The sequence below is a fragment of the Streptomyces sp. GbtcB7 genome (assembly GCF_019091445.1).
Taxonomy (GTDB): Bacteria; Actinomycetota; Actinomycetes; order Streptomycetales; family Streptomycetaceae; genus Streptomyces; species Streptomyces mirabilis.
Genome location: NZ_JAGXJM010000045.1, coordinates 1 through 55,116, shown reverse-complemented (window position 1 = coordinate 55,116; position 55,116 = coordinate 1). Strand labels below are relative to the sequence as shown.

The following is a 55,116-nucleotide window of genomic DNA, read 5'->3' as shown; positions in this document are numbered from 1 at the left end:
GCACACCGTCGAATCCCGCCGCCATGGCGTTGCGAGCCGCCGTCGCATAGTCGGCGACCGTCCGACGGAGGTCGTACGCCGACATTGCCCGGGGCTCCACGGTGGGCTTGCGGCCAGTCGACGTCGGGGCCAGTAGCCCCGGGTTGACGGCCGAAGGCGCAAGGGGCGGGCGGCCGTCGAAGAAGTCGGGATGAGAAGCGGACCCGGTGTGCCACAGCTGAGCGAAGATGACACCACCTGCGAGGTGGACCGCATCGGTCACCTGCTTCCAGTGGGCGACCTGCTCATCGGTGAACAGCCCCGGAACGTCATGCCATCCGACCGCGTCGCGGCTGATCCACACACCCTCGGAGACGATCAGACCGGCCGATGCCCGCTGAGCGTAGTACTCGACGTGGAGATCAGTGGGCAGCAGATCGCGATTGCGTGCACGACTCCGCGTCAACGGGGCCATGACCACGCGGTTCGCCAGAGAGACGTCGCGCATCTGGTACGGAAGAAGCAAGGACTGTGTCGAGCTCATAGGTGACTCCTGATGTGAGAGCGGGGCCAGGAAGGTCCTGGGAGGCGATCGGTGACATCTGGCACCGACTCATTAAGGCCCGGAAATGTGCTTTAGCTCGACCGTAGCACTCATCCGCCCTAAAGCAAATATCTGTGCTCCAAAGCGACCCCTGCCGTCGGTAGTCGGCAGTCGGGCCCTTCGCAAGGGGCCTAGGGATCCCGTGGCGCACGTAGCCCGTGCGGATGTGCGCGTAGGGGCGGACCGCCCCAAGGGGCAGAAGGGCCTGACGATGACCCTGGGTACTACGGGCCGCGCTCCCCACAAGAGCGCACTGCTCAATCACCTTCAGACCATGGCCGACGGCGATTTCGAGATCATGCGCTTCGACGCCGTGGAATCCGAGGCCGCGCTGGGTTTCGCCGCACGGCAGCAGCTGCCAAGACCGCACCCGACCCAGCTGCCCAAGCCGCCCGATCCACAGCGTGAGGCGCTCTGCCAGGTCTTCGGGCTGGAACTACCTCACCGCCCCGTTCCACCTGCTGCGCGACGACATCGACACCGAAGAAGCAGAACCCTGGCACGAGGAGGGAGCCACCCGGTCGGCCCTCCGCGTCACCTAGCCGAGGACATTCGCCACCCCGTCGAAACAGCAGACCTTGCACTTCGACGAATCGGGCCTCCTACGGCGTACCGACTTCGGTTTCGAACTGCTCGGCCCGGGCCCGGCAATGCACTATGCCTCGCTGCACCGACGTTTCGACGAGATCGTCGTACCCACTCGGCACCTGCTCTACGTGCGCAACCCGGACGGAACCGGGACTCGCGAGTCCACCTCTCTCGCGATCGACATCGAAGACTCATACTTCACTTGACAGGCAGGGCCGGAAAGCAACAAGCATCACAGTCTCCAGGCCCTTCCAGGCTCCATGAGGCGCAAACCGAGCACTCGGCTCGCCGGCTGTTGGAGGAGATGTGACCAACCTGCTCTCAGCAGTTCTCAAGGCTCATGGCGGCACGGAGCGGTGGGACCAGCACGCAACCGTGACTGCCACCATCGTCAGTGACGGAGAGCTCTTTGCGGCCAAGGGCCTGCCCCAGGACCTCAAGCCACGCCGTATGACTGTCGACATGCACAAGGAACACGCTTCAGTGCGCCCCTTCGGGGCTCCCGAACAGCGCTCAGACTTCACACCCGACCGCATCGCGATCGAACGCGCCGACGGCACCGTCGTAGCCGAACGGCCCAATCCACGAGCGTCATTCCGGGGACACACCCTGGAAACGCCCTGGGATCCACTGGACCGCGCCTACTTCAACGGCTACGCCCTGTGGACGTACCTGACGACACCGTTCTTCGCGATCATGAACGGCATGGGCGTAGAGGAGGCGGAACCGTGGAACGAGTCGTCAACTGAGCGATGGCGTCATCTGCGGGTCACTTTTCCGGCCGACATCGCAAGTCACAGCACGGTGCAGGACTTCTACTTCGGGGACGACTATCTGCTCAGGCGCCACGACTATCACGTTGACATCGCCGGGGGCTTCGCGGCCGCGCAGTACGTCTACGACATCCATGAAGCAGACGGAATCAAGTTCCCGACCAGGCGTCGCGCGTACCTCCGCCGGTCCGACGGGCGTCCCGACCACGATCACCTCATGGTCAGTATCGACCTGCGCGATGTCCACTACTTCTGACAGCGCCAGCCAAGCGGAGCCCTGGCTCCTCGCCGAGGAGCGCATCCGAGTGAAGGCAGGCCCTGCTGCAGCAGGTGGCTCAGGTGCCGACAAGCGAGGCACAACGGCGAGGACCGCGCCGGAGGACCGACTGTCAGACCTGGTCGGCGCCGGCCCGCTTGCGCGCACGATAGTTGCGCAGGTTGGCCGCGTTGCCGCAGACGTGGACGTCGTGCCAGACGCCGCTGTTGTTGCGGGAGCGGTCGTAGAAGGCAACCAGGCAGCGCGTGTTTCGGCAAGCCTTCAGGCGGCGCAGGGTATCGGTGCACTGCGCCTGGTAGACCTCGATGAGGGCGAGTGACGCCACCTGCCGCCAGCCCGTGCCGCGGGGCTCGGCGTGGACGGCCCCGTGCTCGTCGAGCCGCAATGCGGTGGGCAAGATCATCAGTGAAGCCGCCGGGCCGACCTCCGTCGCCGCCGGGTCACCGATCTGGGCGTGGAGGCTCTGCCCCAGGTCATGACGGAAGTCGCGCAGGCCCTGCACGTCCTCGGCTGTCAGTTCGATGCCGGGTGCGGGCCGGTGGGACACGCCACTCCAGCTCTTCAATGCCTGGTCAAGCCAAGCACGGGCGCCCTCGGCTGTCTGCAGAAGGTCGGACTCCCGGGGTTTGCCGGCGGACAGCGTGTTGAGCAGGTCCTGCACGAAGGCCAGCCCGCCCGGGGCGGGCTCCAGGCCATATCGGGCTGTCGCAGTCCAGGACATTCGCGGATCTCTTTCGATGACGGCAGCTACAGCAACATGTCCATAGCCTATTTACTTATTACGCTTGGAAGTGTAACTCTCCGAATGACGAGCGTCGGCTTCCCGAAGTTCCGCGTAGGGCCCGGTGGGTTCGCCCATGCAGGCTGTGCCGCTCGGGTGAGTCGCGGACAGAAGCATCTGAACGTCGGATACGCGCTCGGCTGACACCTCCTCGCCCCGGGCGCCCCGGCCATTGCGTGACCGGGCGGCCAGGCCCGGCCGCTCAGCCCTTGGCGGACCTCGCCGAGCCCCACAGTGCGCCCTGGTTGACGCGGCCAGGATGCAGTTCCAACATGCCGCGATAGAGGCCGAGAGTGGTCGTGGTGCGCTCTGCGACCGCCTCGAAGTCCTGGATGTAGCGCCGGGTCTCGGCGATTGTCTTCGGGTCGTCAGGACGGTCGGGGTTCTTGTGTCCCGCGACCACCGCTTCTGGCTCCAGCGCGGCGATGGTGTCGAGCGCGTCCAGCCAGGCTCGGCGGCCCTCGGCAGGCGATTCGGCAAGGTAGAGGTGAACATCGTTGTAGACGGCGTCTCCGGCCACGACCAGGCCGATCGACGGCACGTGCAGACAGGTGGTGTCATCGGTGTCCGTGTGCCCGAGTCCCACGACGACGAGGTCATGGCCCTCCAGCTCCAGCCGATCGCCTGCCAGCGGCTCCGCGGCCACGAGTCTGCTCGGAATCTGGCCGGGGAAGCGCTCGTCCCAGAACGACGCGACGAACTCCGGTGCCATCTGCTTCTTCATCTGCTCCACCACCGCCGGCGTCGCCACCGCGCGCGCTCCCGGGAAGCGTTCAAGAAGGGTGCCCAGCCCGAACCAGTGGTCACCGTGCCCGTGGGTCACGAAGACCGTGGTGAGGTTCATGCCGCTCGCCGCAACCCAGTCGGCCAGCCGGTCGGCCTGCTCGGCAGTCATCAGCGCGTCGACCAGCACCGCATCGCGCTCGCCTGTGATCAGTGTGGCCGTGATGGGCGACCACATGCGCCGGGGGACGTCGGGCGGCAGGTCCGCGATCTCGGTGGGGATCGACGGCGCCACGTGGACACTCCAGCTCAGTTGCGCTCCGGGCATGATCGCTTCCTTGGGACTCAGAGGCAGCCACAAGAGAGCTGTAACCGATCAGCCATGTCGATACCTGTGAATACTGCCTGGCCTGTCGTACTTCTCCAGCCGAAAGTAACTCGACTCAACGACAGAGTCAATACGCGTATGATTATGTCGTACGGTCGTCGTTGTGTAGGCATTGAATTCCGCTGCGCAAGCGGTCCGCCGCCGCAGGGACGTGACCAGACGACCGCGCGAGCCGCACGTTGCCCCTCAGTGAGGAGTCATCATGACCGCATCCGCGCCCAGCTCTCTGGAGTACGAGACCTTCGTTTCGGACGGCACACCCCGGACCGGCGAGGAACGTCTGCCGAACGGTGACCGGCTCGTTTCCTCACCGCTGACCTCGACGCTGATCTTCGGGGAAGAGGACGCCGTCCTGGTCGATCCGCCTTTCACCCGTGAACAGACCGAACAGGTCGGTGACTGGGTCGAGCGGTCCGGCAGGCGCCTGACCCACATCTACTCCACCCACGGGCACGGCGATCACTGGTTCGGCACCGCGGAACTCGTGAAGCGATTCCACGGCGTCACCGTCTACGCGACCCGCGGCACCATCGAGGTCATGCATCAGCAGGCCACCGACGGGCGCGCACAGATGTGGGACAAGCGCTTCCCCGGCCTGATCCCCGACAGCCCGGTTCTTGCCCAGCCCATTCCCGCCGACGGCTTCCAGCTGGAGCGCAACCTCATCCAGGCCGTCGAGGTCGGGCACACGGACACCGACGAGACGTCCGTCCTGCACGTACCGTCCATCGGCCTCATAGTGGCCGGCGACGTCGCCTACAACGGGGTGCACCAGTACATCCTCGAAGGCGGCAATGGCGGCCTGCAGAAATGGCTCGCGGCCATCGATCGCGTCGCCGCGCTCAAGCCGCGCGCGGTAGTGGCCGGCCACAAGAACAAAAACCTACCGGACGATCCCGCCATTCTCGACCGAACCCGGCAGTACCTGCTGGACGCCATCCGGCTGCTCGACGAACACCCGACTGCCCGCGAGTTCTTCGACCGGATGACCGCGCTCTACCCGGATCTGCTCAACCCGGGTCCGGTGTGGTACGGAGCGGTCGGGCTACTGGGAAAGTGACCCGGAGAAGCCGTGGTGGCGACAGTGCAGCGGCTGACACGAACGGTGCCGGCAAGACATCGCCGGTCACATAAGGGCTGGCTGAGGCCGTCCTCGGTACGGTCGGAGCGGTGTCCGACGCGCGTCGGGGTTGGCCACCGCAGTGCGCGCCTTGGCCACAGCAATTCGGCTGGTCATAGGCATACCACCGTGCGCTGAAGCCCTCCGGCCAGATCGACCTACCCGGAGCAGCATCCAGCACCTCTACGGCGGCGACTTCGTCCCGTGGGCCGGCGGTGTTCTGGTCACCGACGGTGAGTTGATCCTCGGTGCCGCAGGCGCATCCGGTGCCCATGCTCTCGAAGACGAAGAGGCCGTACAAACCGCAGATAACTTCGCTGGCCAGGGGGCCGGCGAAGCAATTCCGTACGCCCCGGCCTCGTCCCGGGCCATGAGAACGCGATTGAGATCCATCGTTCGGCCGGCGTCACTTGGCGACGTTCTCAACCCAGCGTGAGCCATCGGATGCCCAGGCGGCTGACGTCCGATGCTTCCTCCCTGGTGATCGGCTCGCGCCCCGTCGCCGTGCGCAGAAAGCGAAGCTGACCCCAGCCCAGCTTCTCCAGTGCCGCTGCCCCGTCCGGTCCGAGCAGAAGGCCCTGCACCAAATCCGCGGCCTCGGAAGTCAGCCACGGCTCGCGCCCCAAGGCGTCGGCCAGGTCCAGGCCGTGCACGGCGACCTCAACCACGCGCGTCAGCAGGAACTCCGACAGGAGCATCGGATCACCGTGCCGGGTGCGAACCACACGCCCTTCGGGCTCGGCCCGGCACAGTCGGTCCACCTCTTGCCAAGTGGCGTTGAAGTCGTCGGCGAGTGCGGCACCGCTGAGCTGTTCGGCCGCATGATCTTGTGCCAGAGCGATCCGAGCGGCGTTGGTGTCCGGAGCGAAACGGTCGTCGGGCCGGTAGTACTCCATTGCCGAGACCTCGGCACGGGTCGGTGCCGGCGCGGCCAGCATGCCCGGCAGCCAGGCAATCACCACCCGGACATGAGCCAGCAAGTCGCTCACTTTCCACGGAGCACACCGCGTCGGCAGACCCCACTCGGCCGCCGAAACCTCAGTCATCGCCTGCGCGAGCTGCCCCGCCTCAAGCCGAAACGCTTCAACTACCCGCCCCTGATCCATGCCGATCAAGCTACCCAACCAGAACTGGCGCAGCAGTAGACCTCAAACGCGCTCCGTGTCCTCGGTACGGTCGAGGTCGCGTCTGGCGCACGTCGGAGTAACTTCGCTGCTCAGAGGGCTGGATATGTCATTGTCCGGCCACAGCAGCGCGCGTTCGGCTGCTGATGCGGGTGTTATCACCAGGCTAATTAGGCTGGCCGGATGGCAGGGGATGCGGACTTGGGTGTGCTGGAGCGACTAGCGGGTCTCAGGCAGCTGGACATCGGTGCCTTGGCCCAACTCGCAGACGTCACCGAGCTCGAACTACGCACAATGTTCAACAGCGGAGCGCCGAACCCATCTCTGCTTCGGACGCTCGCTCCCGTGCTCGGTCTGCATACGGCGGACCTCTTTGCAATGGTCGGCGCCGACGTACCCGACGCCCTCGCCCCCGCGGACACGACGGCCGGATCGCTTGTTCCCTACCTGGTCCGACACACCGTCGCCCTGCCTCCGGAGAAGAAGGACGCGTTGCGAAAGTTCGTGGCATCCCTGCCACAGGAGGAGAGCGTCGCATACAGCTGACCCCTGAGCTCCTGCTTGATTTCTCCGCCGTGCTCGGCGTGGCCTCCGGCGACTTGGCGGCCGTGACGGGCATCGAGCCGCCCGTCGCGTCACCGGGACCGGCCACCGCTGGTGTGGCCGAGCTCATCTGGGACGTGCGACGTCTCGCCGCGAGTCAGCTTCAGCAGGTCAGCGACCTCGCGGAATCCATGCGGAAGTAACTGGCGGGGGCGAGCGGAGCCGAACAGTCCAAGCCCGTTCCAGCCAGGCAGCCGTCGATGCTCTGCGGCATGTACTGGAGTTGCTGGAACTAGCGCATCACCGCTCGGGGTGACCTCAGTCAAGCCCTGCTCATGCGGTAATAGCTTCGCTGTTCAGGGGAGTCGATGAAGTCACCGGGGTGAAGGCGTTGTCGATGCCAGGGTTTCTCTTTGCAGTCAACGTCTCCGACGGACCAGTCGAACGGTGAGACCGAGCCGGTGGGCGCACAGGACCAGGTCTCCGTAGATGTGCTCGATCTCGGCGCTACGGTTGCCCGTCACATCGCGGTATCGCGGTACTCGCGGTACGGGGACGAGGTGAGCGGCGAGCCCGCCTCGGTCTCGGTCGCCAGCGTCTGCTGCAGGGCCGGTGCGGGCACGGGGTAGGCGGCCGCGGCGGCGACGGAGGCGCACTCGTCGACCACTTGCCGGGCGAACGCCGTCCCGCCGGGAACAGCCGCGACCTCGCCGACCGAGCCGCGCATGAGGCAGGTCACCGCGCCGAGGGCGGCGATGAAAACCCACTTGGCCCGCATCTCCGCGTCGATGTCGTCGGACAGGCCGGTCGTGAACCCGGCACCGCCGAGCACGCGGTGCACCTCGTCCAGCCGCGCCGGAGCGGTGTTGCGGCGGGCTCCGTAGCGCAGGTCCTGCAGGGGGTGAGGCGCACGATGTCCCCTTGGGCGTCGAGAGTGGTCGCCACCTTCGACACGCCGCCCAGGACGTCCTGGTCGCCGACGCGTGCGGCCAGGACGTCGACATCCCGGACCCCGTCGAGGGAGTGCGGACCGACCGCGGCCGCCATGTCGTCGACGGCCCGCTCAAGCCCGGCGGCCTTGACCGCCGGCAGGACGACGTCGTAGGGGGCGTTGATGTCCCCGGCCCGGATCACGCGGGGACGCAGGACGGTCCGCCCTTCGCCGGCCGTCCACCACCAAGATCCTCATCGGCCAACTCCTCTCTGGGCGTCGCCACAGCGGGCTCTGCCGCACCTCCGCCAGAGGCAACCGCGATACAGCTATGTTCTTACATTCTCCCAGTGCGGTCATGAGGTGCCGTAATGCCCGACTTGCGTGACATAGTCAAAAGGCATACGCTTATTTCCAACGGGAGCTCGAGGTGCAGCGCCCCCTCTCTCCGGCGCCACCCATGAGCCGCTCTCCCGGCAGTGGTCGTACGGCGTGCAGCGCTGTCCCCATGCCGCGTTCCCACCGATGGAGGTCTGACCATGATCATTGACGCTGCAGAACTCGACGCCACCCACGCGTACAAACTGCTGATCGGAAGCATCATTCCGCGCGCCGTGGCCTGGGTCAGCACGGTGTCGACCGAGGGCGTGGCCAATCTCGCGCCCATCTCGTTCTTCACTGCCGTCGGCAGGAAGCCGCCCATGGTCTCGATCACCCTGCAGCCGCAGGCGGACGGCGTCACGCTGAAGGACACCTTCATCAACATCCGTGACACCGGCGAGTTCGTCACCAACCTGGTGACGCTGCCGCAGGCGGACGCCATGCACGGTTCGGCCTACGGGTTCGAGCCGGACGTGGACGAGTTCGAGGCGCTCGACCTGGGCAAGGAGCCGTCCGAGGTCGTGCGCGCACCCCGCGTCAAGGACGCGCCGATCTCCTTCGAGTGCGTCGTCGACCGGATCATCCCCGTCGGGGACGACATGGTCGACCACGTGGTGTGGGGCCGGGTGGTGCGCTTCCACGTCCGGGACGACCTCTACCTGGAGCGGGGCCGGATCGACACCGCCGCCCTCCCGGCCGTGGGACGCCTGGCCGCCGAGTACACGCTGGTCGAGAACGTCTTCACCACCCCCCTGGACAAGGACCTGCTCGAAGCCCGGCACGACCGGCGGATGCAGCGCCTGGACGGACGGCCCGCCGACTGGTCGCCGATCAACACCAAGGAATGGTCCCCCTCGGGCGAAGTCAGGGTCGCCCCCGGAAAGTGAGCACGGCGATGAGGACAGAGCGGATCGGAACAAGCGATGTGCGGTTCCGGCGGCAGGGCGAGGGAGACTTCGCTGTGGTGTTCGTCCACGGCTTCCTGGACGACCAGTACGTCTGGGACGGCCTGATCGGCGAACTCACCACCCCTGGCATCGAATGCGTCACCCTCGACCTGGCCGGGAGCGGGGACCGCACGCAGGCGAGCGGGCCGTTCACCTACGACCGACTCGCCGACGAGGTGGGCGCCGTGGCCGACACCCTCGGCAAGCCCTTTGTGATCGTCGGGCAGAGCCTGGGATCGGCGGTGGCCGAGCTGGTGGCCGCACAGCGCCCCGACCGGGCTCTCGGTCTGGTCCTGGTCACCCCGGTCCCACTGGCCGGCACCCGGCAGCCCGATGAGGTGATGGGCACCTTCCGTTCCCTGGGCGGTGACGGTGACGCGCAGCGCGCGGTCAGGACGCAGTTGTCGGCCGCGCTGGCGGAGGCGGACCTCGACCGGCTGGTGGTGAGCGGGACGCGGATGCGTCCCGAGACCGTGCGGGAGGCCGCCGACTGCTGGAACAACGGGCACCCGGCGGGCGAGCAGCCCAGCCGGTACACGGGGCCCGTGCTCATCGTGCGCGGCGAGGACGACGGCTTCGTCACCGACGAGTCGGTCGCCCAGGAGGTCGCGCCGCGGTTCGCCGCGCCCGAGACGGTAGCGGTCGGCCAGGCCGGGCACTGGGCCCACCTGGAGCAGCCGACCCGCGTCGCGGGCCACCTCGACCGCTTCCTGGCCCGCGCACTGCCCGCCGTGCAGGTGTCGGCCTGGACCAACGCCTTCGAGGAGAAGTCGGCCAACGCGTTCAGCGACGCGTTCGCCGCCGACGTGACGCTGGAGGCGAGCGCCCTCACCCGCACGGTCGAGGGCCGCGACCAGGTCAAGAACGTGATGGCAGCGGCGAGCACGATCTACGACTCGCTCGTCTTCACCCAGGAGACCGTCAGCGGGGAGCGCTCCTACCTGGAGTGGCGGGCCACCGCGTTCGGCGGCACGCAGATCGACGGCGTGACGATCCTGACGAAGAACGCGGACGGGCAGATCGTCCGGGCCGCCATCCACCACCGGCCCCTCGGCGTCGTCCACCGGTTCTCCGCCGAACTGGGCCGCAGGCTGAACGGCGTGCTCGACGCCGAGTACTTCCACCGGGGCTGAGCCCCCGTTTCCGTCATTCCGGCCAGGGCCCAGCCCTGGTCGCACCGAGGAGGTTGTTCAATGGTCCAGCGCGAGGATGTCGCATTCGACGCCGACGGCGGGGTCACGCTGCGCGGCTGGCTCTTCCTGCCGGACGGTCCCGGCCCCCACCCGGCGATCACCATGGCCCACGGCTACGCCGGGGTCAGGGACCACGGCCTGGAGCCCTTCGCGCGGGCCTTCGCCGAGGCGGGCTTCGTCGTCCTGCTGCACGACCACCGCAACTTCGGCGCCAGCGACGGCCTTCCCCGGCAGGACATCGACCCCTGGCGGCAGATCGCCGACTGGCGCCGCGCCATCTCCTACCTGGAGAGTCGGCCCGAGGTCGACGCCGGCCGGATCGGCCTGTGGGGCACCAGCTACGCCGGCGGCCACGCGATCGTGCTGGGCGCCACCGACCGCCGGCTGCGCGCCGTGGTCTCCCAGGTGCCGACCATCAGCGGCTTCGAGCAGGGGCGGCGCCGCATCGCGCCGGAAGCGGTCACGAAGCTGGAGGCGGCCTTCGACGAGGACGAGCGCGCCCAGGCCCGCGGCGAGGCCCCCCGCACCCAGGCCGTCGTCGGCGACGACCCGGCCGTGCCCGCCTCCTACCGCACGCAGGAAGCCATCGACTTCTACCTCCAGCCCGTACCGGAGGGCGTGTGGAGCAACGAGGTCACGGTCCGCTCCAACCTGCTGGCCCGCATGTACGAGCCCGGGACCTGGGTCACTCGGGTCTCCCCCACGCCGCTACTCATGGTGGTCGCCGCGAACGACACCGTGACCCTCACCGACACGGGGCTCGCGGCCTTCGAGCAGGCCCTGGAACCCAAGCGGCTGCAGTTGATCCCCGGCGGCCACTTCGATCCGTACACCACCGAGTTCGACCAGGCGAGCACCGGCGCCCTCGACTGGTTCCGCCGGCACCTCTCCTGACGAGCGCCCCCGACAGAGTGCAAGGACGAACCATGCCCCATCTGACCTACTCCATCGACGATGGCCTCGCCACGCTGGTCCTGACCAACCCGCCGCAGAACCGCATCGACCCGCAGATGGCCACCGACCTCGCCGAAGCGCTGGAGGCGATCGGCCACAGCGACGCCCGCGCGGTACTGGTGCGCGCCGAGGGCCCGGACTTCAGCTTCGGCGGCGACATCGTCGACTGGCCGGATGCGGACGTACGTGAATTGCGGACCCTCTTCGAGCGCTACATGCAGGTCTTCAACCAGCTCGAGCGGCTCCCGCTGCCGGTGATCGCCGCCGTCCACGGGCTGTGCTTCGGCGGCGGTCTGGAACTCGCGCTCCGCGCCGACGTGATCTTCGCCGGCGAGACAGCCCGCTTCGGCCACCCCGAGCAGACCCTGGGCATCGTCACCCTGCTCGGCGGGATCTACCGGGTCGCCGAGCGTGCGGGCCGGGCACGCGCCGCGGAGTGGGCACTCACCTCCGAGCAGGTGCCCGCCAGGGTCATGGCCGACGCCGGTGTCGTCAACCGGGTCGTCGCCGACGACAGCCTGCTGGCCGAAGCGACCGCCTTCGCGCGCAAGGCGGCCAAGGGACCCACCCGCGCCTACGCCGCACACAAGGCCCTGCTGCGCGCCTGGGCCGTCGGCGGCGTCTCCGCCGCGGACGAAGCGATGTTCGACATCGCCATGCCGCTGTTCGAAACCGACGACGTCAACAAGGGCCTCGCCTCAGCCGTCAAGGCCTTCAAGGCAAAGCAGCCCCGGCCCGCCGTCGACTTCCAGGGCCGCTGACCGGCTCCGGGCCCACCTTCACCCCCACAGAAAACCGCAGGACCCCTCCCCCAGGCACCACGCCCCCTGCCGCCGGCACCCGCCGATGAATGACGGATGCCCGGTGCACGGCACCCACCGTGACCGGTCCCCCATGACCGGCACCGTGGCCCGGCAGGGCGGCCGCGCCACGCCCCCGGCCGGGCCGGCTGCAAGGCCACCGGCACCACGGCACACGGAGCCGGTACGACAGTGCACGGCGTCGGCACGCTGCCGTGGGCGCCTGCCCGTCCCAGCCGGCCGCCCGCGAGCAACCGTGCCGTCCCGTACGGCACCAGCCCGGGGGAACGCACCTCCACCGCAGCCCTCGGGTTTGCCTGCCCAGGGCAGGCAGACGCGACGCGCACGAAGGAACAGCAGTCATGAACGCAGAAAGCGCCACGTCAGCCGAGCACCGCGAAGCCCTCGGCCGGGACAGCAAGCCGGTCTTCGCGCTGCACCGCCGCGGCAAGATGGCGATCACATCGACCGTGCCGCTGCGCGACAGCGACGACCTGTCCCTCGCCTACACCCCCGGCGTCGCCGAGGTGTGCACCGCGATCGTCGAGCAGCCCGAACTCGTTCACGACTACACCTGGGCCTCCCACACCGTCGCGGTCGTCACCGACGGCTCCGCCGTGCTCGGCCTGGGCAACATCGGGCCGCAGGCCTCGCTGCCGGTCATGGAAGGCAAAGCGGTCCTGTTCAAGCAGTTCGGCGCCGTGGACGCGGTCCCCGTCACACTGGCCACCACCGACGTGGACGAGATCGTGGAAACGGTGGCCCGCCTCGCCCCCTCCTTCGGCGGCATCAACCTCGAGGACATCTCCGCCCCCCGGTGCTTCGAGATCGAACGCAGGCTCCAGGAACGCCTCGACATCCCCGTCTTCCACGACGACCAACACGGCACGGCCATCGTCACCCTGGCCGCCCTGCGCAACGCCGCCAGGCTCACCGGCCGCGACCTCGCCGACCTGCGCGCGGTCATCTCCGGCGTCGGCGCGGCCGGCGTCGCCATCGCCAAGATCCTCATAGAGGCAGGCATCGGGGACATCGCCGTCGCCGACCGGACCGGCATCATCCACCGCGGCCGCACCGACCTGACCGACGTCAAGCGCGACCTCGCGGTCACCACCAACCGGGCCGGACTCGCCGGCACCCTGCAGGACGCCCTCGCCGGCGCCGACGTCTTCATCGGTGTCTCCGGCGGCACGGTCCCCGAAACCGCCGTCGCCACCATGGCCAAGGGAGCGTTCATCTTCGCCATGGCCAATCCCACCCCGGAAATCCACCCCGACATCGCCCGCAGCTACGCGGCCGTCGTGGCCACCGGCCGCAGCGACCACCCCAACCAGATCAACAACGTCCTCGCGTTCCCGGGCATCTTCGCCGGAGCCCTCCGCGTCCGCGCCAGCCGCATCACCCCCGGCATGAAACTCGCCGCCGCCGATGCCCTCGCCTCCGTGGTCGCCGACGAACTGCGTCCCGACCACATCATCCCCTCCCCCTTCGGCCCGCGAGTGGCCCCCGCGGTCGCCGAGGCCGTCGCCACCGCCGCCCGGCTCGACGGGGTGACCCGGCGGTGAGACACCCAACGGTGTTACCGCGAACGGTCCCACTGTCGTCGATCCACCACCAGTCATGGAGAAACCCGGAGTGCATCCCCAGCCCCACCCCCCGCATCACAGGCGCCGCCACCCCATCCGCGTCTGGCTGCAGCCGTTCCTGATCGGCCTGGTCATCGTCTCGGCGTTCGTCAGCTGCTACGTCGGACTCATGCGCGACCCCCAGCCCCACCGGATCCCCGTGGCAGTCACGGGACCGCAGTTGGCGAACAAGGTCCAGCAGGCCCTGGGCGACTCGATCGACGTCCGGCGCGCCGACTCCACCGCCGAGGCACGCGATGCGCTGCGCCACCGAGACATCGTGGCCGTGCTCGGCACCGGCCCTCACGGCAAAGACCTCAAACTCGACGTCGCGAGCGCGAACGGCCTGTCCACGACCACCGCCGTCACCAAACTCGTCACCGCCTACGCACACGGCGCCGACCAGCACCTCAGCGTCTCCGACATCGTGCCGCTCGACCGGTACGACGCCCGCGGCCTGGCCGGGTTCTACGTCTCCTTCGGGGTGACGCTCTCCGGCTTCGCCCTCGCCCAGAGCGTCGTGGGACTCAGCGGCCTGCTCCACCTGCGGCACCGCTTCACCCTGATGGCCGGCTTCGCCGCAGCGTCGGGCCTTGTCGCGGCCGCCATCGCCGGCCCCATCCTCGACGCCGTCCCCGCACCGTATCTCCCCCTCGCCTTCGTCCTGGCCCTGCTGGCCGCCGCCGCAGCCTTCACCACGAAAATGCTGGCCACGTACGTCGGCCCCCTCGGTATCCCCCTCGCCACCCTGCTGCTGCTGACCGTCGGCAACTCCACCAGCGGCGCGACCGTCGGCACCGACCTGATGCCCAGCGGAGCCCGGACCGTGTCGGCACTGCTGCCCCCCGGCGCCGCCGTCCGCGCCATCGCCGACCTCAGCTACTTCCAGAGCTCCCACGTCCTCGCCCCGCTGGCGACACTCATCCTGTGGGCCGCGGGTTCCGCAGTCCTGCTGGCCTTCCGCACCACCAAACAACGCCCGGCGGCCCCCACACCACACCGGGCCACAACCGACGACACATCCATAGCCCACTGGGCCGACACCGACGAAAGGCACTCCGCACCAGGCAACGGCACCACACGGCACCCGGCGTTCACCGTGCCGCCGAAAGAACCCGACACGGTGCTGAAAGCTTCGTCTGATTGCGTCTGACCGATGTGACAGCAACGAACCGATGTGACAACAACGAGGAGAACGCCACGGCACCACCGGCACGCGCCCACCCGCCCCGGTCAAGTGCGGACATCTGCCGAGGAGCCGAACTCGGTGCACGCGTCGACGTTGCTGCACAAGTCGCCGACGCTGCGAGGCAAGAACATCGGCCGCCGGCAGTCCGAGGCCTCCGCCGAGAGACGGGCATCCGGCGTCGCCGCCGCGAAGCTGATCGCGCCGGCGCTCCACGACCAGGCCGTACGTCGCCGCGGCGTACGGCCTCGGCGAGCCGGCTTACGCCGTGGAGCACGCGGTACGGCCCGGCAAGGTCGGCACCGTCCTCGTCCGCCCTTGGTAGCTGCCACTACCCGGACGGAATCGCGCGACAAACGGCACCCTCGCGATCATGCCCGTCGTCACCATCGCCGTTATCGCCTCCACCGGCGGGTCTACACCACCATCTACCAGCCGACTTGGACCATACGGATGACATCGGTGCGGTGGCCTGACTCGTCCTCGCCTCAACGCGGCACCCAGGCAAGCTCAGCCGCTGACCGCCGGCTCACGCTCCGGCCGCGATAGTCCGTAGCGTGTGAACCTGGAATGCATCGAAACGTCTGACCCCTGTGCCATCACAACACGCTCTTCCTGCCGGATCGGTCTTCTCCGGACGCCCGTTCGCCTCCTTCCCCCGCGGGCGGCTGGACGCGGCCCCCCTGCGCTCGCCGGACCAGCCGCGTCAGGAAGTTCATACCCCACCCACCGACACTTCGGTCCAATTGGCAAAAATGGGAGGATTCCTCATGAGAATCGCGATTCTGGACGACTATCAAGGCGTTGCGCTGGACCTGGCCGACTGGGATTCGCTCCACGCCGAGGTGCATGTCTTCGCTGAAGCCTTCGAAAACGAGGAGGCGGTTGTGACGGCGCTCGCCGAGTATGAGGTAGTGGTGGCCATGCGAGAGCGGACCCCCTTTCCGCCCTCAACCCTGGAGCGATTGCCACGTCTGAAGTTGCTCGTCACCACCGGGCCGGTCAACGCGGCAATCGATCTGGATGCCGCACACCGTTTGGGTATCACCGTGTGCGGTACGGGGTATTTCTCGTACCCGACGGTTGAACTCACCTGGGGGCTCATTCTTTCCGCAGCACGCTTGATCCCACAACAGGTGGACTCCGTTCGCCGAGGTGGATGGCAAGAGGGGCTGGGGGCGAGCCTCAAGGGGGCCACTCTGGGAGTTCTGGGCCTCGGGCGATTGGGGACCGCGGTAGCGGAGATCGGGCGCGCTTTCGGCATGCAGACCATCGCCTGGAGCAAGAACCTGACACCCGCGGACGCGCAGGCGAAAGGAACGACATACGTTTCGCGAGACGAATTGTTCACGCGCTCCGATGTATTGAGTATTCACGTAGTACTCAGTGAGCGCACTCGAGGCCTCGTCGGTGAGCGCGAACTGGGCCTCATGAAGTCGACGGCGATTTTGGTGAATACCTCGCGCGGGCCCGTGGTGGACGAGGCGGCGCTGCTCAGGGCGTTGGTCGAGAAGAGGATCGGTTCAGCGGCGCTGGATGTCTTCGATCACGAACCCCTGCCGGCCGATCACCCTCTACGTTCACTGAGCAACGCTGTGGTGACACCTCACATCGGCTACGTAAGTCGGGATCTGTATGAGGTCTTCTATCGGGACGCGGTCGAGGACATCGCCGCATGGAATGCCGGGACGCCTGTTCGCATGCTGTCTTGACGGTGGGCAATGTGCTCCCGATGCGCAATGTGCTCCTGGAAAGCACCGTCGCCTGCAATCCGCTCCGCTCCGTCCGTCTGCGGATCACATCGCCTGCAAGGTAGACGCACACGACCTGCAGTGGGTGCCGGCCGCCCTCCGCCCGTACGGCGACAGGCGTCTGGGCGACGCAGCGGGCCCGCCGGTAGTGCTGCCCGTATGAGCGCATGGCGCGAGTCTCTGGCTCGCAGAACGACGCGCCACGGACTGCGGTCATCGCCGGACGTCGCCTGCAAGCACCGCGACTACTCCTTGCCTTGATCGCGCATGAGGTCACGTGGGTTGTTGGGCACGCGACTACGCACAGCACGGGATGTCGGGGGTGAGTCTGCCGAGCGACGGTTTTGTACGGAGTGGTTTCACCAGTGAACGAGCTGTCCGCGGCGTGGGGTCGGGGCCAGAACCGGCGGCGGGGTCTTGTCCGCGGTTCCTCATGCCCAGGAGGTACCGCATGGGTGGCCTGGCCCCTGCGCACTGCTCTCCTGGCCAATCCAGTGACTCGTGGTCACCAACCGCGCCGGAACTACGCGCCCCACATGATGCGGTGCCGTTTCTGATGCGAAACCCTGGGTTGAGTCCCCGGTTGCTCGTCAGCCGGCGAGCGCCGCCGGTGTTCGGGCTGTGTTGGTCGCGCGGCTGTCTCCTTGGAAGGGGCGCTACTGGCTTGCGGAGTTCAGAGACAAGCTGCCGACCGCCTATCCATCTATTGGCTGGATGTTCCAGATACGGGGCCCGCGGTTCTATCGGCACGGCGACAACCAACGAAAGCGAGGTGTCCGGCCATGGAGGTCAAAGGATCGGTCGCGCTGGTGACCGGCGCGAACAGGGGTATCGGACTGGCGTTCACCCGTGCTCTGCTCGCCCGAGGCGCAGCCAAGGTGTATGCGGGCGTCCGCGACCCCGAGAGCGTCCGGGAGCCAGGGGTCGAGACGCTGCGTCTCGATGTCACCGACGAGGACCGGATCGCGGCTGCGGCGGTGGCGGCGTCCGACGCGACCATCGTGATCAACAATGCCGGCATCCAGGCCGGGCCGAGCCTGTTGGAGGGATCTCTGGAGGGCGCGCGGCGCGAGCTGGAGGTGAACTACCTGGGCACCTGGGCGGTCTCGCGGGCCTTCGCTCCGGTGCTCGCGGCCAACGGCGGCGGAGCTCTGGTGAACATCCTGTCGGTGGCGTCGTGGCGGGTGAACAAGCGGTGGCCCAGTTATGCGGCGTCGAAGGCTGCTGAGTGGTCGCTGACCAATGCGTTGCGCGTTGGTCTGCGGCAGCAGGGGACACTGGTCGTCAGGGTGCATGTGGGTCCTGTGGACACCGACGCCACCGTGGGTCTCGACGTGCCGAAAGTGCCGACTGCGGAGGTGGCGACGCAGACCATCGACGCGATCAGCCACGACGTGCCCGAGGTGTTGGTCGATGAGGTCTCCCGCCGGGTGCGCGCGGCGTTGTCCGGCCCTGTGGAGCTCCTGGATCCGGCGCCGTGAACGGCGACGGCGGGATGACCCAAGGCCATCCGACACCAAGGGAGAGGTGGAATGGACACTGACTTCGATGTCGTCGTCCTCGGTGCGGGCCCCGGCGGATATGTGGCTGCCATCCGCTCCGCGCAGCTGGGGCTTCGTACGGCCATCGTGGAGGGCCGTTTCTGGGGCGGGGTGTGCCTGAACATCGGCTGTATTCCGGCCAAGGCACTGCTGCGCAACGCCGAGGTCGCACAGTTGATCCTGCACGACGCGGAGAAGTTCGGCGTAAAGGTCAGCGGGGAGGTGAGCCTGGATTACCACAGCGCCTACGAGCGGAGCCGGGTGGTGGCCGACGGCCGCGCGAAGGGCGTCGGCTATCTCATGCGCAAGAACAGGATCGCCCAGTTCGAGGGCCGGGGCGCCCTTATCGATCCGCACACGATGCAAGTGCGCCTGCGCGACGGCGAGGCGACGCTCTCCTTCCGCTCTTGCATCATCGCCACCGGTGCGACCGTGAAGCTGCTGCCCGGCACGACATTGGGCAAGCGCGTCGTGACGTTCGAAGAACAGATCCTCTCCGACAGCCTTCCGTCGAGCCTGATCATCGCCGGAGCAGGCGCCGTCGGCGTCGAGTTCGCCTATCTACTGCGGTCCTACGGTGTCGAGGTGACGCTGGTCGAGTTCCTCGGCCGGATCGCACCGCTGGAGGACGAGGAGGTGTCAGCTGAGCTCACCAAGCGGTTCAGGCGACAGGGAATCCGCGTCTTGACCTCCGCCCGCGTCGAGTCGATCGAAGAGGCCGCGGACACTGTCCGTGTAGTGGTCCGGCAGGGCGACGAACAACAGGTCCTGGAGGCAGAGAGGGTCCTGCAAGCCACGGGTTTCCAGCCGCGTACGGCCGGCTATGGGCTGGCCTCCGCGGGGGTACGGCTGACCGACCGCGGTGCAATCGACGTGGACGGCCATGGCCGCACCAGCCAGCCGCACATCTACGCCATCGGCGATGTCACCGCGAAGTTGATGCTGGCTCACGCCGCCGAGGCGATGGGTGTCATCGCCGCGGAGAGCATCGCCGGTGTGGAGACGATGGAGCTCGACTACCGGATGGTTCCCCGCGCGACCTTCTGTCAGCCCCAGATCGCCAGCTTCGGCTGGACGGAGAGCGAGGCCCGTGCCGAGGGATTCGACGTCCGGGTGGCGAAGTTCCCGTTCACGGCCAACGCCAAGGCACACGGGTTCGGCGACACGGTCGGTTTCGTGAAACTGGTGAGTGACGCGCGCTACGGCGAACTGCTCGGCGCCCATCTGATCGGCCCGGACGTGACCGAACTGCTCCCGGAGCTGACCCTCGCTCAGAAATGGGACCTCACGGTGACCGAGCTCATCAGGAACGTCCACGCACATCCGACTCTGAGTGAGGCGGTTCAGGACGCCCTCCACGGCCTCGCCGGCCACATGATCAACCTTTGAACTTACGGTACTTGCCTGCCCGCCGGGCAAGGATGACGACCACCCATGGTGTCGCTTTCCTGTGCCGGCTACTGAAGGCGGCCCGCTCCACTTTCCACGCCTGGCTCACCTCGCCCCAGTCGTACGCGAGCGGGGCGTCCAGGGCCCCATCGCCGCAGGCGACCCTCGCTGACGCGGCCGGACAAGAAGGCGAGGCCGGCCCCGGACTTGACCGGCCGCGACTTCCACACCGACCGCCCCGGCACGAAGCTGGTCGGCGACATCACGTTTCTCCCGACCGACGAGGGCCGGCTCCAACTCGCCTGCTGGCCGGCCCTGGCCACCCGCGAGGTCGTCGGCTACGCGCCGGCAACCACCACCGCGCCATCCTCGTCCATCGAGACGTTCTATGACCGCCGCCGCCTGCGCAAGCACAAGGTCCGCGGCTACCTCACCCCAGCTGAGACCAGGCAGCGGCACCAACACGCCCTCGCGACATGGAGATCGAGCGGCCAGGATCACGGGGAAACTTCACGACAGAGGCAAGCTCAGCGCTGAGGGGACTGGGTGAGGGTAGCTCTGAGCTGCCTGGTGGGCTCGTCAGCGACGACTTCGGTCCGGCCGTCGGCAATCGCTTGCATGCCGTCGGCCATACCGCCGGCGCTTCGCCACGCGGCTCAGCCCGGCGAGCAGTGAATGGCGATCCTCACCCGTTTCCGCGGACGACTTCGCATCCGCCTTCACCGGCGACGTCGAACTCACCCTGTCGACCACCGACAGCGCCTTCGTGGGGCCGCAGGCACTACAGGTGGCTGTGAGCGTCGTGGACGGCGGCGCGCCCGGCTTCCAGTGCGGTTTCGAGGAGGTCGCCCTGGCGGGCCAGGCGGCCGACCGGCGGTGTGCCCGGGGCGGGGCGGATCGAGACGATCGTCGGGTGGTGGGCCAGGGAGGCGTCGTCTTCGGCCAGACGCGCCTCGCGGTCGAGGAACACCCTGCGCAAGGCCGCAGACTCACGGCGCAGCAAAGTCTTGGCGATGACCGGGGCGGAGCGAGAAGGGCGCGCCACGTCGATCGCACGCCGGGATCGCAGCACCATGACATGGGTCGCGCCCTGGGCCAGCGCGGTTCGGTAGGGCACGGATTCGGAGACGCCCGCGTCGTAGAACCGGCGCCCGCGCAGCATCACGGGGTCGCCCGCCAGGAGCGGCAGGGCGGCGCTGGCCCGCAGCGCCAGGCGCAACTCCGCGGCGTCGCCGACGAAGGGCCGCAGGTCGGTGGACTCCCCGGTGGCGGCGTCGGTGGCCAGCGGGTGGTACTCGATATCGCTGGCCAGGATCGAGGCGAAGTCCATCGGCGCGCAGTCCTGGTCGCCGTAGCGGTAGAGCACCTCGTAGAAGGCGTACAGGTCTACGAGCGGCCGCCCGCGCAGAGGGTTCGAGTGCCGGATCGCCGTTCTGGCGTAGCGGGGATGCGCCCAGAAGCGCAGCGACTGCGGGCTGCTGCTCAGCAGCCACGCTCCGGACGCGGCGCCGGCGGAGGCGCCGTAGACGGCGTCGAAGCCGTTGGTCAGGCCGAGTTCGTGCAGCGCCAGGGCCATCCCGCCGGCGATGATGCCGCGCATCCCGCCGCCCTCGATGGCCAGCGCCACGCGGTGCCCGTCGGCGCGTACGCCGGGCCGGCTGTCGGCCTGTGCGCGCTCGGTGAGCACGCGCCAGACCGGGTGCGGCCCCTCGGGATCTGTCTCCGCAGCAGGTATGGCGGTCGTCGTCATCGTGGTCACGGCTCCAGGGAACTGCTCGGGGGCGGGATCTGCGCACAGGATCGGGGACGGCGCGGTGTGGGCGCCGCCCCGGTGTTGCTCGGCTGCTACTGGCCGTTCTTGCGGGCGATGGCGGCCATGGCCGAGTGCCACAGTATGCGGCGGTTCTCCCAGCCGGGGTAGAGATCGACCATCCGAACGACGATCTCGGCGGTGGTGGTTTCCTCGGCGAACGTCTGGGTGGTGGTTGCGGAGTTCATGGTTTGCGTCCTTCTCCGCAGTTGTTATCGAGGCCGACTTGGGCTCTGAGTGATCAGTGCGCAAGCTGCGGGTAGAGCGCGCCGAGGTCGCCGGACAAGCCGGCCTTGACCTGGCGGGTCACCTCGTCGGCCAGCACCTCATAAGCGTCGGTTTCGACGCCGTCCAGGGCCAGCGCGGCGACGCTTGCGGGGGAAGACTTGGGGGCGTCGATGTGGGCGGCCAGGTCAGTGTCGACGTAGCCGACGTGCAGTCCGGTCACGTTGATGCCGCGGGGCTTGAGGTCCAGGCGCAGCGAGTTGGTCTGGGACCAGAACGCGGCCTTGGACGCGCTGTAGGAGCCGCCGAGGGCGATCCAGGACACGACCGAGTGCACATTGAGCAGGTGGCCGCCGCCGTTGGCCTCGATGATCGGGACAAAGGCCCTGGTGGTGAGCAGCGGTCCGTAGAAGTTGGTCTCGAACTCGCGGCGCACGTCCTCGATCGGCGACGTCAAGTAGGAGGCGGCGACGGCCGCGCCCGCGTTGTTGATCAGGATCGTGACGTCCGGCGCGGCCGCCGCGGCGGCGGCCACCGAGGCCGGGTCGGTGACCTCAAGGGCCAGCGCGACGGCGTCGGGGTGGGTGACGGTCCTCGGGTCGCGGGCGGTGGCGTACACCTTCTTGGCGCCCCGCGTGTACAGGTCTTCGACCAGTGCCTTGCCGATACCCCTGCTGCCCCCGGTGACCAGGACGGTCGAGCCTGCGATTGCGGTCATGCGCCTTCTCCTCAAACGATGGAAACCGATCGGTTTCAGGTCACCGTAAACTGATCGGTTTCCACAGGCAAGTCGCCGACGTTCCCTGGCCGGCATGAACGTGATTTCCCCCGCCTCGAGTCTGGAACGCGCGGCGCTGGCCTACTGGGAGGCTCTGATCCCGCGCGAGGACGACCGCCCGCCACACGCCCGCATCCTGCACATCTTCGAGCAGTTGGAGTCGCTGTCGCGCTCACCGGCCTACCGGGGCCGCCCGCTGGTGGCCACCGCGGTCGAGCTCAAGGACCCCGAGCACCCGGCCGGCGTGGTGACGCGACGCTTCAAGGACATGCTCACCAACTAGTTCCATCTGGAGGCCCGGCGCGCCGGCCTGGCGGTCACCAGCGCGACCACACTGCTGGACGCGGCCGGCCTCCGACAAGAGCCTGTTTGCTTCCTGCGACCGTGACCACTCGGATGTCCCGAAACTTACGGGCAATGGCACTGAAAACGGTCGTTGATCAACGTGACTCCGACGAGAATCGACCACAACGGCGGCTACTCGCAGAGACAGAAAGCTCTTATGCGCACCGTCGAAGACAGGAACAAGGCAATCGTCCGTGAAGCCTTCGACGCTCTTTTCAACGAGCGGGAGTACGCCGCTGCCGAGCGGTTCTGGTCCCCCGACTACATCCAGCACAGCGCTCACATCCCGTCCGGCCGGGGGGCTCTTCGATCTGGTCTAGAGCCTCCCGGCAGAGCTGAAGCACGATCCCTGAGCGGCCTGCCGATGTACGGAGACAACTTCCCCGAGGAGTGCTGAAGATGAGTACCTATCGAGTCGCGCAGGTGACCGCCCCGAACGGCATCTTCGAACTCGCCGAGCGAGAGGTGCCACAGCCGGGTTCCGGGCAGGTCAGGATCGCCCTGGAGGCATGCGGTGTCTGTCACACCGACGCGGCTTTCGTGAGCGGCGGGCTACCGGGCGTGTCGTTCCCCGAAGTACCCGGGCACGAGATTGCCGGGCACATCGAGGAACTGGGCGAAGGCGCTCAGGACCACGGCTGGCAGGTCGGCGACCGGGTCGGGGTCGGCTGGTTCGGTGGCAGCTGCGGCCACTGCAAATCCTGCCGCGAGGGCGACTTCATCGTCTGCCGGAACCTGAAAGTCCCCGGATGGGCGTACGACGGAGGATTCGCTGAGAAGGTGATCGCGCCCGTCGACGCCCTGGCCCGCATCCCCGACGCGGTGTCGGCGAGCGACGCCGGCCCGATGGCCTGCGCGGGCGTGACCGTCTTCAACGGGCTGCGGCGCAGCGCCGCCCGGCCCGGCGATCTGATCGCGGTGCTCGGTCTCGGCGGCCTCGGACACCTCGGGGTGCAGTACGCGATCGCGATGGGCTTCGAGACCGTGGCTGTCGCACGCGGCGCCGAGAAGGCCGACTTCGCCAAACAGCTCGGCGCCCATCACTACATCGACAGCACCTCCGGCGCTCCGGTCGCCGAAGCCCTCCAGTCCCTCGGCGGCGCCAAGGTCGTCCTGGCCACCGCCGGGAACTCCGAGGCCATCACGGCCACCGTGGACGGCCTGGCCCCCCGCGGGGAGCTCGTGGTCATCGGCGCGGACACCGCGCCGCTGGGCGTCAACCCGGCCCAGCTGCTCATGGGCGCCTACATCGTCCGCGGCCACCCGGCCGGCACCTCGCAGGACGTCGAGGACACCATGGCGTTCAGCGCCCTGCACGGCATCCGACCGATAACCGAGACCCTGCCACTGGACCGTGCGGACGAGGCGTTCCAGAAGATGCTCGTCGGCAAGGCCCGCTTCCGGATGGTGCTCACGGTCGGCTGACACCCGTCAGCCACGGCTCTCCAGTCGGCCTGCCTCGGCCGAGTTCGTCGCTTCCGAGGCCACCCGGCCGAGGCCGGTTCCGGCAGCCCCTGCCCTGGTCCGGCTGTCCGGGCTTCGTACTGCTGGCCGTGGGACCCGCCGGGCCCCGCCTTCAGAAGGCTGGGTTCGTGTCGGCAGCCGCTCGGTTTCCGCTGCCGCAGTCGTCTGCGGGAGCTCCGGGGCGGAGTTGAGGGCTATGGCCCCTCCGGCAGACGGGTGGGACTGTGTGGCAGTGGGCGCTGGGTGACCGACTGTCTGGTCGCCGGCGTATGCGTAACCGGTCAGGAAGACACCCGGTTGCCGTTCTGATCCATGCAATCGGTCTTGCCGCTGGAGTGCCGACGGGTTCGGTGAAGGTGGACCACCTGGACCTAGGTTCAGCAAGGCGCGCGCCGGGGGCCCGCAAGGGCATCAAGGGCGCGACGCTGGGTGTGAACCGGGATGGCGGCGCCGCTGCCGCACCGCCCTGACCAGTCCGGACGCCACCTGAGCGACGGCCGGACTGGTCAGGCAACCACACGGCCGTCAACGACCGTGTGGTCCTCAAATCCCATGAACGTGATCGGGGGCCTGACTGCCGCAGGCCCTTAGGTCTGTGACCGCACAGGGCCCTCGATCACCTTCCACTCGCTGTCACGCCATTTCACCCGTCTGCCGGACGGGTGGCACGGAAAGGAAATCCCTGATGACCGCATTCAAGCCCATGCCCGACTTCGCCCTGGGTCCGGACATCCCGGAGTCCGGGTTCGTCGTGACCGATCTGGGCGGCGGCGCCTACGGCGTCACCCAGGGCATGGTCAACACAATGTTCCTGGAGACCAAGAACGGGGTCGTCCTGGTGGACGCTCCTCCGGCCCTGGGAGGCGACAATCTGCTGGCGGCGATCGAGTCGGTCACCCCGAAACCGCTCACACACCTGATCTACAGCCACTCGCACGCCGACCACATCGGTGCGGCTCACCAGCTCAACCGGGACGGCCTGCAGATCATCGGCCACGAGCTCACCGGCCGGTTCATCAAGGAGGCGCACGACGACCGACGTCCGCTGCCGAACATGACCTTCAACGGTCCCCACAAGACGCTGGACATCGACGGGACCCGGTTCACCCTGGACTACACGGGCGACTGGCACCAGGCGGGCAACCTGTTCATCCACGTCCCGGAACTGAGGACCATGGCGGCGATCGACAGCTTCTCCGTCAAGAACCCGCCGTTCTTCCGCCTCGTCTTCTCCGCCCACGTGCCCGCCTACTTCGAAGCCATGGACCAGCTGCTGGAGTACGACTTCGACACCATCGTGAGCGGTCACATGTCCCTGTACGGCACGCCCCAGGACGTGGCGACGAACCGTGACTACATCAACGACCTGCGCAAGTCCGCGGCCGAGGCGCTGCAGACGGTCGACCTGAAGCAGGCCGCGGCCGCCCACAAGGTGCCGGCGAACAACAAGCAGGCCGAACTGAAGGTCTGGATGGACGCGGTCGTCGCCCGCGCAGCCGAGCTGATGCCGAACTATGACAAGCGCCTGGGAGGGACCGACATCTTCCTCGCCGACAACCTCAACGCCGTCGCATGGAGCCTCTTCATCGACTGAGACGAGCGCCCTGCAGTGAGGGGGCGTGGCGCTTGTAGCCGCACAGGACCGCGGCAGGTCTGGGACCGGGTCGTCGCCGGGGCGTGATGGGGACCAGGCCTGCGGCCAGGATCGCTGGCTCGATCACCTGCCCTCGGAACCGTCCGTCGCCCGCTCCCTCCTACTGGCCCTCGCGTCGGGCGTACTCGGGACGCCCCTGAATACGAGGGCCGAGCCCGCCACCCGTTCGGACGAAGCGCCATACACAGCCCAACGTGCGATCACCACATACAACATCGTCTGACAGACCATCTCATCAGGACCGTTCGCCCCGGTCTGGGGCACGAGAAGGAGGGAACGCCGCATGAAGCAATCGACCAGGGTGGACTTGTTGGCGCAGAGCATCGATCTGGCTCTTGGCGTGGTCAGCGGTGTGTCGGTGGACCAGTACCAGGATCCAACCCCATGTTCGGAATTCACGGTGAGAGACCTTGTGAATCACATCGCCATAATGCTCTTGATGACGAGGGATGCGGGCACCCGGGCGGCACCGGATCCCAGCCTGCTGACTGCCGACCCGATGCCTTTTCTCGCCGGACGAGCGGAGTCCGACTGGGCTGGGCTGATGGCTGAAAAGGCGGATCCGGCAGTGAGTGCCTGGTCCGCGCCGACTGCGTGGGCAGGAGAGGCGAGCGTCGGCGGACCGCCCATGGCGGCCACCGCGCTCGGCGAGATCCTCATCGCCGAATTCGCCATCCATGCCTGGGACATGGCAGTAGCCACCGGGCAGCCCATCAACATCCCCGCATCCTTGGCCAGTGCCGCGTTCGACACCTACACACGTGAGGCGCCCCGCATGCGCGGCCTGGGCCTTCTCGCCGACGAGGTGCCACAAGAGACCCACGCACCCCCTTTCGACCGCGCGCTGAGCCTGACCGGCAGGGATCCCCGATGGACCCGACCCACGCGATAGTTCTGCAACTGCCTCCGGTGTGACGAGCAAGACTGATCGCCGGTGGTGTGGGGAATGCCATGCATCAGGTGTGATTTCACGTAGGAGTCACGCCTGATGTCTGCCCAACGAGCCGCTGGAGGAATTGGCCGCGCTCGACGCGCAGCATCACACGCCGACCAACACATGGCCCCGCCGCGGCATCGAGTATGTCCCGCGAGAGGGTGGCGTCGTCGCTGGCTCAGGCGAAAAGGACGGCGCCGCCAAGCGTGGACAGCTCAGCGAGCGCGGTACCCCTCATTCAGGGTCTCGTCGAGCTGCTGAAACCTTCGACGAGGTCGCGCGGGCAACGGTGAAGGGTGCGTACAGAGCGGCCGGGCTCGGCCGTTCATGGCCACGGCCTGCTCACCGAACACCGGTCAGATCTGCCGGTCGTTCCCCCGGCTACCTTCTTCCGAGACGTCACCAACAACATGCGGATCACCCTCGAAGACAACTTCGGTCCGGTCCTCGCCGTCATCCCCTACGAGGACGACGAGGAGGCGATCGCCATCGCCAACGATTCCGAGTACGGACTCGATCGATTCCACCCGGTTCAGCCCCAACGCGCGGGTGTGGATGAGGACTTCACCCGCACCGGAACCGGGGCGGTGATCTCCTCAAGCCGCAGGACCTCGGGGCCACCGGTCTCATGAAAACGGACGGCGCGGCTCATGACGCGATGTTCCGGGGCGCCGTGCCGTGCCCGGAGGGGGAGGATGCCTCTGCGTCTGTCGGGGTGCTCCAGCTGGCGAGCAGCCGGAGCGTCTCCGCGGAGGCGGAGCCGGGTTCGGCGGTGTAGAGGCAGATGGTCTGGTCGGGATCGGCGGGAAGGGCCAGCGTTTCGTAGGAAAGCGTGAGTTCGCCGACCACGGGGTGATGGAGGCGCTGGGTGCCGTGGGCACACTGGTCCACGCGGTGGCTTGCCCACCAGGTGTGGAACTGGGGCACCTTGATGGACAGCTCCCCGACCAGCTCGTTCAGCTGGGGGTCGTCGGGGTGGCGGCCGGCCGCCAGGCGCAGGCTGGCGACGAACGTCTCGGCGACTTTGTCCCAGTCCCTGTACAGATCGCGGGCGGCAGGGTGGAGCAGGACGAAGCGGGCGAGATTGCGCTCGCGGTACGGCAGCGTGTCGAAGTCGGTGATCAGCACGTGGGCGAGGTGATTGCCCGCCAGGACGTCGCTGCGGTGGTTGATGACGAGGGCCGGAGAGACGTTGTCCAGAACGTCCAGCATGCGGTGGACCGCCGGCCGCACCCGCGGCACGCGGGCCGGACGGTGCCGGCCCGGACCGGGTGTCTTGGGCCGGGCGAGCTCGAAGAGATAGCCGCGTTCGAGGTCGTCCAGGCGCAGAGCGCTGGCCACAGCCTCCAGCACCGTCTCCGAGACGTGGGGGTGCCGGCCCTGTTCGAGGCGGGCATAGTAGTCCGTACTCACCCCGGCCAGGTGCGCGACCTCCTCGCGGCGCAGCCCCGGCACCCGGCGCGCGCCGCCGCTGAAGCCCACCCCCGCGTCCTCGGGGCGCAGACGCGCCCGTCGCGAGCGCAGGAAGTCACCCAGTTCGCCGTTCTGTTTCATGTATCCAGTGTGAGCACCGCAGCGCCGTGACGGGGTCGGTGAAGGTGGACCACCTGGACCTAGGTTCAGCAAGGCGCGTGCACGGGGTCCGCAAGGGCATGAAGGGCGCGAAGCTGGATGTGAACCGGGACGGCAGCGCCGCCTCACCAGCGATGTACGGCTGGAGCGGAGCCCTCACCTGCGTGCAGTAACCGTAGGGAGCGAGCGGAAGCCATCTGGTTCGTCCTTCGACCACCTTACGGAGCAGCTGGATCATGCCGTTCGTCATCTATGTCCTCGGGCTGGGCATCTTCGCTCAGGGCACCTCGGAGTTCATGCTCTCCGGGGTGCTGCCCTCCGTCGCCCACGATCTCGACGTCCCCCTCTCCTCCGCCGGACTGCTGGTGTCCGCCTTCGCCATCGGCATGTTCACCGGAGCACCCCTGCTGGGCCTGGCCACCCTGAAGATGCCGCGCCGCGCCGCGCTGATCGGCTTCCAGCTCGTCTTCATCGCCGCCCATGTCGCCGCCGCACTCGTCCCGAACTTCGGGTTCCTGCTGGCCATGCGCGTGGTGTCGGCCATGGCGTATGCCGGGTTCTGGGCCGTGGCCTCGGTCGCGGCCATCTCACTCGTGGACGCCACCCAAGCGCGGCCGGGCCATATCGGTGGTCGTCTCAGGGCTGAGCGTAGCCACCATCATCGGCGTCCCGGCCAGCACCCTGCTGGCCCAGCACGCCGGATGGCAGGCGGCCTTCTGGGCCGTGGCCCTGATCACCGCGCTCTCCGCGGTCGCACTGCTGATCGTCCTGCCCGGCGGCCGTGACACCACGGCGGCACAGCCCCACCTGGGCACGGAACTGCGCTCGCTGAGGGTGCCGCGGCTGTGGGTCGCCTACGCCACCACCGCACTGTCCGTAGCCGCCAACTTCGCGATCTTCGCCTACCTCGGCGCCCTCCTCAAGGACGTCACCGGCATCAGCGATGGCCTCATACCCCTCGTGCTGGGACTCTACGGAGTCGGCGCGCTGGCCGGCCTGACCATCGGAGGACGCAACGCCGACCGCGCCCCCTTCACCGTCCTGCTCGCCGGCATGGGCTCCTTCGCCGCGGTCGCGGTCGTACTCGCCGTCACCGCGAACAGCGCATGGGCGGCGATCCCGCTCGTGGTGCTGCTGGGCGCGGCCGAATTCTCCGTCACCCCCGCCGTCAATGCCAGGGTGTTCTCCATCCTGGGCGAGACCAGAACGCTGGGCGGCGCCGTGAACATCGCCGCCTTCAACATCGGCATCGCCGCCGCCCCCATAGTCTCCGGTCTCGTCATCAACACGGGACTGGGACTGGCGGGCACAGCCTGGATCGGCGCAGCCTTCGCCGTAACGGCCATGGGCAGCACTCTGCTGGACCGCCACCTCACCCGGCGCCACCAGAGCGTCACACTCGAAGCCGGATTGCTCACGGCCACCCTCAACCGGCAGCGGGCCACTGCCGCCACCCACTGATGCCCCACGACCACGGCCCACGACCCACAAGGCATGTGCTTGGCCCGGCGCTCATGACGCGGCGCGAGCCCATCCGCCCTTGATGGCCGGCGTCGCGCTGAGGCGGCCGCGATATCGAAGGCGTTAGGCACGGTCTTCCGGCGGCTGGACCAGCAGCTGGTGAGCGGGCCTGGCACTTGCCACTGGGATTCAGGGACATGATCGCCTGTAGCTGCCGTTCAATGACCTCGCTGTCTCGACCGGCCCGACGTCGGTCAGCACGGTCTTGGACCGCGTGCCGTTGCGGAAGTTGCCGCCATACTTCCTGGCTTCCACCCCAGCAGGCCGGGCGCTTCGACCGGCGTCAGACCTCCGCACGAGGTGGCTCTGCCCTCGGGATCAGGGCCACGGCGGATCGCGCCGCCTGCTCGAGCGTCGTGGCGTCGACGTCCGCCTTGGCAATGGAATCGATGCCCCTGACGACGCTCAGCAGCAGATACCCCAGAGCCGAGGAGTCGACATGGTCGGCCGCTTCCCCTGCGTCCTGGGCGTCGCGAATCGCGCCCGCGAGGACGCCGGCGAGATCGTCGAACGCGCGGCGGGCCGTCTGTGCCACCTCCTCGTCCTGACCGGCACGGTCCGCGGTGACCTTGGTGAGGAAGCATCCACGGTGGGGCGACTCGCCGGCGAAGGCGCCGGCGAGGGAGACGAGGTAGTGCTCGAGTCGCGCCATCGGTGAGGGAAGCACCGCTTTCGGGCCGCCCTGCAGCTGCTCGCGGGCCTGGGGCGACGAGGTCCCGGCAGTAGTCGGAGAAGACACGCACGTACAGGTCGTGCTTGTTGCCGAACGCCTTGTAGATGCTGCCCTTGCCCAGCCCAGTTGCTTCCATGAGGTCATAGGTGGACGTGCCGGCAAATCCAGTCGTCCAGAACTGGTCGCGTACGACATTCAGTGCCCCAACACCACCTGCATGAACTTCATGGGATACCTAGACTCAATTTTTTACTTGAATACCAATGGAGGCTTGGTCTACTTTAGAGACCACCACGGATCGTTCGACTTACCAAGGAGTCCCAGATGTCCCAGGTTGCTGCCCCCCAGCCGCGCGTAGTTGTCGCCTTCCACTCCGGATACGGACACACCGCCGTCCTCGCCGAGGCCGTCCAGCGCGGTGCTGAGAAGGCCGGCGCACACGTGACGTTCGTCGCGGTGGACGCCATCACCGACGAGCAGTGGCACGAGCTGGACACGGCTGACGCAGTGATCTTCGGGGCGCCGACCTACATGGGCGGCGCATCCGCGGGCTTCCACGCGTTCGCCGAGGCCAGTAGCGGCAGGTACCTCAACGGCACCTGGGCGGACAAGATCGCCGCCGGCTTCACCAACTCTGCCTCCAAGAGTGGGGACAAGCTCAACACCCTGAACTTCCTGGCCGCCTTCGCCGCCCAGCACCACATGATCTGGGTGGGCCTGGGACTGGCCCCGGGCTGGAACGCCCTCCAAGCCAGCGAATCCGACCTCAACCGGCTCGGCTTCTGGGTCGGTGCGGGAGCCCAGACCCCTCAGGACGGTGGCATCGAGACGGTGCACGAAGCCGACATCGCCACCGCCGAACACCTCGGGGCGCGGGTCACCGCACAGGCCGCAGCCCTCACCGTCGGCCGGGCCGCCCTGGCCGAAGTCACTGTCTGACCGGCCCATCCCGGTACCCCAATTCCCGGCACTCCAGGGGCCTTCGGGCGAAAAGCCCTTCCCTTACCAGGACCGCGAGGATCCTCACGGTCCGTGCCATGAAGAACGACTAGGAGCACGACCATGCCTCTGCACGGTGAGTACGAGCCGAGCGCCACCTCGTGGGTGCGCGACCAGGTCGCGCAGTACGAGGCCTCCGACGGCGCGGAAGGCGGGACCTTCCTGGACCTGCCGGTCATCATCCTGACCACCAAGGGCGTGAAGTCCGGAAGGATCCGCAAGATGCCCCTGATGCGGGTCGAGCACAACGGCTCCTACGCGGTGGCCGCGTCCAACGGAGGCGCCGACACGCACCCTTCCTGGTACCGGAACGTCGTCGCCCATCCCCTTGTCGAGGTGCAGGACCGAGCGGTCAAGCAGGACATGATCGCCCGCGAGCTCCACGGCGAGGAGAAGACCGAATGGTGGAAGCGCGCGGACGCCGCCTACCCACCCTTCGTCGAGTACCGGGCCGGAACCGACCGCGACATCCCGCTCTTCGTCCTCGAACCGGTCACAGACAAACACTGACCGACCGTCACCCGGGTGGGGCCTACCGAACGGCACCGCTCCACCCGGACACCCGCGGACCCACGACGGCGACACGACGATGTCGCCCTCCCCCGCCGGCCCCACACCGTCAAGGCGGGCTTCTCCTGGCGCGAACGCCCGACCACCTACCCCACTACATCCACCGGGACGAATCGCAGCCGGGTGACAGCCGCACTCCACCGCCTGTCCTCAGTCCGACTGACAGTCCCTCAAGTCGAGGGCATCGACACCGATGTCACGCTCCTCGACGAGGAGCCTCGCCGACACCGTGCAGGCACTGAACGCCCAGCACGTGGAGGCCTCGTGGCCGGCCTCACCTCGGTGGTCAACCGCCACTGGACAGCGCACGCAAGCCTTCACACCATCGACGTCCAAGGCAACGCACGCCGCGTTACGGCGGTGAACCGCGGCTTCACCACCCGCCCGGCCCCGCGCTATACGGCGCAACAGCCCGCACAGTCCGGTCCCGGCCACTCACCGCCGCAGTCGGCTCACGCCCCCTGGTCGGAGGCGTGGCGCTTGTCGTAGGCGACGCGGGCCTCGTGCACGCGCGCGGCCCGCTTCTCGGTCCAGGAACACAGGGCCCGGGTCTCCTCGGCGATCTCACTGCCGAGGTCGGTCAGCCCGTACAGCACCAAAGGCGGCAAGACCTCAGGGTCGACGCTGCGCAGGACCAGGCCGTCACGTTCCAGCGTCCGCAGGGTCTGCGACAGCATCTTCCGGCTGATCCCACCCAGAGACCGCTGCAGCTCCGAGTACCGCTGGGCACCGCGCTCCCGCAGGCTCGCCAGCATCAGCAGGGCCCACTTGTCGGCCAGGTCCACAAAGACATCACGACTGGGACAGGCCGCATCGAGGATGTCCATCGGCCGGTCCGAGTCGATGGTCACTGACCGCTCCTGCTCTACCATGACCGCATTCTATACCAGGAAACCAAGGCTCCTCATACTCTCTTCTGGAGTCAAGGTCTCCAGTGAGCTCTAGCCGGGTGGCGGCCCTCTCGGCCAGTTCGGACCGCGCGGCCGCCACCGTCGGGGATACGGTCGGCCGAGCGCTCGTCCCCACGTGCATCAGCTCGCCAAAGCCGGTCATTCTGCGCCCAACCCGGGCGTTCTGGCGTCGGAGCAGACCACCCTCACGAAAGCCGGAATCTTCGACATCCCACCCATTCGGATAGGTTTGTCTATAACTTTCCTTGCCGGATCACAGGTGGGAGACGATGTCAGGCAAGAGCAGGTGTACCCAGCAGCCGCAGGCGGCGGAAGGCGCCTCCTCCGGCGCCCCGGCACATGCTCCCCACTCCCCCTTGCCGCCCGCACACAGTGCGGATTTGAACGCTTACGACACGCTAAGGCTCGGACTGAACCGCGCGGTGGCAGTGGCTCAGGCCATGGGCGGCATGGTGCACCTCGGGCCCCTGAGGAGCAGCGGCCTGTACTTGGCGGTGGAAAGCAACGTCGACGGGCCAGGAACGCAACGCTGGGAAGAGATCGACCGCCGCTCGCCGGAGGCTCCCGCATACGCGGTACGCATCAACGCCCCGGCATGGACAGCGCCGACGAGCCCCGAATCGGCCGCGTGCCTGCCTGGCGTGCCCTCAGGAGCCGGACTGCTCTCGGTTCCGGTACCGGTACCGGCCTCGGACGAGCCCCTCGGCGTACTGTCCGTCTTCACCCGTACGCCGGAGAAGCCGGCTCTGCACCAGCAACTGACGGCCGTGGCAGGCTGGATCGCCGACTGCCTGCACGACAGTCCAGGACCTCCTCGACCTGAGGATGCGGGACGGCCGGCCGACTGCGACACCGCGGAACTCCCCGTCGGATTCTGGGGCTGGGATTTCGGTACCGGCACGGTGATCTGGGACGATGCCGCGCTCTGCATCCTGGGGATCGACGCGAAGGAATTCGACGGGCAGATCCGTACCTGGCGGCGACTGGTCCACCCGCAGGATCTCCCGCAGATGCTGGCGCGGGCCGACGAGGCCATCCGCGCCCACACGCCTTACCAGGCGGAATTTCGGGTCCGCCAGCCGGATACCGGCATGCGCCGGGTGGAGGTCCGGGGCCAGGCATCGAGTGCCGACGACGGCTCCGGCCCGCGCCTGGCCGGGATGGTGCGTGACATCACCTCGGGCCACCTGGCCAAGGAACCGGCGGAGCAAGCCCTGTCGCCTGTGCGCAACGGAATCCTGGCCGTCGACCCCTCCTGGCGGATCATCTTTGCCAATCCGGAGGCCGAGCGCCTGCTTGCCCCGTCGCGGCAGTTCCTCGGGCAGGTGCTGTGGGATGCGGTTCCGGCGCTGTGCTCGCCCAGCTTGGAGGAAGCAGGCAGGCAAGCAGCGGCCGAGGGCGGACCGACCCAGCTGGACGTACGCACGTACACCGACCGACGGCTGCATGTGCGACTGGCCCCGCTGCCGGACGGCCTGACCCTGTGCATCACCGACATCAGCAGCACCCGGCACCCGCAAGCCACCGAGGCCTCCGCCGAGGGCGCTGCCGTCGAACGTACCGCGCGCATCGTGGAGCTCACCCGAGCCCTTGCCGGCGCGGTCACCGGACATGACGTGGCCGATGTGATGGCCACCCACATGGTTCCCCTGTTCGAGGCCAAAGACGTCAGCGTCTGGACTCACGAAAACGGCCGAGCGTTTCTGATGGGCAGTGCCGGCCCCAAGGAGAGCCTCCGCCGCTTCGAAGGCGCCCGCATCGCAGAGCTTCCGGCGTCTACCCAAGCCTTCATCGAGGGCACCTTGCACTTCATCTCCTCCGCGGAGGAGTTCATCAGCCGCTTCCCAGCGCTTGCCGACCTGCCCGCTGCGAGCGGGGCCCAGGCATGGGCGATCCTGCCGCTGATCGCCTCCGGGCGCACCGTGGGCACTTCATGTGTCATCTACGAGCATCCGCACGCCTTCAGCCAGGAGGAACGCACCCTGTTCACCGCTATGAGTGGCATGGTCGCCCAGGCTTTGGAGCGCGCCCGGCTGTTCGACGCCGAGCACCGCCGGGCCCAGGAACTCCAGCGCGGTTTGCTCCCGCGGCGCCTGCCCGCCCTGTCCGCTGTGACCGCCTGCGCCCGTTACCAGCCCGCCGGCGACGGCACGTATGCCGGAGGCGACTGGTACGACGTCATCCCGCTGTCGGCCGAGCGGGTTGCTCTGGTCATCGGAGACGTCATGGGGCACGGTGTGTCCGAGGCCATCACCATGGGCCGACTGCGCACCGCGGGCCGTACGCTCGCTGATCTCGAGCAGCCTCTGGACGAGCTCTTCTTCCACCTCAACGAAATCGTCAGCGGCCTCGGGGACGGCTTTTACGCCACCTGCCTCTGCATCGTCTACGACCCGGTCAACCACATGTGCGAGGCCATCACCGCCGGCCATCCTCCGCCCGCCATCCTCCGGCCCGACGGAACCAGCTACTTCCCGGACCTGCCTGTCAATCCCCCGCTCGGCGCCGCCACCCCGCCCTTCGACACAGCCGAGTTCAGCCTGCCCGACGGCGCGATCCTCGCGCTCTACACCGACGGCCTCGTCGAATCCGGCGGACTGGACATCGCCGAAGGCATGGGCCGCCTCGCCTGCCACCTTCGCCCCGCCCACGTTCAGGTGACAGAGACCCTCGACGACCTGTGCGACCGCCTGATCACCACCCTGCTGCCCGACCAGCGCAGCCGCGATGACAGCGCACTGCTCGTGGCCCGCACCCAGGCGCTGGCTCCGGAGAACATCTCCTGCTTGCAGCTGCAAGACGACCCCACAGCCGCCGGCCAAGCCCGCGCGCATGTCCGAGCCCAGCTCGCCGTCTGGAACCTGGATGAACTGATCATGACTACCGAACTCGTCGCCAGCGAGCTCGTCGGCAATGTCGTCCGCCATGCAAGAGGACCGATCACCCTGCGGCTGCTGCGCGGCCGAACCCTCATCTGCGAAGTCGCAGACGCCAGCCCCGCGATGCCCAGAATCCGTCGAGCGGCTGACACCGACGAGAACGGCCGCGGGCTCCAGCTGATCTCCGCTGTGACCAGCCGGTGGGGCGCCCGCTACACAGGGTCCGGCAAGTGCATCTGGACCGAGCAGTCCCTGTCCACCGACCCGCTTGGTGAGCGAATCTCGTACGAGTCCGTGTGAGGCGGGCTCCCGATCCCGGTGCAGGACGTCGACCAGCCGCCTGCCCGCCGCCGGACGTGTGGCCCCCAGCAACCTGCGCGCTTGCCGGGTCAGCTGCGTGCATTGACGCGGTACTGCGCGACCAGGCCAGCGGTTGCGGCGACGAGGACGGCGACACCGTAGCCGAGGACGGTGCCCTGCAGACCGACCGGAGCGATCAGGAGTCCTGCGATGATGGCCGGCACTCCGAAGCTCAGGTAGGCGACCAGGTAGATGGATGCGAAGAGCCCTGCCCTCTGGTGGGGCTGTACGAGCGGAGCGATGGTCCGGATGGCGCCGGAGAACGAGGCACCGAAGCCCACGCCGCCGATGATGCCTCCCACCCACAGCAGAGACAGCATTCCCGTGGCGACACCGGCCTCGATCACTGCGGTTCCCAACAGCACACCCGCGCCGCCCACGAAGATGGTGCGGCGTGCTGTCAGACGGCCGAGGAAGAGGCCGGCCACGGCGGCTGCCGCGGGCTCGACGAAAGCCGTGGCACCGTTCAGGAGACCACTGTGCAGGCCCAGCAGGTCCCGGATGATGGTGGGCACGAGCCCCATGAAGAGGCCGGCCAGCATCCATGCGGCCATGTGAACGGGAATGCTCGCCAGGAACTCACCACGTGCGGCCCGGGGGATGGAGACGCGGGGAATGAGGGTGCGTGCCGCTTCGGGACGCCTGGAGACGGTCTCCGCGGAGAACGCGGCAACCCCCGTGCCGAGGACCATGATCGCCGCAAGGGCCGTGAACACGATCGCCGTCGCGTGGCTGCTGAACTGGACCGCCGCGCCGGTCAGCAGGGCGCCCAGGCCGAGCCCGCCCGCCGGAGCGATGCTGGTGATGATGGTGCCGAGCTTCTTGTGGCGTTCCGGGGCATGTTCCACGACCGAGGCGGAGAAGGCGCTCGTGGCCGCGCCGGTGGCGATGCCCTGGATCGTGCGGGCTGCGATGACCCAACCGATGTCCGGAGCGAAGACGAACATGAGCATCGCCCCGAGTTCCACAAGGAGCGAGCCGACCAGGACGGGTCGGCGTCCGATGTGGTCGGACAGCGATCCGGCGACCAGCAGTGCCGCCAGCAGGCCGAGCGCGTAGGAAGCGAAGGCAACCGTCAGCACCCAGGCGGGGAAATGCCACTGCTGCTCGAAGACGACCAGCAGCGGGGTGGGTGCGCCTGCGGCCACGTACAACGTTGCGAAGACAGCAGCCGACCCGGCGAACGCAGCGGAAGGGGGAAGCAGCCTGCGGGACCGGCCGGGCTCAGAGGCCGCGAGGCCGGGGCTGCGGTCATGCCTTGATTCGGTGAGGGACACCTCAGAGCCTCCTAAGGCCAAGCTTTGTGCATTAGCATCACTGTAAACCCGGAGGAGGCTTAACGCCAAGTGGTGTGCGTTATAGTGGGTGGATGGTTGCAGAATCGTCCCCGCGGCGGCGCACCGGAGGCCGCAGCGCCGCGGTGCTGACGTCCATCAGGAAGGCCGTCGAGGAACTGATCGCCGAACGGGGCAGTGACGCCGTCACCATCCCGATGGTCGCGGAGCGTGCGGGAGTGAATCACTCGAGCATCTACCGGCGCTGGGGCGACGCCCGGACCATGGTCAACGACCTGGCGACCTACCGGCTCGACCCGGACCGCGGCCTTCCCGACACCGGGGACCTGCGCGCCGATCTGACCACCTGGGCACAGGAGCTGATCAGCCACTACAGCGTCCCGGTGAACGCCGCCCTCCTGCGCGGCGGGGCCGCCGCAGCCGGCGAGGACGAATCGGACTGCCTGCGCGACCGCCGGACAGAAGCAGCCGGCTTCGCCGCACGCCCCGGCAGCACCTTCACCGGCGACCAGGTCATCGACCTGCTGGTCGCCCCCATCATCTACAGAGCCATCTTCCTGCCCTGGACACTGCCCGAGACGGATGCGCACACCTACGTCGACGAACTCTGCGACCGCTCCACCTGACCCCCACCACGCAAACCGACGACACCGGTCGCAGTCGTCGCCCGCTCGGGTCGACTCTCCCGGGAACCCGATGCGTGCGGCGCACACAACTTCCCGTCGGGCGCCGCTCAGTCAGACAACGTGGTCAGGCAACAGAGATCTCGGTGAGATCGATGGCGACGAGCACCGGCTCGGGCAGGACCCGCGCATCCTCCTGAACGGGCAGGACGTACCGGTGAGTCGGGAAGACCAGTCCCGACACTGTTGCGTGCTCCTCGCACAGATGCGCAGCCGGCGCGCCGCCGAGTACGTCGGCTGCGTAGTCATGACGGCGCAGCAGCCCGGCGGTGTCGTAGTAGAAGATCTGCTCCCTGGCGTGTGTCGCGAGAGCGTCAGGGAAGGTCGCCCGCAGCCGTCGCCAGCTCTCGTCGGCTTCTTGCCAGGGCTCCAGTTCCTCCACAGCAACGCCGGGGCGCGTCAGCAGGTAGGGAGCCGTGAGGTAGTTCCACATGGCAAAGCCCGCGAAGTACAGCACATGGAGCTGGTCCCAGGGGGTGTCCGGGCCGTGGCCGGCGAAGGCTTCCCGTGGGGAGGTCCGCTCGGCCACGACCTCGCCGTCCCGCCTCTCGATCGCGACTCGGCCGGGCGTGAATACACCGCGTAGTTCCGGGCCGGTGAAGCCCTCGAAGACCACGCGCTGCTGCTGCACGTCAACGGTCATGTCGGCCGTGGCGAGGATTCCCTGCTGGCCGCGAAGGGTCCACAGGAGTCCGCCCATGGACCCCTTGGCGTGGATGGTTCCTGCTTCTCGCCACCGCCGGAGGCCGCCATGGGCCTCAAGAACAAGATCCAACAGGTTCGTCATGGGTAGGCCTCCGTGGTGAGTGACGCTGTCTGTGTGTCGATGTTCCTGCGGCGTTCGCCTGTGGCGCGCGTTCGGCGGGCATGCAGCCGAAGCCGCCGCGAGAGGCGGAGTGGACGCCGTGCCCCGGCATCAGGTTGGCGTGCCGTGGGGTCGGCGGGGGTCTCGCCGGGGTCGATGTCGGGCTTACGTCGGGCGCCGACTCGGAGTGCGTACACGAGCCGTCGCGTCTCCGAGTCACGCCTGCCGGTCGGCCCAGCCGGCCTGAGGGTTGGTGAACATGGGGTTGCCCTCGACGGTGTCCTGCGCGGCCACCTCGTCCTGCAGGACGTCCCAGTGCTTCACCACCAAGCCGTCTTCGAAACGAGCCCGGCCTTGGCCGGCGGGATGAACGCGTTGTGCTGCACGAAGTCCGGATGCAGGTGTCGGTCCAGTGCGGTGAAGTCCTTGGAGCTGAACGCGGTCGTCAGGATCTCGAGGATGACGGCCTTGTTCCGCTCTGTCTGAGTCTGAGGTCTGGTGCATCGGAATCCTTCGGAAAAGCGGAGGTCCGCATGACGTCAGGAAGCGGGAGTTCGATCGCGCGGCCTCACTGTGGCGGCGTCGATGCCCTCCTCGATTGACATCCCAGGGAACTCCCGATCAGGCTCCCCGGCATCGCAATGGGGCCGGCGCTGTCAAGCTCCGTGAGGCGTTCGAGTACCGGTCTGCTCGCCGATCCATGACGCGGCGAGGCGTGGCCATGTCGATGCCTCTCCAGCCCCATGAGCAAGGCCCAGGCTGTGGGGGCCGTGGGGGAAGACGTGCACCGAGTGGGGCACATTGTCGGCGGCCAACGCCGCAGCAAGGCGATAGGTGTGCTCCGGCGGAACATAAGGATCCTCCGCCGTGTGCCAGAGGAAGAACGGAGGAGCCGACGGAGTGACCAGCGCGTCGAGCGAGATCGAACGACGCAGCTCCGGCGACGCGTCCTCACCCAGCAGAATGAGCCGCGAAGGACGGTACGTCTCGGTCTCCATCGACGTGATCGCATAGCCGAGAACAGCGAACTGAACGGATGTCCGCTCATCGACGTCCGGAGCGAGGGCCGCCAGGCCCGCGAGGTGCCCACCGGCCGAGAAGCCCACGACCCCGATCGTGTCGGCCCCCTTGTCCCGCAGGCGCCGGATCTCGGTCTGAAGTGCCGCGAGCGGCGCTGGATGCCGCGAGTTGAGCGGATACCGGAACACGCTCGCCTCCAAGCCCAACCCGCTCAGCCAATCGACGATCGGCTCGGCCTCGTGCGCGGCATGCACCTCATAACCGCCTCCTGGCAACACGATCACATGCACAGACATCTCATCGTCCTCTTTCGTCGACCGAGCGAACCGCTCGGGCACACGAGCCGAGTGAGCTCGTCCACGGCTCACATGAAGCCGTCACAGGGACACGGTCGCACCCCGAAGCGGCGGTGCGCACGACATCGGTCCCTGCCGAGGAGTGCACCACGCGGCTGACGTTTTCGTCATTGACGTAGGCATTACCGCCGATGCCACACCCGCCGGCCGGACCGGGGCTTCGCGAAGGCATCGTCCGCAGAGTAGGACTTCGGGATCTGGTCCAGGAACTCGACCAGCCGGACCTTCTTGTACGGCGCGACCCTGGCCGCAACGAACGCCTGAACCTCCTCGGCATCCAGACCGGGGTGGGCGGCGCGGCGCACGACCAATGCCTTGGGCACTTCCACTCCATCGTGATGCACCTCCACCACAGCGGCGTCGGAGATCCCGCCGTGGGTGAGCAGCAGGGCCTCCAACTCGGCGGGGGCGACCTGGTGATCGAACCGCGGCATGGTGACGATGCGGCCTCGACTGTACAAGGTGCCGTTCATGAGACCCGTGACGCCGTGGATGTGGAACAGCGGCAGCACTGCCAGCATCCGCGAGTCGGGGCCCAGGAGGGTGAGCGGCTGGGTCTGCAGCACGCCGACAACCAGGTTGCGGTGGGTGGACATGGCGCCCTTGGGCAGGCCCGTGGTGCCCGAGGAGTAGGGCAGCGCGGCAAGGTCGTCGCCGCCGAGTACAGCCTTCGGAGTCGGGACGGTGCACGCCAGGAGCTCGTCGAAGCCGGCCTCCCGGACCGAGCCCGGCGCACCCCGGGCTGAGCCGAGCACGATGCTCTCCTCCACCCGGACCTTGTCCTCGGCAACCGCGGCGCGTGCCCGGTCCAGGGAATCGGCGGAGGCGAACAGCACCCGGGCGCCGGAATCGCGGAGTTGATGGGCCAGTTCGGCCGGTGTGAGCGCATTGGCCGGTGAGCAGACGGCGCCGGCGCTCAGCACACCGTGGAAGACCGCGGGGTAGTCCGGGCAGTTGGGAGAGAAGACGACGGCCACGTCGTGGCGGCCCAGACCGCGCTCGGCCACACCAGCCGCGACCCGGCCGATTGCGGCGGTCAACTGACCGTAGCTGTAGCCGCGACGGGAGGTGTCGATGAAGGCAGGGCGGTCGGCGTCATCGGTGCCGCGTTCGGCGAACAGGAACTCCGGCAGGCAGACCTCCGGGATGGCGATGTCCGGGTAGTGACTGCGGATGATCAGAGACACTCCTCGGCAGTCAGCATGCGGCAGTGGGCGCGGGCCGGGGCTCCTTCGGCAGGCCGAGCACCAGCTCCCCGACGATGCCGCGTTGGATCTGGGAGGAGCCGGCGTAGATCGTGCCGGCGCGGGCGTTGAGGTAGACGCTGGTCCAGGACGCGGACGAGTTCGGCGCGCCGGGGTCGTCGGTGTGGAACCAGTTCGGCGAGGACCGCCCGGTCGGGGTCAGCGCGTCCAGGCCGAGGACGTCCACGGCCAGCTCGGTGGCCCGCTGGTGGTACTCGCTCCAGAGCAGCTTGAACGCGGCAGCGGCGGGGCCAGGTTCCTCTCCGGCGATCAGTGTGGCGGCGGTGCGCAGTCCATGGCAGCGCAGTTGCTCGACCTGGACATGGCACCAGGCGATCCGACGGCGGATGTCGGGGTCGCGGTGCAGCCCGCGCTCCCGGACCAGCTCGATCAGCCGGTCCAACTCGTTGCGAAAGCGGATCGGCGCCTTGAGCGCGGTCGCGCCGCGCTCGAAGCCCAGCAGCGTCATCGCAACCGTCCAGCCGCGGTCGACCTCTCCCACGACCAGGCCGAGTTCGGTTGTCGCGTTGTCGAAGAAGACCTCGTTGAAGTCCGCCTCGCCGGTGAGGTTGCGGATCGGGCGGATGTCGATGCCAGGTTGGTCCAAGGGGACCAGGAGCATGCTGATGCCGCGGTGCGCCGGGGCGTCGGGATTGGTCCGGGCCAGGACGAACGTCCAGTTCGCCTTGTGTGCGCCGGAGGACCACAGCTTCTGCCCGTTCAGTACCCACTGGTCGCCGTGCGGTTCGGCCCGCAGGGAGAGCGAGGCCAGGTCAGAGCCGGCGCCCGGCTCGGAGAAGCCCTGCGCGAAGACGTACTCGCCGGAGACAATCCTCGGCAGAAACCGGCGCAATAGGGTCGGGTCGCTCCAGCGCAGCATGGTATTGCCCAGCATGGTGATGCCGAACTCGTCGTTGTCCGAGCCGGAAGGAATGCCGGCTGCGGTCAACTCCTCGATGACGACGACCAGTTCCGCCGGTCCGAGGCCGGCGCCGCCGTACTCCCGCGGCCATGCCGGGGCAACCCAGCCGCGCTCGGCGAGCGCGGCCCGCGTCTTCTCCTGGAACGTCTCGCGCTCGATCGGGTCGAGGGCGCCGATGCCCCGCCAGTCCGGCGGGACCAGGTCCGTCACGAATGCCCGCACCGAAGCGCGGAAGCGCTCGGCCCGCTCGCTGCCCTGCGGTTCCACCAAAGCCTCCTGGTGTCTTCGGTAAGCGAATGACCAGAACAGTTGCGTAGATAGACTCACTAGTCAATGCTGGGCGCCGTGGATTTCCCCCGACGTGAGGAGGGCCCCGATGCGCTTCGCGCCAACCGACGAACAGCTCGAACTGAGCCGAACCGCAGAGCGGTTGCTCGCCGCCCACGCCCGCAGGAACACCCTTCCTCCGCCTTGGGACGCCATCCCTCAGACCCTCAGCCGTGAGCTATGGGCCTCACTCGCCGAACTCGGACTGCTCGGCCTGGGCGTGCCCGAGAGACTGGGCGGCTCGGGTGGCGGTGTGGCGGACCTGTGTGTCCTGGCCGAGCAGGTGGGGTCGGCCCTGCCGACCCTCCCGTTCGCCGCCACCGCGACCGTCGCCGCAGTGCTGGCCGAGCACGCCGACAGTCCCGCCACGCGGGCCGCGCTGGCCGACGTCGTGGGCGGCTCCACCGTCGCCGTACCGGCCTGGGAGACCTTCCCTGCCGACATGGTGCCCGGCCGGCGCGCGGGCGCACTGACACTGAACGGCTCGGCGGCGAACGGCATGCTGACAGCGGTGCCGTTCGGCCTCGACGCCGAACTGCTGCTGGCTTTCGCCGACGAGGGCAGCGCCCCAGCGCGGCCGGTCCTCGTGGAGCTCGCCGAACCGACCACCGAACGGACCTCCGTGGCGTCGCTGGACGTCACCGAGCCGATGGCGAGCCTGCGGCTGACCGGCGCGCCCGCCATACCGCTCGGACCGCTCGGCGCCCATACGGCCGCCCGCCTGCTCACCGTGCTGGCAGCCGAGCTCATCGGCACCGGGCGACGCGCACTGGACGGCGCCGTTGAGTATGCCGGGCAGCGTCGGCAGTTCGGTCGGCCGATCGGATCGTTTCAGGCCATCAAGCACGTACTCGCCGACCGGTCCGTCCAGCTCGACGCCGCCTGGATGCTCGTCCGAGGGGCGGCCCAAGCCCTCGACGGCAAGCGTGCTGACACCGACGTGGCGGCTCGTACCGCGCTCGCGGCGGCGGCCGACGCGGTCGAGGCAGTGACGGCCGACGCCCTGCAGACCCATGGGGGCATCGGTTTCACCTGGGAGCACCGGTCCCACGTACTGCTCAGGCGCGCCCGTGCGCGGCGCTCACTACTCGGCTCGCCGGCCCACCGGCTCAACGTACTCGCCGACCGCCTTCTCGGATCGGCGTATCTGTCCTGACATCGGCCTTACGGGCTGTCACATCGCGGCGGGCGGCCTGCGGCTGCGCGGTTCGCGGGCTGCGGGCTGCGGGCTGCGGGCTGCGGGCTGCGGGCTGCGGGCTGCGGGCTGCGGGCTGCGGCAGTTGCCCGGTAGCGCCGCAGCCCACAGCTTGACACAAAGTCTATCTACACAACTTGACTGTTCAGATCCCTACTCTACGGGGATCTTCACCACCGAATGAGGAGGCCGCCGGGCCATGGAATGGACGGGCGCGTGCTACGCGGACAAGCCGACGGTCGAGGTGCCGATCTGGATCGCCGCCCCGCCGGAACGGGTGTGGGGGCTGGTGACCGACATCGAGCTGATGCCGAGCCTGAGCGCGGAGTTGCAGTCGGTGGAGTGGCTGGACGGGGCGACACAGCCCGCGCCGGGGGTCCGCTTCGTAGGCCGGAGCAGCCACGAGGCGCTGGGTGAGTGGGCCACCACCTCCCACGTTGTGGAGTACGAGCCGCCCAGGGTGTTCGCCTGGGCGGTTGAGGACCCCGAGCAGCCTTCGGCGATCTGGCGATTCACCCTCGACCCCAAGGACGGCGGGACGCTGCTGCGGCAGTGGATGCAGCTGGGACCGGGCCGCTCCGGTCTTTCGTTTGCCATTGACCGCATGCCGGAGAAGGAACAGAAGATCGTCTTCGTGCGGATGCGGGAGTTCGAGACCAACATCGGCGTCACTCTCACAGCGATCAAGAAGCTTGCGGAGAAGTCCGGAAAGGCGAGTGTGTGATGCGTACGTCGACCACGATCGAGGCATCCGGGGGCAGCTGGCCGGAGACGGTGGACTTCGTCATCGAGGCGGAGAAGCTGGGCCTCGACATCTGCTGGGTGGCGGAGGCGTGGGGATCCGAGGCACCGTCGCCGTTGGGGTATCTCGCCGCCCGGACGCAGCGCATGCTGCTCGGCTCCGGGATCATCCAGCTCGCCACCCGCACGCCGATGGCCATCGCCCGAGCGGCGATCACCCTGTCGCAGATCTCCCAGGGGCGCTTCCTGCTGGGACTCGGCCCATCCGGCCCGCAGGTGATCGAGGGACTGCACGGCGTACCCTTCGACCGGCCGTTGTCACGGATGCGGGAGACCGTCGAGATCGTGCGGCAGGCCGCCGCGGGCGAGAAGGTCCTCTACGCCGGGCGGGAGTTCCAGATCCCGCTCCCCGGTGGGGATGCCAAGCCCATGCGCCTGTCAATGCGCGCCGAGCACGACATCCCGATCTACCTGGCGACCCTCTCGCCCAAGATGCTGCAACTGACCGGCGAGATCGCCGACGGCTGGCTCGGCACCAGCTTCGTGCCCGAGGGCGCCAAAGAGGCCTACTTCGACCACCTGGACGCGGGCCTCACCGCTTCCGGCCGCTCACGCGCGGACTTCGACATCTGCCAGGGCGCCGAGGTGGCCTTCGCCAAGGACGAGGACGCACTGCGGACGATGGTGGCCGGCCGGAAGAAGGAACTGGCCTTCAGCCTGGGCGGCATGGGCTCCGCGAGCACCAACTTCTACAACAACGCCTACAGCCGCCAGGGCTGGGCCGACGTCGCCGCCGAGGTCCGCGAGCGCTGGCAGGCCGGCGACCGGGACGGCGCGGCCGAACTGGTCACCGACGAGATGGTGCTGGGCACCACGCTCATCGGCACCGAGGACATGGTGCGGGACCGGCTGCGGGTGTGGCGCGACGCCGGCGTCGACACCGTTCGCTTCTACCCCGCCGGCGAGACCCTGGACGCCCGGCTCACCACCCTGGGCCGGGCCCTCGACCTGGTCCGTGCCATGGAGCGCGAGCCGGGCCGGTAGAACGTAGTGCTGCTCGAAGTGCCGTACGACGGTCATGCGGAGCCGGTCGCGTCGCTGCGCGCCCGACCGGTGGGGGCGTCAACCACCTGTCCGCCGTCCGTCTGGAGCGAGATGGCGCTGCTGGACCACGAAGACGTCCTGGTCTGCGGCGGCGACGTGCCGACGAAGACCGTCGCCATCGATCTGACGCTCGACCACCGTTGCGTGTCGCCGCGGTGGCGACCAACCCTGTGGCTACCCACCGCTCGGCTTGCGGATCCACAGGTCCGAAATGCCGAGTCCTATGGTGAGACCTATATGCTGAGGCCATGAGGCGGACCTCTTTCGCGAACTGGCCGTGCTCAGTCGCGCGCACCATGGACATGCTCGGGGACTGGTGGACGCCGCTGGTCCTGCGGGAGGCCTTCTACGGGATCAAGCGGTTCGACGCGTTCCAGCAGGAGCTCGGCATCGCTCGTAACACCTTGGCCGACCGTCTCCGCCGCCTGGTCGATGAGGGCCTCATGGAGAAGAAGGCCTACCAGCACGAGCCGGTGCGCTACGACTACGTGCTCACGGAGAAGGGGCGCGACTTCTTCGGTGTCTTGGCTGCCATGAACACCTGGGGCAACCGCTGGCTCAGCGGCGAGCAGGGACCGCCGGTGGTCTTCCACCACGACCGCTGCGGTCACCAGAGCGACGCCGAGGTCGTTTGCGCCTCGTGCAAGGAACCGATGACAGCCGACGACACCCACCCGCGCCTCGGCCCTGGCTATCCCCAGCACCTCGCCGAGCGCCCGGACATCCAGAGTCGCTTCACCGCCTGAGAGCGACCCAGGCCCTCAGCGACGCCACGGCGGCCGCGGCGCGTCTGGGGGCGTTCCCTCGCGGACCGCGTCTTTTCACGGCGGAGGCTGTCGTTCAGGAGGGCGGTCCGGCAAACGACGGTTGTGGTCAGGCAGGCCTCGACGAACTGGGTCAGCGCGGCTGCGTCGTCGGCGTCGGCGGTCAGGGCCCATCGCTTCTGGCGCCGACCCACTCCGACAGACAGCGGCACGTCACTTCGGGGCTCGGCAGCCACTCTGCCGGGTCCTTGCCGGCCTCGCTGCGGTTCGATGCGGCGCCACCGCGACCAGCGATTTGGGGCGGCGAGGTCGTTGCGTAGGCCTCGCGTCATCCACGGCCTCGCCGGACGCTGACGGCAGGTCGTCGGCGTCCGGAGGCACATCAGCCCTGGACCGAGCCGGGCTGTGCGCAATGCCGTACTCGCGGCCGAAGCGGTTGACCTCGCCGAGGCGTAGATCTTCTGTGCCGTGCCGCAAGGCTGACGCGCAGGGATAGCCAGTCAAATTGGCACGAGAACACCAAATCGGTCAGAAACGTAGTATTCCACGCCCAGTGGCTATGCCTCTGCTCCGACCTAGCGTCGTACGTAATGACGCCATCGGATCCTCGATCGAGATCGATCTGAAGGAGCGGAACATGAAGCCGACACAGAGCTCAGCGGTCAACCCGGGTCAGACCGTGTCGAACGGCGCTTACCCGAGCGGCAACGGAAAATTGTCCGGGGTGGAGCCGCCGGTACTGGGCGGACCGGAGCACTCCGACTACTACCTGCTGGACAACCTGATCACCGACGAGCAACGGGCCCTTCGGAAGAAGGTCCGCGAGTTCATGGACCAGGAGGTCACCCCGATCATCAACCCGTATTGGGAGCGGGCGGAGTTCCCCTTCGAGCTGGTGCCCAAGCTGGCGCAGCTGAACCTCGCGGGCTTTCAGATTGCGGGCCACGGCTGCCCCGGGATGAGCAACCTGACGGCCGGCCTGGTGATCCTCGAACTGGCCCGGGGCGATCTGAGCATGTCGACGTTCATGGGGGTCCACTCGGCCCTGGCCATGACGTCGATCGGACTGCTCGGCTCCGAGGAGCAGAAGGAACGCTTCTTGCCGCCGATGGCACGTCTGGAGAAGATCGGCGCCTTCGGCCTGACCGAGCCCGCGCACGGCACGGACGTGGTCAAGCTGGAGGCGACCGCGCGCCGGGACGGTGATTCCTACGTCCTCAACGGCTACAAGAGGTGGATCGGCAACGCGAGCTTCGCCGACTACGTGATCATCTGGGCCCGTGGCGACGACGGGCATGTGGGCGGCTACGTGGTCGAAAAGGGCACACCCGGGTTCGACGCCCAGGTCATCAAGGGCAAGACGGCTCTGCGTTGTGTCCAGAACGCGCAGATCTCCCTCACCGACGTCCGGGTGCCCGCCGAGAACCGGCTGGCGAACGTGAACACCTTCCGCGACACCGAGAAGGTCCTTCTGGCCTCGCGCTTCTGCGTCGCCTGGGAGTCGATCGGCGCGGCCGTCGCGGGCTACGAGACGGCCCTGGCCTACGCCAAGCAGCGCAAACAGTTCGGGATGCCGCTGGCCGCCTTCCAGCTCGTCCAGTACCGGCTCTCCCGGATGCTGGCGGACATCACCGACATGCTGTGCATGCAGTTCCGGCTCAGCCAGCTCCTGGACGAGGGCGAATACTCGATGCCCCGGGTCGCGCTGGCCAAGATGCACTACACCGAACGGGCCCGGGCCATCCTCGCCGACGCCCGCGACATGCTCGGCGGCAACGGCATCCTGCTCGACTACCACGTCGCCCGGCACCTGTGCGACATCGAGGCGATCGACACGTACGAGGGCACCGACACCGTGCAGGCGCTGATCGTCGGCCGCGACATCACCGGCTACAACGCCTTCGTGCCCATGGCGCCGAGCCACTGACCCCGGTGTGTATAGCGGCGCCCCGTGACAGCTGGTCGACCCCGGGCGCCGCGTGCGACCCCACTGAGGACAAGGAGTAGTCATGAGCAACACACCCCTCCTGGAGGGACTGCACGTCGTCGATCTCGCCAGTTTCATTGCCGGGCCCGCCGCGGCCACCGTCCTCGGTGACTTCGGCGCCGACGTCGTCAAGGTGGAACCACCGCACATGGGCGACGCATACCGTTCGCTCAGCCGCATCCCTCCCAACCCCCAGGTCGAAGGGGTCAACTACCCCTGGCAGCTGGACAACCGCAACAAGCGCAGCATCGCGCTCAACCTCAAGTCGCCCAGCGCCCGGCCCGTACTCGAGAGTCTGGTGCGGTGGGCCGATGTGCTGGTGACGAACTTCCCGCCGCGGACGCGCGAGAAGCTGGGCCTGGAATACGACGCTCTGGCCCCCCTCAATCCCCGGCTGATCTACGCCGATGTCACCGGCTTCGGCGAGGAAGGTCCGGACGCGCATCTGCCCGGCTTCGACGTGACGGCGTACTGGGCGCGCAGCGGACTGATGGACCTCACACGCCAAAGGGACGTGGCGCCGGCCACGAACGCGTTCGGATCGGGCGATCACTCCACGGCGATCACCCTGTTCGCCGGAATCATGACCGCGCTGTACCGGCGGGAGAAGACCGGCCAGGGCGCACGCGTCACGGCCTCGCTGCTCGCCGAAGGCGCCTGGGCGGCGAGCATGTGGCTGCAAGCCGTACTGGTCGGGGCGAAGCCCCCCCGCCCCATCGACCGGTCCGACCCGCCCAACGCACTCGTGAACATGTACCGCACGGCGGACGACCGTTGGATCGTCCTCGGCTTCGCCAACGAGGACAAGCAGGTCCCGCCCTTCCTCAAGGCCATCGGTCATCCCGAGGCAGCGGAGAACCCGCGCTACGCCGACACCCCGAGCCGCCGCGCCCACGCGGCCGAGATCGTTGGCCTGCTGGACAAGACGTTCGCGACTCGCTCCCTGGCCGAGTGGCGCGAGCTGCTCGACGCCGCGGGCCTCACGTACGGGGTCGTCCAGACGCTCGAAGAGTGCGCCCAGGACCCCCAGCTCCTCGCCAACCGGGTGTTCGTGCCGATCGACGACGGCAGCGACAACCCGCACCTGACCGTCGACAGCCCCGTCCGACTGGACCAGGAACAGAAGGTCCGCCCGGGCCCGGCCCCCGACCTGGGCGAACACACCGAATCCGTGCTCCGCGACCTCGGCTTCGACGCCGCCGGAATCGAGGAGCTGCGCAAGGCCGAAGCAGTCGCCTGAAGCCGCGGCTCAGCAACACGACGGAAGAAGGGAATCATCAACATGACTACGGCCAACGACACACCGACCGTACGAACTGAGGAGACCGACGGCATCTTCGTGATCACGATCGACCGGCCGAAGGCTCGCAACGCCATCGACGGGGCCACCGCCAGGGCCCTGGCGGCTGCCGTCGATCACCTGGAGTCCCGTGACGACCTCCTGGTCGGCATCCTCACCGGTGTCGGCGGCGTCTTCAGCGCCGGTATGGACCTCAAGGCCTTCGCGGCCGGAGACAAGCCCATCGTCGAAGGACGGGGCTTCGCCGGCATCACCCGCGCCCGGATCAAGACCCCGCTCATCGCCGCCGTCGAGGGCTACGCGCTGGGCGGCGGGACCGAGATGGCGCTCGCCTGCGACATGATCGTGGCCGCGCGGAACGCCACTTTCGGTCAGACCGAGGTCCACTACGGCATCGTGCCACCCGAAGGGGGCATGGTTCGCCTGCCCGAGCGCATCCCGCGCAACATCGCCCTGGAGCTACTGCTGACCGGCGAGCCTCTGCCCGCCGAACGCGCCGAGCGGTTGGGCCTGGTCAACCACCTCACGGAACCGGGCCAGGCCCTGCAGCGGGCCCTGGAACTGGCCACCAGCATCGCGCACAACGCGCCCCTGGCCGTGGCTGCCATCAAACGCGTCGTCAACGAGCGGCGAGCGTTCAGCGACGAGGACGCGTTTGTCGAGCAGGACCGGATCGTCGCACCGGTCATGGCGTCCCACGACGCGCAGGAGGGCGCCCACGCCTTCGCCGAGAGGCGCTCGCCGCACTGGCAGGGCCGCTGACACCCGCCCCGGCTCCGTCATTGCGATGGCCGACACACCGGTGCGTTTCATGGGGGGGCTGACGCGAAGGAGCGTTCGAGCCGAGGTACTCAAGGGGCTGCGCGGCCGAAAGCCCCGGAAAGTCGAGGAGAGGAGCCGGCATGAACCTCGCATCCCACTTGGTGAGCAGCGCCCGGACTCATCCGGATCGCGCCGCGCTCCGTCTCGAGGACGCCGTCGTGTCCTATCGCACGCTCGACCAGGGCAGCGCCCACATGGCCGGACTGCTCCACAACCATGGCGTGAAGCCCGGGGACCGAGTTGCGATCATGCTGCCCAACGTCCCCGAGTTCGCCCTCGCGTACTTCGGCGTACTCCGGGCCGGCGGCATCGTCGTCCCGATGAACCCCCTGCTCAAGTCCCGCGAGGTCGCCTACTACCTCGGCAACTCAGGCGCCCGACTCCTGTTCGCCTGGCACGCCTTCGCCGACGAGGCACGGGCCGGTGCGCAGGAGGCCGAGGCCGAGGTGGTCGTCGTCAGTCCCGGCGCATTCGATTCTCTGCTCACGTCCGCCCCGTCCGTCGAGGACCTGGCCGACCGGCACGAGGACGACACCGCGGTGATTCTCTACACCTCGGGAACGACCGGTCAGCCGAAGGGCGCCGAACTGACCCACGCCAACCTCACCCGCAACCGCGACATCGTGGCGGGCGAACTGCTCCAGCTCACCGCCGACGACGTGATCTTCGGTGGGCTGCCCCTGTTCCACGCCTTCGGACAGACCTGCACCCTCAACGCCGCCGTCGCCTCCGGCGCGTGCCTCACGTTGCTGCCGCGCTTCGACGCCGGGAAGGCACTGGGAATCCTCGGCGAGCACGGGGTGACCGTCTTCGCCGGGGTGCCGACAGTGTTCAGCAGGCTGGTGGGGGAGCCCGACCGAGACGCGTACCCCGTCTCCCGGCTGCGCGTGTCCCTCACCGGCGGCGCGGCGATGCCGGTCCAGGTGCTGCACGACTTCCAGGCCGCGTTCGACTGCGTCGTGCTCGAAGGGTACGGGCTGTCGGAGACCTCGCCCGTCGCCTCGTTCAACACCTCGCAGGCCGGACCCAAGCCCGGTTCGGTCGGCACCCCGATCCGGGGCGTCGAGATGCGGGTGGTCGCCAACGACAGGGAGGTACCGCACGGGGAGAGCGGCGAGATCGCGATCCGCGGGCACAACGTGATGAAGCGGTATTGGCAACGCCCCGAGGAGACCGCCGCCACGATCCGGGACGGTTGGTTTTACACCGGCGACATCGGCCGGGTCGACCAGGACGGGTACTTCTGGATCATCGGACGGACGAAGGACGTGATCATTCGGGGCGGCTACAACGTGTATCCCCGCGAGGTCGAAGATGTGCTGTACGAGCATCCGGCGGTCGCCGACGCCGCGGTCATCGGCCTGCCCAGCTCCGATCTCGGTGAGGAGGTCGGTGCGGCGGTCGTTCTCAGGCCGGGCGCCCGAACCACGGCCGAGGAACTGCGTGAATACGTCAAGCATCAGGTCGCCGCCTACAAGTATCCGCGGAAGGTATGGATCACGGACGCGCTGCCGAAGGGACCGACCGGCAAGATCCTCAAGCGGCAGATCGTCCCGCCGCCCGAGCTGGACAGGCGATGAGGCGACTGGGCCGGGGCGGGTCTGCGATCTGCCCGACGCCCGCCCCGGTACCTTCCTCACTGACGGAGCAGGAGATCGCCGGAGGCGCCGTCGATCCCCCGGCGCAGGTCACCCGCGCGGGACCGGCGAGGTCGCGGTGACGCGGTGACGCGGTGACGCGGTCGATGGTGACGCCGTTGTTGATGACGCCGAGACGCACCCGCCATACGCCGTGCGTGCCCGCAGTGGCCGCTACTCGCCGGCGGCCTTCGGCTCGCTCATCCGGCGGGCGGCCTCGACGACTGCCGAGCGGTGCAGGGCCAGCCGCTGCGGCGACCAGGACTGGCTGACTTCCTCGGGGCCGACGTCCTCGGCGGCCCAGAACCACGCCTGGGCCGCGGCGAGAACCATGATCAGGAGATCGGCGGGCTCCATCCCCTGGGCGAGCTCGCCACGCTGCTGCGCGTCGGCCACTTCGGTGGCCTTGCGCTGGAAGGCGCCCGGTTCGAGTCCGGTGGCGGAGGGGCGCTCCAGCAGTTTCCATAGGCGTAGGCGCATCAGGTCCGGCCGGGCAACGAGGTGGTCGAAGATCGCACCGGCGTATCCGGGCAGGTCCTCGACGTCGAACGGCACCGACTCGGCTCCCGCCGTCATTGCCTGTCGCAACACCTCGTCGAACAACTGCTCCTTGTTGCCGAAGTAGGCGTAGATCAGCCGCTTGTTCGCCTCCGCGGCCTCCGCGATGCGGTCCACTCGGGCACCGGCGATGCCGTAGGTGGCGAATTCGGTGAAGGCGGCGTCGAGCAGCCGGGCCTTGGTGGCACTGGAGTCCCGTGGCATACGTGCAACCCTAGCAAGTAACTATCTAGTTATTGACACTGACAACCCGCGGGTCTACGGTAATGTATCTATCCAGTTAGTTACGGAGGGACTCTCATGGAACACCGCGCACTGGGCAGCCAGGGCCTGACCGTCGGAGCCCAAGGCCTCGGCTGCATGGGTATGAGCGCGTTCTACGGCGCCACCGACGAGACCGAGTCGCTGGCCACGATCGACCGCGCGCTGGAACTCGGCGTCAGCCTGCTGGACACCGCCGAGAGCTACGGACCCTTCATCAACGGGCAGCTTCTCGGCAAGGCGCTTGCGGGACGCCGTGAAGCGGCCGTGGTCGCTACCAAGACCGGCATGGAGATCACCGACGACGGTCGGATGGTCGCCCTCAACGGCCGGCCCGAGTACGTCCGCCGGGCCCTCGACCGCTCGCTGCGGCACCTGGGCACCGACCACGTCGACCTCTACTACCTGCACCGCATCGACCCCAACGTCCCGATCGAGGAGACCGTCGGGGCGCTGGCCGAACTGGTCGCCGAGGGCAAGGTCCGCCACATCGGCGTATGCGAGGCCTCCGCACAGACCATCCGGCGCGCCCACGCCGTCCACCCGCTCAACGCCGTCCAGAGCGAGTACTCGCTCTTCGAGCGCGGCATCGAGCACAACGGCGTCTTCGAGACCCTGCGGGAGCTCGGGATCGGCCTGGTCGCCTACTCCCCGCTGGGCCGCGGCTTCCTCTCTGGCGCGATCACCAGCCCGGACGACTTCGCCGCGGATGACTGGCGCCGGACCGACCCCCGCTTCCAGGGCGAGAACTTCGACCGCAACCTGGACGTTGTCCGCGAGGTCCGCCGCATCGCCTCCGACAAGAACGTCACGCCCTCCCAGCTGGCGCTGGCCTGGGTCCAGCACCAGGGCGCGATCGCCATTCCCGGCACCAAGCGCCGCCGCTACCTCGAGGAGAACATCGCCGCCACCGAGGTCACCCTCACCACCGACGACATCGCCGCGATCGAGGCGGTCGCCCCGCACGGCGTGGTCACCGGCGACCGCTACGCACCCGAGTACATGGGGACGCTCAACGGCTGAGAGCCGGCCTGCGCCTCACAAGACCCCATCGCGGGTCCAGAAGACCCCTGCCCCGCCCCCCCACACACACAGTCCCAAGCCCTCGCGTCTCGAAAGGCCCCCATGCCCCAGCCGGCCATACGGTCCCGGATCACCATCGGCGGAACGACGATCACCTACCTCCCCGACGGTTTCGGCGCACACAATCCAGACGTCCCGTTCCCGGGCGTGGACTGGACGACGCGCCCCGGGTTCCTCGAAGACGGGCAGCTCATCCTCTCGTTCGGTTCCTTCCTGATATGCGCCGGAAACCAGCGGATTCTCGTGGATCTGGCCGTTGGGACGATCGACGTGGACGTGCCCGGCGTCGCTCAGCTCAAGGGCGGTTCGCTTCTGCGGAACCTCGCCGAGGAAGGACTGTCCGCGGACGACATCGACACGGTGGTGTTCACCCATCTGCACCTCGATCACGTCGGCTGGACCAGCGATGTCGCGCCGCTCCCGAACGGGTCCCCAACAGGCTCACCCACGGACCTCACCTTCGCCCGGGCACGCCACCTGATGTCGCAAGACGAGTGGCAGTACTGGTCAACGAGCGCAGCAGCCCTGGGCGGACCGGACGCCGAAGCAGTACTCAAGCCACTCGACGGCGTCGTCGAGTTCGTCAAGAGCGGCGACACCATCGCGCCCGGGGTGACCGTCGAAGCAACACCCGGGCACACACCCGGACATCTGGCGATCGTCGTACGGGATCCGTCGGGCACCCGCACCGAATCCGCCTACATCGTGGGAGACATCCT

Annotated in this window: 57 protein-coding genes and 2 pseudogenes (1 of these 59 only partly in view); 40 read left to right on the top strand and 19 right to left on the bottom strand. The window is 68.2% G+C overall.

The window, feature by feature from the left end:
• Positions 1 to 523, bottom strand: partial view of an alkene reductase gene (locus KVT44_RS46625; protein WP_217574291.1) — the start only. 584 nt of this gene lie to the left of the window's left edge; the window shows 523 of its 1,107 coding nt (coding positions 1-523); its start codon is at positions 521 to 523; its stop codon lies beyond the left edge, outside the window.
• A gap of 464 nt (positions 524 to 987) precedes the next feature.
• On the opposite strand from KVT44_RS46625, the gene KVT44_RS46620 reads away from it, so the two are divergent.
• The 3 genes from KVT44_RS46620 to KVT44_RS46610 all read left to right on the top strand — a co-directional run bounded on the left by KVT44_RS46620 (position 988) and on the right by KVT44_RS46610 (position 2,200).
• Positions 988 to 1,125 carry a hypothetical protein gene (locus KVT44_RS46620; protein WP_190174801.1) on the top strand — a complete coding sequence of 46 codons (138 nt, stop codon included), beginning with the start codon at positions 988 to 990 and terminating at the stop codon, positions 1,123 to 1,125.
• 36 nt (positions 1,126 to 1,161) lie between these two features.
• The gene (locus KVT44_RS46615; RefSeq protein WP_217574289.1) at positions 1,162 to 1,377 is read left to right on the top strand and encodes a hypothetical protein; all 216 of its coding nucleotides are present in this window, start codon (positions 1,162 to 1,164) and stop codon (positions 1,375 to 1,377) included.
• 169 nt (positions 1,378 to 1,546) lie between these two features.
• Entirely contained in the window at positions 1,547 to 2,200 is a 654-nt protein-coding gene (locus tag KVT44_RS46610) for a hypothetical protein (protein ID WP_308314308.1), read from the top strand.
• Between the two features lie 133 nt (positions 2,201 to 2,333).
• Here the strand turns inward: KVT44_RS46610 and KVT44_RS46605 are convergent, their stop codons facing one another.
• Together KVT44_RS46605 and KVT44_RS46600 are read right to left on the bottom strand one after the other, a co-directional pair.
• The gene (locus KVT44_RS46605; protein WP_217574285.1) at positions 2,334 to 2,942 is read right to left on the bottom strand and encodes a CGNR zinc finger domain-containing protein; all 609 of its coding nucleotides are present in this window, start codon (positions 2,940 to 2,942) and stop codon (positions 2,334 to 2,336) included.
• 262 nt (positions 2,943 to 3,204) lie between these two features.
• Positions 3,205 to 4,053, bottom strand: coding sequence for an MBL fold metallo-hydrolase (locus KVT44_RS46600; protein WP_254650830.1), 849 nt, complete (start codon positions 4,051 to 4,053; stop codon positions 3,205 to 3,207).
• Between the two features lie 262 nt (positions 4,054 to 4,315).
• Between KVT44_RS46600 and KVT44_RS46595 the strand changes: the two genes are divergently transcribed.
• Entirely contained in the window at positions 4,316 to 5,173 is an 858-nt protein-coding gene (locus KVT44_RS46595) for an MBL fold metallo-hydrolase (protein ID WP_217574283.1), read from the top strand.
• Between the two features lie 142 nt (positions 5,174 to 5,315).
• Positions 5,316 to 5,669 (top strand): heme-binding protein, encoded by a 354-nt coding sequence (locus KVT44_RS61220; RefSeq protein ID WP_368857609.1) that lies wholly within the window; start codon positions 5,316 to 5,318, stop codon positions 5,667 to 5,669.
• On the opposite strand, the gene KVT44_RS46590 is transcribed toward KVT44_RS61220, so the two are convergent.
• The gene (locus KVT44_RS46590; protein WP_217574281.1) at positions 5,656 to 6,339 is read right to left on the bottom strand and encodes a maleylpyruvate isomerase family mycothiol-dependent enzyme; all 684 of its coding nucleotides are present in this window, start codon (positions 6,337 to 6,339) and stop codon (positions 5,656 to 5,658) included. The genes KVT44_RS61220 and KVT44_RS46590 overlap by 14 nt on opposite strands.
• Before the next feature lie 201 nt (positions 6,340 to 6,540).
• On the opposite strand from KVT44_RS46590, the gene KVT44_RS46585 reads away from it, so the two are divergent.
• Entirely contained in the window at positions 6,541 to 6,903 is a 363-nt protein-coding gene (locus KVT44_RS46585) for a hypothetical protein (protein WP_217574279.1), read from the top strand.
• A 38-nt stretch (positions 6,904 to 6,941) separates the two neighbouring features.
• Positions 6,942 to 7,103: a hypothetical protein gene (locus KVT44_RS46580; protein WP_217574277.1), complete on the top strand. Its 162-nt coding sequence runs from the start codon at positions 6,942 to 6,944 to the stop codon at positions 7,101 to 7,103.
• Positions 7,104 to 7,420: 317 nt separating this feature from the next.
• On the opposite strand, the gene KVT44_RS46575 is transcribed toward KVT44_RS46580, so the two are convergent.
• Together KVT44_RS46575 and KVT44_RS61215 are read right to left on the bottom strand one after the other, a co-directional pair.
• Positions 7,421 to 7,732: a ketopantoate reductase C-terminal domain-containing protein gene (locus tag KVT44_RS46575; RefSeq protein WP_308314307.1), complete on the bottom strand. Its 312-nt coding sequence runs from the start codon at positions 7,730 to 7,732 to the stop codon at positions 7,421 to 7,423.
• Positions 7,636 to 8,046 (bottom strand): ketopantoate reductase family protein, encoded by a 411-nt coding sequence (locus KVT44_RS61215; protein WP_368857608.1) that lies wholly within the window; start codon positions 8,044 to 8,046, stop codon positions 7,636 to 7,638. Before KVT44_RS61215 ends, KVT44_RS46575 begins: the two co-directional genes overlap by 97 nt.
• Before the next feature lie 324 nt (positions 8,047 to 8,370).
• Here KVT44_RS61215 and KVT44_RS46565 point away from each other — a divergent pair, with 324 nt between their 5' ends.
• From KVT44_RS46565 to KVT44_RS46520, 10 genes are all read left to right on the top strand, one after another.
• A complete protein-coding gene (locus KVT44_RS46565) occupies positions 8,371 to 9,099 on the top strand; it encodes a flavin reductase family protein (protein WP_217574273.1) in 729 nt (242 codons plus the stop codon).
• A gap of 8 nt (positions 9,100 to 9,107) precedes the next feature.
• Positions 9,108 to 10,292 carry an alpha/beta fold hydrolase gene (locus tag KVT44_RS46560; protein ID WP_217574272.1) on the top strand — a complete coding sequence of 395 codons (1,185 nt, stop codon included), beginning with the start codon at positions 9,108 to 9,110 and terminating at the stop codon, positions 10,290 to 10,292.
• 60 nt (positions 10,293 to 10,352) lie between these two features.
• The gene (locus tag KVT44_RS46555; RefSeq protein WP_217574271.1) at positions 10,353 to 11,246 is read left to right on the top strand and encodes an alpha/beta hydrolase; all 894 of its coding nucleotides are present in this window, start codon (positions 10,353 to 10,355) and stop codon (positions 11,244 to 11,246) included.
• Positions 11,247 to 11,278: 32 nt separating this feature from the next.
• Positions 11,279 to 12,067: an enoyl-CoA hydratase/isomerase family protein gene (locus KVT44_RS46550; RefSeq protein WP_217574270.1), complete on the top strand. Its 789-nt coding sequence runs from the start codon at positions 11,279 to 11,281 to the stop codon at positions 12,065 to 12,067.
• Positions 12,068 to 12,468: 401 nt separating this feature from the next.
• Entirely contained in the window at positions 12,469 to 13,671 is a 1,203-nt protein-coding gene (locus KVT44_RS46545; RefSeq protein ID WP_217574269.1) for an NADP-dependent malic enzyme, read from the top strand.
• Between the two features lie 70 nt (positions 13,672 to 13,741).
• Complete coding sequence (locus tag KVT44_RS46540; protein WP_217574268.1) at positions 13,742 to 14,884, top strand: hypothetical protein; 1,143 nt, start codon at positions 13,742 to 13,744, stop codon at positions 14,882 to 14,884.
• A gap of 803 nt (positions 14,885 to 15,687) precedes the next feature.
• Positions 15,688 to 16,629, top strand: coding sequence for a D-2-hydroxyacid dehydrogenase family protein (locus tag KVT44_RS46535; protein WP_217574266.1), 942 nt, complete (start codon positions 15,688 to 15,690; stop codon positions 16,627 to 16,629).
• A gap of 821 nt (positions 16,630 to 17,450) precedes the next feature.
• The gene (locus KVT44_RS46530) at positions 17,451 to 18,149 is read left to right on the top strand and encodes an SDR family oxidoreductase (RefSeq protein ID WP_217574264.1); all 699 of its coding nucleotides are present in this window, start codon (positions 17,451 to 17,453) and stop codon (positions 18,147 to 18,149) included.
• A 51-nt stretch (positions 18,150 to 18,200) separates the two neighbouring features.
• Entirely contained in the window at positions 18,201 to 19,598 is a 1,398-nt protein-coding gene (lpdA, locus tag KVT44_RS46525) for a dihydrolipoyl dehydrogenase (RefSeq protein WP_217574262.1), read from the top strand.
• Between the two features lie 207 nt (positions 19,599 to 19,805).
• Positions 19,806 to 20,135 (top strand): hypothetical protein, encoded by a 330-nt coding sequence (locus KVT44_RS46520; protein ID WP_217574260.1) that lies wholly within the window; start codon positions 19,806 to 19,808, stop codon positions 20,133 to 20,135.
• A 244-nt stretch (positions 20,136 to 20,379) separates the two neighbouring features.
• Here the strand turns inward: KVT44_RS46520 and KVT44_RS46515 are convergent, their stop codons facing one another.
• The 3 genes from KVT44_RS46515 to KVT44_RS46505 form a co-directional block, all read right to left on the bottom strand.
• Entirely contained in the window at positions 20,380 to 21,348 is a 969-nt protein-coding gene (locus KVT44_RS46515) for a patatin-like phospholipase family protein (RefSeq protein WP_254650835.1), read from the bottom strand.
• A 95-nt stretch (positions 21,349 to 21,443) separates the two neighbouring features.
• Positions 21,444 to 21,596 (bottom strand): hypothetical protein, encoded by a 153-nt coding sequence (locus tag KVT44_RS46510; RefSeq protein ID WP_190174780.1) that lies wholly within the window; start codon positions 21,594 to 21,596, stop codon positions 21,444 to 21,446.
• Between the two features lie 53 nt (positions 21,597 to 21,649).
• Complete coding sequence (locus tag KVT44_RS46505) at positions 21,650 to 22,351, bottom strand: SDR family oxidoreductase (protein ID WP_095857055.1); 702 nt, start codon at positions 22,349 to 22,351, stop codon at positions 21,650 to 21,652.
• Positions 22,352 to 22,445: 94 nt separating this feature from the next.
• Here KVT44_RS46505 and KVT44_RS46500 point away from each other — a divergent pair, with 94 nt between their 5' ends.
• The 6 genes from KVT44_RS46500 to KVT44_RS60810 all read left to right on the top strand — a co-directional run bounded on the left by KVT44_RS46500 (position 22,446) and on the right by KVT44_RS60810 (position 27,440).
• On the top strand, positions 22,446 to 22,694 hold the full coding sequence (locus KVT44_RS46500) for a hypothetical protein (RefSeq protein ID WP_217574256.1): 249 nt from the start codon (positions 22,446 to 22,448) through the stop codon (positions 22,692 to 22,694).
• A 153-nt stretch (positions 22,695 to 22,847) separates the two neighbouring features.
• Entirely contained in the window at positions 22,848 to 23,153 is a 306-nt protein-coding gene (locus KVT44_RS46495; RefSeq protein WP_217574254.1) for a hypothetical protein, read from the top strand.
• A 2-nt stretch (positions 23,154 to 23,155) separates the two neighbouring features.
• Complete coding sequence (locus tag KVT44_RS46490) at positions 23,156 to 24,181, top strand: alcohol dehydrogenase (protein WP_217574252.1); 1,026 nt, start codon at positions 23,156 to 23,158, stop codon at positions 24,179 to 24,181.
• Positions 24,182 to 24,905: 724 nt separating this feature from the next.
• Positions 24,906 to 25,814: an MBL fold metallo-hydrolase gene (locus KVT44_RS46485; protein WP_217574250.1), complete on the top strand. Its 909-nt coding sequence runs from the start codon at positions 24,906 to 24,908 to the stop codon at positions 25,812 to 25,814.
• Positions 25,815 to 26,157: 343 nt separating this feature from the next.
• Entirely contained in the window at positions 26,158 to 26,766 is a 609-nt protein-coding gene (locus tag KVT44_RS46480) for a TIGR03086 family metal-binding protein (protein ID WP_217574248.1), read from the top strand.
• Positions 26,767 to 27,104: 338 nt separating this feature from the next.
• Positions 27,105 to 27,440 carry an aldehyde dehydrogenase family protein gene (locus KVT44_RS60810; protein ID WP_308314306.1) on the top strand — a complete coding sequence of 112 codons (336 nt, stop codon included), beginning with the start codon at positions 27,105 to 27,107 and terminating at the stop codon, positions 27,438 to 27,440.
• 16 nt (positions 27,441 to 27,456) lie between these two features.
• Here KVT44_RS60810 and KVT44_RS46470 read toward each other — a convergent pair whose 3' ends face one another.
• Positions 27,457 to 28,362, bottom strand: a complete 906-nt coding sequence (locus KVT44_RS46470) for a helix-turn-helix transcriptional regulator (RefSeq protein ID WP_217574246.1) — start codon at positions 28,360 to 28,362, stop codon at positions 27,457 to 27,459.
• A gap of 254 nt (positions 28,363 to 28,616) precedes the next feature.
• On the opposite strand from KVT44_RS46470, the pseudogene KVT44_RS59070 reads away from it, so the two are divergent.
• Positions 28,617 to 28,922, top strand: a pseudogene (locus KVT44_RS59070) (MFS transporter); the annotation flags it as partial.
• Complete coding sequence (locus KVT44_RS46465) at positions 28,861 to 29,841, top strand: MFS transporter (RefSeq protein ID WP_308314305.1); 981 nt, start codon at positions 28,861 to 28,863, stop codon at positions 29,839 to 29,841. The pseudogene KVT44_RS59070 and the gene KVT44_RS46465, both read left to right, overlap by 62 nt.
• A gap of 343 nt (positions 29,842 to 30,184) precedes the next feature.
• On the opposite strand, the gene KVT44_RS46460 is transcribed toward KVT44_RS46465, so the two are convergent.
• A complete protein-coding gene (locus KVT44_RS46460) occupies positions 30,185 to 30,553 on the bottom strand; it encodes a hypothetical protein (RefSeq protein WP_217574244.1) in 369 nt (122 codons plus the stop codon).
• A 97-nt stretch (positions 30,554 to 30,650) separates the two neighbouring features.
• Positions 30,651 to 30,773: pseudogene (locus KVT44_RS61210) on the bottom strand (TetR/AcrR family transcriptional regulator); the annotation flags it as partial.
• Positions 30,774 to 30,898: 125 nt separating this feature from the next.
• On the opposite strand from KVT44_RS61210, the gene KVT44_RS46450 reads away from it, so the two are divergent.
• Complete coding sequence (locus KVT44_RS46450; protein ID WP_190174736.1) at positions 30,899 to 31,513, top strand: flavodoxin family protein; 615 nt, start codon at positions 30,899 to 30,901, stop codon at positions 31,511 to 31,513.
• A 123-nt stretch (positions 31,514 to 31,636) separates the two neighbouring features.
• Positions 31,637 to 32,083, top strand: a complete 447-nt coding sequence (locus KVT44_RS46445) for a nitroreductase family deazaflavin-dependent oxidoreductase (protein ID WP_217574242.1) — start codon at positions 31,637 to 31,639, stop codon at positions 32,081 to 32,083.
• A gap of 512 nt (positions 32,084 to 32,595) precedes the next feature.
• Here the strand turns inward: KVT44_RS46445 and KVT44_RS46440 are convergent.
• Positions 32,596 to 32,994 carry a helix-turn-helix domain-containing protein gene (locus KVT44_RS46440; protein ID WP_308314304.1) on the bottom strand — a complete coding sequence of 133 codons (399 nt, stop codon included), beginning with the start codon at positions 32,992 to 32,994 and terminating at the stop codon, positions 32,596 to 32,598.
• Between the two features lie 329 nt (positions 32,995 to 33,323).
• On the opposite strand from KVT44_RS46440, the gene KVT44_RS46435 reads away from it, so the two are divergent.
• Complete coding sequence (locus KVT44_RS46435; RefSeq protein WP_217574240.1) at positions 33,324 to 36,233, top strand: SpoIIE family protein phosphatase; 2,910 nt, start codon at positions 33,324 to 33,326, stop codon at positions 36,231 to 36,233.
• 89 nt (positions 36,234 to 36,322) lie between these two features.
• Here KVT44_RS46435 and KVT44_RS46430 read toward each other — a convergent pair whose 3' ends face one another.
• Complete coding sequence (locus tag KVT44_RS46430; protein ID WP_217574238.1) at positions 36,323 to 37,570, bottom strand: MFS transporter; 1,248 nt, start codon at positions 37,568 to 37,570, stop codon at positions 36,323 to 36,325.
• 92 nt (positions 37,571 to 37,662) lie between these two features.
• On the opposite strand from KVT44_RS46430, the gene KVT44_RS46425 reads away from it, so the two are divergent.
• Positions 37,663 to 38,214, top strand: a complete 552-nt coding sequence (locus KVT44_RS46425) for a TetR/AcrR family transcriptional regulator (RefSeq protein ID WP_254650827.1) — start codon at positions 37,663 to 37,665, stop codon at positions 38,212 to 38,214.
• A gap of 124 nt (positions 38,215 to 38,338) precedes the next feature.
• Here KVT44_RS46425 and KVT44_RS46420 read toward each other — a convergent pair whose 3' ends face one another.
• The 4 genes from KVT44_RS46420 to KVT44_RS46405 all read right to left on the bottom strand — a co-directional run bounded on the left by KVT44_RS46420 (position 38,339) and on the right by KVT44_RS46405 (position 42,885).
• Positions 38,339 to 39,058, bottom strand: coding sequence for a hypothetical protein (locus KVT44_RS46420; RefSeq protein ID WP_217574236.1), 720 nt, complete (start codon positions 39,056 to 39,058; stop codon positions 38,339 to 38,341).
• Between the two features lie 674 nt (positions 39,059 to 39,732).
• The gene (locus KVT44_RS46415) at positions 39,733 to 40,434 is read right to left on the bottom strand and encodes an alpha/beta hydrolase (protein WP_217574234.1); all 702 of its coding nucleotides are present in this window, start codon (positions 40,432 to 40,434) and stop codon (positions 39,733 to 39,735) included.
• Positions 40,435 to 40,574: 140 nt separating this feature from the next.
• The gene (locus KVT44_RS46410; protein ID WP_217574233.1) at positions 40,575 to 41,639 is read right to left on the bottom strand and encodes an AMP-binding protein; all 1,065 of its coding nucleotides are present in this window, start codon (positions 41,637 to 41,639) and stop codon (positions 40,575 to 40,577) included.
• 10 nt (positions 41,640 to 41,649) lie between these two features.
• The gene (locus tag KVT44_RS46405; RefSeq protein WP_217574231.1) at positions 41,650 to 42,885 is read right to left on the bottom strand and encodes an acyl-CoA dehydrogenase family protein; all 1,236 of its coding nucleotides are present in this window, start codon (positions 42,883 to 42,885) and stop codon (positions 41,650 to 41,652) included.
• Between the two features lie 109 nt (positions 42,886 to 42,994).
• On the opposite strand from KVT44_RS46405, the gene KVT44_RS46400 reads away from it, so the two are divergent.
• The 9 genes from KVT44_RS46400 to KVT44_RS46360 all read left to right on the top strand — a co-directional run bounded on the left by KVT44_RS46400 (position 42,995) and on the right by KVT44_RS46360 (position 52,438).
• Complete coding sequence (locus KVT44_RS46400; protein ID WP_217574229.1) at positions 42,995 to 44,101, top strand: acyl-CoA dehydrogenase family protein; 1,107 nt, start codon at positions 42,995 to 42,997, stop codon at positions 44,099 to 44,101.
• 238 nt (positions 44,102 to 44,339) lie between these two features.
• Positions 44,340 to 44,864: an SRPBCC family protein gene (locus KVT44_RS46395; protein ID WP_190174746.1), complete on the top strand. Its 525-nt coding sequence runs from the start codon at positions 44,340 to 44,342 to the stop codon at positions 44,862 to 44,864.
• The gene (locus tag KVT44_RS46390) at positions 44,864 to 45,925 is read left to right on the top strand and encodes an LLM class flavin-dependent oxidoreductase (RefSeq protein ID WP_217574227.1); all 1,062 of its coding nucleotides are present in this window, start codon (positions 44,864 to 44,866) and stop codon (positions 45,923 to 45,925) included. Before KVT44_RS46395 ends, KVT44_RS46390 begins: the two co-directional genes overlap by 1 nt.
• A 6-nt stretch (positions 45,926 to 45,931) precedes the next feature.
• Complete coding sequence (locus tag KVT44_RS46385; protein ID WP_217574226.1) at positions 45,932 to 46,237, top strand: hypothetical protein; 306 nt, start codon at positions 45,932 to 45,934, stop codon at positions 46,235 to 46,237.
• The gene (locus KVT44_RS46380) at positions 46,234 to 46,731 is read left to right on the top strand and encodes a helix-turn-helix domain-containing protein (RefSeq protein WP_217574224.1); all 498 of its coding nucleotides are present in this window, start codon (positions 46,234 to 46,236) and stop codon (positions 46,729 to 46,731) included. Before KVT44_RS46385 ends, KVT44_RS46380 begins: the two co-directional genes overlap by 4 nt.
• Before the next feature lie 655 nt (positions 46,732 to 47,386).
• A complete protein-coding gene (locus tag KVT44_RS46375; RefSeq protein ID WP_217574222.1) occupies positions 47,387 to 48,676 on the top strand; it encodes an acyl-CoA dehydrogenase family protein in 1,290 nt (429 codons plus the stop codon).
• A gap of 82 nt (positions 48,677 to 48,758) precedes the next feature.
• On the top strand, positions 48,759 to 49,976 hold the full coding sequence (locus KVT44_RS46370) for a CaiB/BaiF CoA-transferase family protein (RefSeq protein ID WP_217574220.1): 1,218 nt from the start codon (positions 48,759 to 48,761) through the stop codon (positions 49,974 to 49,976).
• Between the two features lie 42 nt (positions 49,977 to 50,018).
• On the top strand, positions 50,019 to 50,798 hold the full coding sequence (locus tag KVT44_RS46365; protein ID WP_190174752.1) for a crotonase/enoyl-CoA hydratase family protein: 780 nt from the start codon (positions 50,019 to 50,021) through the stop codon (positions 50,796 to 50,798).
• 140 nt (positions 50,799 to 50,938) lie between these two features.
• The gene (locus tag KVT44_RS46360) at positions 50,939 to 52,438 is read left to right on the top strand and encodes a long-chain fatty acid--CoA ligase (RefSeq protein WP_217574219.1); all 1,500 of its coding nucleotides are present in this window, start codon (positions 50,939 to 50,941) and stop codon (positions 52,436 to 52,438) included.
• Between the two features lie 231 nt (positions 52,439 to 52,669).
• On the opposite strand, the gene KVT44_RS46355 is transcribed toward KVT44_RS46360, so the two are convergent.
• Positions 52,670 to 53,257, bottom strand: coding sequence for a TetR/AcrR family transcriptional regulator (locus KVT44_RS46355; RefSeq protein ID WP_217574218.1), 588 nt, complete (start codon positions 53,255 to 53,257; stop codon positions 52,670 to 52,672).
• Between the two features lie 96 nt (positions 53,258 to 53,353).
• On the opposite strand from KVT44_RS46355, the gene KVT44_RS46350 reads away from it, so the two are divergent.
• Together KVT44_RS46350 and KVT44_RS46345 are read left to right on the top strand one after the other, a co-directional pair.
• The gene (locus KVT44_RS46350; protein WP_217574217.1) at positions 53,354 to 54,337 is read left to right on the top strand and encodes an aldo/keto reductase; all 984 of its coding nucleotides are present in this window, start codon (positions 53,354 to 53,356) and stop codon (positions 54,335 to 54,337) included.
• Between the two features lie 102 nt (positions 54,338 to 54,439).
• On the top strand, positions 54,440 to 55,116 hold a 677-nt coding region (locus KVT44_RS46345), incomplete at its 3' end, for an MBL fold metallo-hydrolase (RefSeq protein ID WP_217574216.1).

What these genes read in the sequence shown, in the direction of transcription:
- KVT44_RS46605 (WP_217574285.1), bottom strand. Translation starts at nt 2,942, where the DNA reads ATGTCCTGGACTGCGACAGCCCGATATGGCCTGGAGCCCGCCCCGGGC.
- KVT44_RS46600 (WP_254650830.1), bottom strand. Translation starts at nt 4,053, where the DNA reads ATGCCCGGAGCGCAACTGAGCTGGAGTGTCCACGTGGCGCCGTCGATC.
- KVT44_RS46595 (WP_217574283.1), top strand. Translation starts at nt 4,316, where the DNA reads ATGACCGCATCCGCGCCCAGCTCTCTGGAGTACGAGACCTTCGTTTCG.
- KVT44_RS46590 (WP_217574281.1), bottom strand. Translation starts at nt 6,339, where the DNA reads ATGGATCAGGGGCGGGTAGTTGAAGCGTTTCGGCTTGAGGCGGGGCAG.
- KVT44_RS46585 (WP_217574279.1), top strand. Translation starts at nt 6,541, where the DNA reads ATGGCAGGGGATGCGGACTTGGGTGTGCTGGAGCGACTAGCGGGTCTC.
- KVT44_RS46565 (WP_217574273.1), top strand. Translation starts at nt 8,371, where the DNA reads ATGATCATTGACGCTGCAGAACTCGACGCCACCCACGCGTACAAACTG.
- KVT44_RS46560 (WP_217574272.1), top strand. Translation starts at nt 9,108, where the DNA reads ATGAGGACAGAGCGGATCGGAACAAGCGATGTGCGGTTCCGGCGGCAG.
- KVT44_RS46555 (WP_217574271.1), top strand. Translation starts at nt 10,353, where the DNA reads ATGGTCCAGCGCGAGGATGTCGCATTCGACGCCGACGGCGGGGTCACG.
- KVT44_RS46550 (WP_217574270.1), top strand. Translation starts at nt 11,279, where the DNA reads ATGCCCCATCTGACCTACTCCATCGACGATGGCCTCGCCACGCTGGTC.
- KVT44_RS46545 (WP_217574269.1), top strand. Translation starts at nt 12,469, where the DNA reads ATGAACGCAGAAAGCGCCACGTCAGCCGAGCACCGCGAAGCCCTCGGC.
- KVT44_RS46535 (WP_217574266.1), top strand. Translation starts at nt 15,688, where the DNA reads ATGAGAATCGCGATTCTGGACGACTATCAAGGCGTTGCGCTGGACCTG.
- KVT44_RS46530 (WP_217574264.1), top strand. Translation starts at nt 17,451, where the DNA reads ATGGAGGTCAAAGGATCGGTCGCGCTGGTGACCGGCGCGAACAGGGGT.
- lpdA (WP_217574262.1), top strand. Translation starts at nt 18,201, where the DNA reads ATGGACACTGACTTCGATGTCGTCGTCCTCGGTGCGGGCCCCGGCGGA.
- KVT44_RS46515 (WP_254650835.1), bottom strand. Translation starts at nt 21,348, where the DNA reads ATGACGACGACCGCCATACCTGCTGCGGAGACAGATCCCGAGGGGCCG.
- KVT44_RS46510 (WP_190174780.1), bottom strand. Translation starts at nt 21,596, where the DNA reads ATGAACTCCGCAACCACCACCCAGACGTTCGCCGAGGAAACCACCACC.
- KVT44_RS46505 (WP_095857055.1), bottom strand. Translation starts at nt 22,351, where the DNA reads ATGACCGCAATCGCAGGCTCGACCGTCCTGGTCACCGGGGGCAGCAGG.
- KVT44_RS46500 (WP_217574256.1), top strand. Translation starts at nt 22,446, where the DNA reads ATGAACGTGATTTCCCCCGCCTCGAGTCTGGAACGCGCGGCGCTGGCC.
- KVT44_RS46490 (WP_217574252.1), top strand. Translation starts at nt 23,156, where the DNA reads ATGAGTACCTATCGAGTCGCGCAGGTGACCGCCCCGAACGGCATCTTC.
- KVT44_RS46485 (WP_217574250.1), top strand. Translation starts at nt 24,906, where the DNA reads ATGACCGCATTCAAGCCCATGCCCGACTTCGCCCTGGGTCCGGACATC.
- KVT44_RS46480 (WP_217574248.1), top strand. Translation starts at nt 26,158, where the DNA reads ATGAAGCAATCGACCAGGGTGGACTTGTTGGCGCAGAGCATCGATCTG.
- KVT44_RS46470 (WP_217574246.1), bottom strand. Translation starts at nt 28,362, where the DNA reads ATGAAACAGAACGGCGAACTGGGTGACTTCCTGCGCTCGCGACGGGCG.
- KVT44_RS46465 (WP_308314305.1), top strand. Translation starts at nt 28,861, where the DNA reads ATGTCGCCGCCGCACTCGTCCCGAACTTCGGGTTCCTGCTGGCCATGC.
- KVT44_RS46460 (WP_217574244.1), bottom strand. Translation starts at nt 30,553, where the DNA reads ATGGCGCGACTCGAGCACTACCTCGTCTCCCTCGCCGGCGCCTTCGCC.
- KVT44_RS46450 (WP_190174736.1), top strand. Translation starts at nt 30,899, where the DNA reads ATGTCCCAGGTTGCTGCCCCCCAGCCGCGCGTAGTTGTCGCCTTCCAC.
- KVT44_RS46445 (WP_217574242.1), top strand. Translation starts at nt 31,637, where the DNA reads ATGCCTCTGCACGGTGAGTACGAGCCGAGCGCCACCTCGTGGGTGCGC.
- KVT44_RS46435 (WP_217574240.1), top strand. Translation starts at nt 33,324, where the DNA reads ATGTCAGGCAAGAGCAGGTGTACCCAGCAGCCGCAGGCGGCGGAAGGC.
- KVT44_RS46425 (WP_254650827.1), top strand. Translation starts at nt 37,663, where the DNA reads ATGGTTGCAGAATCGTCCCCGCGGCGGCGCACCGGAGGCCGCAGCGCC.
- KVT44_RS46420 (WP_217574236.1), bottom strand. Translation starts at nt 39,058, where the DNA reads ATGACGAACCTGTTGGATCTTGTTCTTGAGGCCCATGGCGGCCTCCGG.
- KVT44_RS46400 (WP_217574229.1), top strand. Translation starts at nt 42,995, where the DNA reads ATGCGCTTCGCGCCAACCGACGAACAGCTCGAACTGAGCCGAACCGCA.
- KVT44_RS46395 (WP_190174746.1), top strand. Translation starts at nt 44,340, where the DNA reads ATGGAATGGACGGGCGCGTGCTACGCGGACAAGCCGACGGTCGAGGTG.
- KVT44_RS46390 (WP_217574227.1), top strand. Translation starts at nt 44,864, where the DNA reads ATGCGTACGTCGACCACGATCGAGGCATCCGGGGGCAGCTGGCCGGAG.
- KVT44_RS46380 (WP_217574224.1), top strand. Translation starts at nt 46,234, where the DNA reads ATGAGGCGGACCTCTTTCGCGAACTGGCCGTGCTCAGTCGCGCGCACC.
- KVT44_RS46375 (WP_217574222.1), top strand. Translation starts at nt 47,387, where the DNA reads ATGAAGCCGACACAGAGCTCAGCGGTCAACCCGGGTCAGACCGTGTCG.
- KVT44_RS46370 (WP_217574220.1), top strand. Translation starts at nt 48,759, where the DNA reads ATGAGCAACACACCCCTCCTGGAGGGACTGCACGTCGTCGATCTCGCC.
- KVT44_RS46365 (WP_190174752.1), top strand. Translation starts at nt 50,019, where the DNA reads ATGACTACGGCCAACGACACACCGACCGTACGAACTGAGGAGACCGAC.
- KVT44_RS46360 (WP_217574219.1), top strand. Translation starts at nt 50,939, where the DNA reads ATGAACCTCGCATCCCACTTGGTGAGCAGCGCCCGGACTCATCCGGAT.
- KVT44_RS46355 (WP_217574218.1), bottom strand. Translation starts at nt 53,257, where the DNA reads ATGCCACGGGACTCCAGTGCCACCAAGGCCCGGCTGCTCGACGCCGCC.
- KVT44_RS46350 (WP_217574217.1), top strand. Translation starts at nt 53,354, where the DNA reads ATGGAACACCGCGCACTGGGCAGCCAGGGCCTGACCGTCGGAGCCCAA.